A 57671-nucleotide genomic window follows, 5' to 3' on the forward strand; every position below is an offset into this window, starting at 1 on the left:
TCCGTCAACCCCGCCCGTTGCGTACGATTCGTGCGGCGAGGACGCGGGTGATCAGGCGTCTGTGAGCACTTGCCTGCCTGCTTGTCCGCCTAGCTTACCGCACAAGATTCAAACACTCGTGTATGCGCAGGTTGTCAAGCGCTTGCTGGGGTTTGAGCCAGTAGGCGCGTTGTACGTGTCGTACGGGACAAAGCCTATCGTGTCAGGATCGGTTGACCGAACCGTGTTGGGCCCTGCCGATTTACCAGACATACGCTTCGACGATTGTTCCGTTCCTGGTGAGGCAGCCGAGGAGCTGGGTGTCGAAACGTTTGCTGAGCTCGTGCAAGCGGTGGAGGATCGCATTCGTGTTGTAGCTGACAAGTTGTACGCGGGCTTCATTGAGCCGAACCCGCGTGGCCCGCGTGCATGCAACCATTGTCCCGTTCTTTCTTGCACGAAAAGGAGCGGACATGAATCTTGATGCATGCACGCCCGAGCAGCGGCGAAGCATCCAGCACATCGACGGCCCGCTGGTGGTGTCCGCCGGCGCGGGATCGGGTAAAACCTTTACGCTCACGCAGCGCATTGCCTATGCGTTGCTTCCAGAAAGCGGCCCGGCGGTATCGGGCATCGACGAGGTGCTGGCCATCACATTCACGGAAAAGGCCGCCGCCGAAATAAAGGCCCGCGTGAAGCGGACGCTGCGTGCTGAAGGGCTTGCTGATGAGGCACTGCTTGTTGATGGCGCGTGGATTTCCACCATTCACGGCATGTGTTCACGCATTCTGCATGCTCATGCGCTTGAGCTGAATCTCGATCCCTCATTTGGCATTGTGAGCGAAGAAGAGCGTTCGGAAATGATCGCGCTAGCACTCGATGAGGCGCTGGGATCAAACAACGAGATTGTGGGTAGTGGGGCGTATGCCCGTCTGCTTCACGAGTACGGCGCGCGGCAAGCCGGCTCGTTTGGCACGTCGGTGCTGTCGCTCGTAACGACGCTTTTGAATCACGCGTCGGGCTTGCGTGGCGGTATGAGTGCGGTGTTGCTGGGTGCGCAAGCCGCCGATGCTGGCATGTTGGCGCGTGAGCTGTTGGTTGCCTTCGAGGACGTGCTTCCCGTTCTGGAAGCGGAGAAAGATTCCGCTTCATGTTGTAAGGCGCGCGCTGCAGCGCAACAAGGCGTGCTTGCCATGCAGGATTTGCTTGCCCAGCCTAGCGGAACTGAGTTTTCGCAGCTTGCGGCAGAGCTGAATTCGATTCCCTGGATAGGGCGCAACTTCGGATCGCGCGGGACGAGGGAGTGCGTTACTGCGTTAAATCAGGTTCGTGGACGCATTTCCCAAGAGGTGCTGTTAGGGCTTACGCGTCCGTTGCAAGACGAACTTATCTGCCTTGCAACGGATGTTGCTGCGCGCTACGAGCGCAAGAAGGCGGCAGCGGGAAAGCTCGATAACGACGACCTGCTCTCGCTTGCCCTGCGCGCGCTTGAAGAGAACCCCAGCATTGCACAACGCTACGAGGGGCGCTTCAAGCTGGTGATGGTCGATGAGTTCCAAGACACAAGCCAGCTGCAAATCGACCTGATAGCGCGTCTTGCTGGTGAGAACGCGCAAAACCTATGCACAGTAGGTGACGCCCAGCAGTCGATCTACCGGTTCCGAGGTGCCGACGTTAACGTGTACGAGCGTCATCGCGAGCACATGCGCTCTTCTGAAGTGGGGGCGCTGTATGTGGAAATGAACCGGAATTTCCGCAGCCATCGAAGCGTGTTGGCTCTGGTTGATCGCATCTTTGAGCAGCCGTGCATGTTTGGCAGCCGCTTCATGTCGCTTGCTTTCCACGAAGGGCGATCCACGTCGTGGAAGGGCGACGTTTCCCGTATCGACTTGTTGCTTGCTATGCAGCCGGCTGGCGCGGGAAGCGGCGTTTCGACTGTCGACGTGCGCCGCGCAAACGCCTGCGCTATTGCTCAGCGCTTCGCTCATTTGAAGGCATGTGGGCATGCGGAAGGCGACATGGTGGTTTTGCTTCGCAAGATGACAAACGCCTCCGTGTATGCCGATGCGTTGCGCGAGGCGGGACTTTCGTGCGTTGTTGCGGGAGGATCACGTTTTGCCGACGCTCCCGAGGTACGTATCGTCTGTCGTGCGTTGCAGGCGCTTGCGAACCCTGCCAGCACCGATGCGCTGTTCGAAGTGCTTTCAAGCGAAATGTTTGAGCTTTCTGCCGACGACTTCTTACGGCTGGGTACCGGCATCGACGAACGCCATGCGCGCTACGTGCGTCGAGACATTGACGTCGGGTTCGATGCGTTGCGCGAATCCGATAAGGCGTCTTTACGGCTTGCCTTTGCAAAGCGTACGTTTTCGCATGCCTGCCAGCGCTTGCGCGTGCAATCGCCTTCTGATGCGCTGCGTCTGTTGATTGTTGAATCGGGTTGGATGACACGGCTCGAAGGCAAAGGTGCTGAAGGGCTGTCCTGTGCTGCTAACGTGCTGAAAGCCGTGCGTTTGGTGGAAGATATCGAAGCGCAGGGTACGTCCGGCATCGCCAAGGTTTCGCGCGCGTTCGCGTCGATGATCGATGCGGGCATAAAGCAGTCGCCCGGCGCGTTGTCGGGGGCTGCTGGCAACGCCGTGCGAATCATGACCGTGCACACGTCGAAAGGACTCGAGTTTCCCATTGTTGCAGTTGCGGAATTCGATACTACGCATGCGCCGTCAAGCGCGCTCGTTACGGGGTGTGAAAAGGGACGTTTGAGTCTGTCGCTTACACCGAGTGCAACAGCGAAGCACTTTTCTGAAGTGAAGAAGCGGGCGGATAAATGGATCCACGAGCTGAGTGAAGATGAAGCGCTTGCAGTGCCGCTATCCACGCGGACAGGCGAGCGTTTGGCGCTTGAGCGGCGTGAGGCTGCCGAAGAGGCTGCCGAAGCGCAGCGGCTGCTCTACGTGGCACTCACGCGTGCGAGCGAGTCGCTGATAATTGCAATGATGGGGAAGGAGCCCTCGAAAGGGGCAGATGCTCCATCGTATCCGCCGCTCGTTGATGCAATTCGCTCGGCACTGTGTGGTGCGGGCGACTTTCCGTGCGGCGAAACAACGCTCAGTATCGGCTCGGGTGAGGTTGCTCGCTTCCAGCGTTTCACGGTTACACCTCCTGCGGATGCAGCAGGTGAACCTTTAGCGCTTGGCGTCGATATGCCTACACACGACATACGTGCGGGAGAAGTGGTTGCCGATTGTGAAACGGTGCCGTTTCAGGTACCAAACCTGCTGCCACTGCACTTCGAAGGTGTGGCGGCGGCGCCGTATGGACAGGCGAGCTTCTTTTCGTACACCTCACTTGCTGCTGCCGAATCGACAGCGCAGGCCATCTCGGATGCGTCTCATGCAGCGGAAGAGCCGAGCGTGTTGCTTGTCGGCGAGGGGCTTGCCGAAAAACCTGCCGGAGCAAACGTTGTCGATGGTGCTGCTGACACTCAAACGGGTGAGGCTACTCGTTTGGGTAGCGCGTTTCATCGTGCGGCCCAGTTTGCCATCGAGACAGGACAGGTACCTGATAAGCGTCGTGTGCGTGCGCTGGCACGCACCTATGGGCTTACGTGTGATCAGATCAACCGACTACATGCTGCATGCGAGCGCTGGTTTCAAAGTGATACGTACGCCGATGCGCTTTCGTGGCCGCGCCGTCGCGCAGAGGTTCCCTTCGTTGTGTGCATGAATGGTGGTGCTGGTGAGCGCGAAGTGTTCCTGGAAGGCGAGATCGATCTACTGTGTACCGATGCCGAGCCGACCGCCGTGTCATGTGAGACTGCCGTGTCGTGCGATGGTGCCGTACCGCACAAGGCTGCCGCACCGCACAAGACTGCCGCACCACGCGAGCGTGCAGTGGCTACACCCGATGGGCGGCGTCCGTGTGCGTTCGTGGTCGATTACAAGACAGGTGGCACCAACGACGAAAACGCCGATGTGCTACATGCTAAGCACGAGCTTCAGGCGACGTGTTACGCGTATGCGCTGCTGCGCCAAGGTTTTTGGTGTGTTGAGCTTCGTTTCGTGCGTGTTGAGCGCGACGATGGGCAAGGTCAACCCCAAACGGTGTGCTACCGGTTTGAGGAATCCGACCTTCCCAGCCTCGAGCGCACAATACGCAGGCTCTATCAAAAGCGTTTGGCTGAGTGAATGTTTTACTTCCGATGCTGTTCTTGCTGTCTGCGGTACTCTTGCAACACGGTTAGCTCGTAGCTTTTGCGATTGCCTTTCACCACGGTATCAAGCACCAGCCCGCACACGAGCGACAGCAGGCCGCACAGCACCAGCGCCACGGCCAGAAGTGCCGTGGGGATGCGCGGCACCAAACCCGTAGCGGCAAACTCGGCAACTACCGGTAGCCCTGCGATCAGTCCTGCTACAACCAGCAACAGCGACAGCCACCCGAACAGCGCCAGCGGTCGGTAGTCCTTAAACAAACTCAAGATAGTTTTCAGTACCTTCCAGCCGTCTGAGAAGGTGGATAGCTTGCTTACCGAACCCTCGGGGCGGTCGCGGTAGTCGATAGGCACCTCGGCGATGCGCCAGCCCTTGTCAACTGCATGTATTGACAGCTCTGTTTCTATCTCGAAACCGTGACTGGTTACCGGCATAGTCATAGCGAAGGTGCGGTTGTAGGCGCGGTAGCCGGTCATCACGTCGGAGAACTTAAACCCGTAAATCCACTTGATCAGCATACGCACCAGGTCGTTTCCAAACCCGTGGAACGCACGACCGTTTTCGTCGCCGTAGGAGCCGTTGGAAAGACGGTCGCCCACCACCATGTCGGCTTCGTCGGAAAAAAGCGGCTCAAGCAGCGCGCGAGCTGCCTTGGCGGGATAGGTGTCATCGCCGTCGACCATCACGTAATAATTGGCGTCGATGTCGCGCATCATCTGGCGCACCACATTGCCCTTACCCTGGCGTCGCTCGTGCTTGACGATCGCTCCGTGCTCACGTGCGATATCTGCGGTGCCGTCCGTGGAATTGTTGTCGTACACGAATACACGCGCGCCAGGCAGCGTGGCGATAAAGTCATCGACCACCTTGGCGATGGTTACGGCCTCGTTGTAGCACGGAATAATAACAGCCACTTCCTCATAGGTGAGAGCTGTCTTATCTTTGGGCTCGTTGATGGTGCTAGCCATAATCTGCCTTTCCGATTTGGTTACAATCGCTCGCGGTCAGGTTAAACGAGCAATGCGGTTCGGTTGGCGGCGCTATAAGCCTGCTTGGTTCGATGTTGCTTTCGCATAAAGCGCCCCTTTATCAAACGGCAATTATATGGCAAAATAAAGCACTTAAGGTGAAGGTAGAAAAAATCAATGCTTTGATGCATGAAGGCAGGAGCCGCCGCAGCTGCGACGACAGCAACCGAAACCAGAGGTTGTGATATGAGCAAGCTCATTGAGCAGATGGTGAAGTTCAGCGCTGTTGGTATGACTGCGTTCTGTCTCGACTACGGCCTGCTGGTTTTCTTTACTGAAGTTTTCAACTTCAATTACCTTGTGTCGGCAACGTCGTCGTTCGCTATTTCCACGGTGTTCAACTATTGCGCTTCGATGCGCTACGTGTTTTCGCATCGTGATGACATGAGTCGCCGTCGCGAATTCATTACGTTCTGCATTCTGTCGGGCATTGGTCTGGCAATGAACAACAACCTGCTGTGGTTCAGTGTGGATGCGCTGGGTATGGATTATCGTCTTGCGAAGATATTCGTGGGGCTTATCGTGTCGGTGTGGAACTTCGTGAGCAGGCGCTTGTTCCTTGACGGCAACAGGAACTACGGTGCCAGCATTCGACGCACCATTTCGTAGGTAAGACGGCTTTAATCAGTGTTTCCTTGCCAGTTGCTTTCAGGCGTTTTTTTGTTCCAAAAACCACATGAACCCACCGAACGGCGGGTTCATGAAACGATGCGCTGGTGCCCTTGACAGGATTCGAACCTGCGGCTTTCTGCTCCGGAGGCAGACGCTCTATCCCCTGAGCTACAAGGGCGCATGCGCTGGATTATACGCTATCATAATCCGAATGCATGCAAACAAGATGGAATTTGCACAGGGCGCGTGTGTGTCGTAGTGGACGAGCGCCGTATGCGAGCTGATTTGGGGAACAGGCGATATGGGTAACAGTTATACATCTTTGCAGGTAGATGAAGCGTGTGGTATGACAGCGGGGTCGCATGGTGTGTGCGAGGGCGCTGATGGTGCCTCAACTGTCGTAGTGAACAACAACGCTGCGGCGGTTGAGAGCGCGCGCACTGAAGTGGTTACGCTTGAGCGCATGGGGTATGGCCCTGAAGCTGTGGGGCGCTTGGCCGATGGCAAGACGGTGTTTGTCGCAGGTGGTGCTCCCGGCGACGTTGCTGTCGTGGAAGTGACGGAAGAAAAGCGTTCGTACGCACGCGGACGCATGGTGGAACCCAAGCAAGCCTCGCCCGACCGCGTGAGCGGCTTCTGTGTATACGCCAATGCGTGCGGAGGATGCCCGTGGCAACACCTATCCTACGATACTCAACTTGTGTCGAAGCGCTACAACGTGGTGTCAGCTCTGGCGCGTACAGGTGGGTTTGATAAGGCAGAAGCCGAGCGACTGGTGGCACCGTGTTTGCCCAGCAAGCGGCAGGTTGGCTACCGCAACAAGCTCGAACTTGCCGTGGGAACCGCGAAAAACGGTGCCTTCGCACTCGGTTTCAGCGCGCATGGTACGCATGACGTGTTCACGCCCGATTCTTGCCCAATAGCGGTGCGTCACATCCAGCGCGCGCCGAAGGCTTTGCAAGGGGCGCTTCGCTTCTTGCAGGGAAACCGTGACCTAGGCATCTTTCGTGTGGGGGTGCGCGGCAGCGTGCGTACCAACGAGGTTGAGGTGGCGTTGTGGACTCGTCCAGGCGTTTTCCCGCGTGCGCAGGCGGCTAAGGTGCTGGGCAGCGCGGTGCGTGCGACGAGCGTAGTGCGCGTACTGGCTGATCCAGGCCGTGCTCGCAAGGTGAAGGGTGTCGAGGTGCTTGCAGGTAAGGGCCACTGGGTTGAGGTGATGAAAGACACGCGCTTCTTCACGAGCGCCCCGTCGTTTTTTCAGGTAAACACTGCGCAAGCCGAGCGGCTGGTCGATTGTGTACTCGAGGGTTTAGGTGGCGTGAAAGGTCTTTTGGTAGCCGATTTGTACGCGGGCGGGGGCACATTTTCGGTACCGCTGGCGCGCGCTGGGGCTGACGTCATAGCTGTGGAATCTGCCGGGTCGTCAGTGCGCGATCTGCGACATAACGCCGAGGTGAACGATGCCGACATCGATGTCATTGGTGGCGATGCAGCCCGCGAGTTGCCGCAACTCGGCGGACTCGACGCATTGGTGGTCGATCCGCCGCGTGCGGGTTTGGCTGACGGTGTGGTGGAAAGCATCGCTTTGTCGCGTCCTTCGCGTGTGGCGTACGTGAGCTGCGACGTTGCCACCTGGGCGCGCGATGTAGCGCGCTTCGAGCGAGCGGGCTACCGGCTTGTGAGCGTACAACCCGTCGACCTGTTCCCGCAAACCTACCATGTGGAAACGGTAAGCATCTTTCATCGGCTGTAAAGATAAGCGTGTCGGTGTGTGCCGACACGTTGACACGCTGATACATTGGCGCGTTTGCGAACATTGCACGTTTTTTCAAGCAGTGGCCTTGCAACCTGCTAGAATGCTCGAATGTATGCGATGATTTAAACTTGCGAACTCGGTTCGAAGCTTGTGTCAAACGGCGGGTTTTGAGCTGCGTGGTGGGGGAGGGTGCCCCATGGGGTTCCCGATCTGGGCACTTCGCATTCGCAAGCGATCTGAGAAGATAAGGAGCAGGGAAATGGCGCTGTACACTCCCGAATACCAGCCCACAGGCGATGAAGTCGCCGTCATCAAGACGTCGAAGGGCGACATCCGTGTGCAGCTGGCTGGCAAGGACGCTCCCATCCATGTGGGCAACTTCGTCGAGCTGGCACAGAAGGGCTTCTACGATAACTTGAAGTTTCACCGCTACGTGCCGAACTTCGTCATTCAGGGTGGCTGCCCTAACACACGCGATCTAACACCTGAAGAAGTGGTTCGCAATGCAGGCAACCCGTTTGCCGGTTTGGGTACGGGTGGTCCGGGCTACACCATCAAGCAGGAGTACACCACAAACCCCAACAACAGACACGAGGACGGCGCGCTTGCCATGGCGCGCTCCCAGCAGCCCGACTCTGCAGGGTCACAGTTCTACCTGTGTTTGGGTACCCAGCATTTCCTCGACCCGAACTATACGGTGTTCGGTCAGACCATCGAAGGTATGGACGTGATCTCCCAGCTGCGCGTGGGCGACGTCATCGAGGGTATAGAGATCGAGAACGCCGCCTGCTAGTTCGCTTCAGACGCGCTCAACAAAAACACGGAATTAAGGAAGCAGATGAACAACGAGCTCTTTCAGCAAGCGCGCACGGCGTATTCCCAAGGTGATTTCGAAGGTGCGCTTGCCAGCTTCACCAGATGCCTTCAGGAATCTCCCGCGGGTTTTGGCCCGGGAGAGTTGGGGCTTTTGTACCATCGTATTGGGAATTGCCTGATCAAGCTGAAAAACCCTAACGAGGCTATCCAGGCCTACACCCAGGCTTCTGCCGACGCTGCCTACGACGCGTGTGGTGCAGTTAACTACAACATGGGTATGGCGTATGCGTCGCTGCGCGACTACGAAGATGCGGTGAAGCATTTCGAGATAGCCGTGTCCGACGCGAACTACGAAACACCCTACAAGGCGTATTCGGGCATGGGTAGCGCGCTTTTGAAGCTGGGCAAGTCGGCTGAGGCCGGCGTGGCCTTCCGAGAAGCTGCGCTGGACGAGGCGAATCCTGATCCTACCAAGGCGCTGTTGAACCTAGGCGTGTGTTTCATGGCGCTCGGTCGACCTGCCGATGCGGTCGCGTCGTACGAAAGCGCTATGCAGTTTTCCATGAGTGCCGCTACTCGCAACAAGCTCTATGCAAACCTGGGGCAGGCGTATGCGGCCGATGGACAGATGCAAAAGGCCGTTGATGCCTTCGAACAGTCACTGGCAGACAAGACTTACTACTTAAGTGATTCGGCGAGTGTGGACTACCAGCGCGCCATCGCCTCCGTTGCACAGGGCACCTCCGAGGTCACACGCGTTATCGAACCGGTGGCCGACATGTCTGGACTCGACGTTTCCGCTGATGGCGGAGCGATGTATGTCGAAGAGGACCCGTATGGCGCCCAAGTGGGCGATCCGTATTACTACGCCGATCCGTATGGTCAGCAGCGTGTACAGTACGACATGTACGGCGCGGCACCTGGGGCGGAGGACCGCTTCTTCAACGCCAGCGACGAAGAGCTCGAGCAGTGGTCGCGTGGCTTAGCGAAGCAAGAGCGTAAGCGCCGAAATGTGGGCCTGAAAATCCTTATTGTGCTTATTGTGCTCGTGTTAGCAGCGTTTGGCGGGGCGGTGTTCCTGTACACGCAGGGTTATGGCTACCCCATGCAAGATGACGTGGCAGCGCAGCTATTCTCTGCGGAAGGTGCCGATCAGGAGGCGCTGTTCGCAGAGGAACTATCTGACGAAAGTGTTGCTAGTATGCAGGAACTCATTGAGCCCTGCACGTTTGTAGGTGTTGACGGCATGGACCGCTCCATGAGCGATTCGACGGTGTATGTGACCGCGAAAACCGCCGAGGGCGGTGACATGCAGTACAAGATTTCGCTCGTGCGTTCGGGTATCGGATGGAAGGTGTCGAACGTCGAGTTGTATTTCGCGAGCCAGAACTAACAGGTTTGGTGCGCGCTTATGTAGCGCGTGAGGGAAGCGCTTGAATCGGTGTTTCCCTGAAACGGGGTCGTTCCGCTGAACAGGTGGAAAGGCCCCGTTACCTGTATTGAAGGGGTTCGCTGTTCCTTCGTTTGATAGTATGGGAAGCGGTCTAGCGCGTCGCGTTGGACGAAACAACGACGAGAATCGGATGAGAGCATGCTGTACCGTGTTATCGACGCCGATGAGCTCCCCTCATTGGCCAAAGCCTTCATGGATCGGTACCGGGTTGTTGCGCCGGTGCAGAAAAACGGAGAAAGCGTGTACGAGATTATCGAATCGCCCGACGATATCGATCTTTTCGGCCCGCTGTCTATGACCTCGCTGAAGAAGTACTTCCTCCCGCCGCGGGAGACGCTGTTCACGTTCGATGCGGAGACGAATAGCGTTACCGATTTCACGCAGGATGTGCAGCCGCTGGTTCTATTCGGTGCACATCCGTGTGATATTAACGCCATCAACCGCTTGGACACCGCTCTTATGGAAGGGCCGTACGCCGACCCGTACTATACGGCGCTGCGTAAGGCGACGCTTATCGTGGGCGTAAGTTGTATGCCGTCGAAAGATTGTTTCTGCCACGTTGTTGGTGCTGACGAAGCTCGTGTGGGATACGACCTGTTCTTGCAGGATATTGGCGGCAAGTTCCTGGTGAGTATCGCAAGTGTCGAGGCGGCCAACATCCTCGAGTCGGCATGTGATCCGCGCATCGCCACCGATGAGGAACGTATCGCCTTCCGTGAGGCCACGCGCCGGCGGCAGGAGGCATTCAACAAAGAAATCCCCGACATCCAAGAGATCGCGATGCTTATGGATGCCTTCCATAAAGATGCATTCTGGGACGAGCTCGGCGGCCGCTGTCTGTCATGTACGGCGTGTTCATCGGTGTGTCCCACGTGCTTCTGCTTCGATATCCGCGATGAGCTCGACCCGTCGGGAAAAACCGGTCGGCGCGAGCGCGTGTGGGATGCCTGTACGTCGCCGCAGTTCGCCATGGTGGCCGGCGGGCACAACTTCCGTCCCGACGGGCGAAACCGCGTGCGTCATCGTATGTATCATAAGCTTAACGGCTTTTTAGCAAAGCACGACCACATGCTGTGTGTAGGGTGCGGACGCTGCGTGTCGGCCTGCAAGGCGCAGATTAGCCCGATTGAAGTGTTTAAGTTCTTCGAGGCGAAGGAGGCAACCGATGGCCGCTAGTATGTCTGCATCCTCCATCGAAGTGCGTACCTATACCGGTGGCCCCGCGCCGCTTGACGGCGCTCAGATGATGGCCGCGAACCCCTATCGGCCGTGGCCGGCGCGCATCACGAGCATCACTGAACTCACCGCAACGGAGAAGCTCTTCGAGTTCCGCCTGATCGATGACCGCATTCGTGAAGCGTTTCATCATGAGCCCGGCCAGTTTGTCGAGTTGTCCATCTTCGGGGTGGGCGAAGCACCTATTTCCATTTCCAGCTCACCGTCGAAGGGTGGCTTTATCGAGCTGTGCGTGCGCCGCGCTGGCACCTTCACCGAAGTGCTGCATAAGATGCAGTGCGGCGACATTGTGGGTATTCGCGGGCCGTTTGGTCGGGGTTTCCCCTTCGAAAAGATGAAGGGGCACGACATTTTGCTCGTGGCGGGGGGTCTTGGTATCGCGCCCTTACGCTCACTTATTAACAATATCCACGATGAGCGTAGCGAATTCGGCAAAGTGACCATCATCTACGGCTCGCGCAATCCGGGCGAAGTTATGTTCCGTAACCAGTTTGAGATGTGGCGTCATCGCAAGGACTTCGATCTGTATCTGACGGTCGACCATCCGGACGACACGTGGGATGGCGAAGTTGGTCTCGTGACGAAACCCTTCGAGAATTTGGATATTGATGCATCGAACACGTTCGGTGCGGTGTGCGGTCCTCCGGTCATGTACCGTTTCGTGGTGGAGGAAATGCGCAAGAAGAATATTAGCTACGACCGCATCTACATGAGTTTCGAACGGAACATGAAATGCGGCATGGGCAAGTGCGGCCATTGCCAGATCGGGCACCAGTACGTCTGCATCGACGGGCCGGTGTTTAATTACTGGGAGGCCAAGAACATTCAGGGGTCGATGTAGCATGAGCAACAGCGTTTTCAACGGAGGCGGCGAGCGGGTTGCTCCCCGTGTCGTGGTGGTGGGGCTTGCAAGCTGCTTTGGCTGCCAGCTGCAGGTGACGAACGCCGAACAGTATTTGTTGGACGTACTAGGGCAGATCGATTTACGGTATTGGCAGCTTGCTTCAGATGATCCGATGCCCGAAGAGTTTGATGTGGCCATCATCGAGGGTGCGGTCACTAATGAGGAAGCCGAACGTACGGTGCGGCTCTTACGTGAGCGAGCCTCGAAGGTGATCGTTATCGGCGCATGCGCGAACACCGCTGGCATTCCCGGCATGGCTGCCGAGGGCTTCTTCCAGCGTCCATCGCAAGTGTACGATCGCGTTCCGAAAGCTTGTGGCAACATGCTGTCGCCGCGCCCTGTCGATGCGGTGATTCCTGTCGACTACCGCGTGCGTGCGTGTCCGATCGATCCGTACGACTTTATCGACGTGCTACAACGCGCGTTGTATGGTTCGAACAAGTCGTATGCGTCGGCAACAATGTGTGGCGAGTGCAAGCGCAATGAGAGTTCGTGCTTCTATGCGTCGGGCACGTTGTGCTTAGGTCTTGTCACCACCGCTGGCTGCGGGGCGAAGTGTGTGAACTTGGGGCGCCCGTGCAACGGATGCCGCGGCTTGTCGGCTGATGCGAACGTTGCCTCAGCACGCGCCGCCGCTGTGCGCTTCGGCATTGACCCTACCCGCTTCGATGACGCGCTGCGCCTGTTCAACCAAACGAACCCCGCGCTCGCGGAGGAAGACTAGCGTTTCGCGCTGTGCGCGGAGGAAACGAGGAAACCCATGGCGAAGACCGCTTTGCATGTCGATCATGTCGCCCGCGTCGAAGGGCATGGAAATATCCACGTCGTGATTGAGGATGGACGGGTTAAAACCTGCGAGATGAACGTGACCGAGCCGGCGCGTTTGTTCGAGAGCATGGTGCGTGGGCGCGTCTTTGATGATGTCCCCTACGTCGCCTCGCGTGTGTGTGGTATCTGCTCTTCGAGTCACGTGATCACTAGTCTAAAGGCCATCGAAAGCATTTTCGGGGTGCAGGTGTCCGACCGAACGAATGCCTTGCGCGAGCTGCTGGCGTATGGGTCGTACTTGCAGAACCACGCCACACACCTGTTTGTCTTCGCGGCTCCTGATTTCTTGGGAATGGGAAGCGTATTCCCGCTTGCCGAAATCGATCGGGGCTTGTACGACAAGGCACTTGCCTTGAAAGCGCTTGGCAATGAGCTGTGCACGGAGGTAGGCGGGCGTTCGGTGCATCCTATCACCGCAGTGGTGGGCGGGTTCACACATGAGCCACCACGTGAGACTTTCCTCGCTTTAGCTGATAAGCTTGACGAGGCGGTGGCGTTTGCTGTTTCTGCGGTTGATCTGTTCAAGTCGTTCGAGGTGCCCGATATCCGCATGTCAGGTGACTTTTTAGCCATGCAGGCCGACGGACGCTATCCGGTGTGTGATTCCGATGAAGCTCTGTTCGTGCGCAGTGGGAAGCGCTTTGATGCTGCCGACGTGGAAAACGTTATCGAAGAGTATGAGATGTCGCATTCGGGTGCTCTGTTCGCCCGATGCCGCGACACGCAGGATGCCTACATGACCGGTGCGCTTGCGCGAGTGAATGCTTCGTGGTCGAATCTGTGCCATACGGCGAAGGTTGCGGCGGCGAAGGTGGGCCTGCGCCCGCCCGAGCGCAACCCCTATATGAACAACGTTGCCCAAGCAGTCGAGCTTGTCGACGTTTTAGAACATTGCGCGAGGCTTTGTCGCGAGCTGGCGGCGGGTGAGGGCAACCTTTCCGCGAGTTCGGCTCCGGTACCTTATCAGGTACGTGCAGGTGTGGGTGTCGGCTTTACCGAGGCACCGCGCGGAGCGCTATTCCACCGCCTGGAACTTGATGAGGAGGGTCGCGTAGTTACCGCTTCAATTCTCACGCCAACAGCGCAGAATCTGGCGAGTATGGAAGCCGACATGCGCGCTGTGGTGGAAAAGCTCGTGGACGAGGGCTGCTCGGCTGATGCTATTCGCTTGGAAGTTGAAAAGCTCGTGCGTGCCTATGACCCCTGCTTCAGCTGTAGTGTGCATTAGTGCATACGCTAAACGCTTTTGTACCTTGCGCTATCAAGCGTGCCAAAAGAGCGATGAGAGCAACAAAGCTGCGAAGGTGGGCCATTTGTCATAAATTGCTTCTAAGAGCTGGTTTTACGGAGGCTTTGGCGAGTTGTTCTCCCTGTGGATTATGCCGGAGCGAACAGGCATTGTGCTAACATTCATCCTTACTTGAACCTGTGATACAAGGGGTTAGCCTGTATGTCGTTTTTGGATTCGCTAACAGACTTCGGGTTTGGCATGGGCGGTCAAATGTCGACCGATATGGCCATCGACCTGGGTACTGCAAATACGCTTGTCGCCATTCCGGGCGAGGGCATTGTCGTAAATGAGCCTTCCGTGGTTGCCATCGAGAAAGCGACGCATCGTGTGCTCGCTGTCGGCCACGAGGCGAAGAGTATGATCAACCATACGCCCGATGCATTTTCGGCAGAGCATCCGCTGCATGATGGCGTAGTGGCCGACTATGACGTCACTGAGGCGATGATTTCTGCGTTTATCAACAAGGCCGCGCCAAGGAAGTACCCGTGGCAGCCGAAGCCGCGCATCGTGGTGTGCATTCCGTGTGGCGCGACGTCGGTGGAGAAGCGTGCCGTGTTTGAGGCGTCCATTCAAGCGGGTGCGCGCCAAGCGTACCTGATCGAAGAGCCTATGGCAGCCGCTATGGGTGCCGATTTGCCGGTGACTGAGCCTACGGGTTCGATGGTGGTCGACATCGGTGGTGGTACGACTGAGGTTGCCGTTATTTCGCTTGGTGGTATCGTTACTTCGTCGTCGTTGCGTCTGGCGGGCAATCGCATGGATGAGGCTATTGCCATGCACCTGCGCGACTTGCTGGGCATCAAGATCGGTGAACGAACGGCTGAAATCATCAAGATCAAAATCGGCTCGATTTTGCCTTTCGAGGATGGCCGCGAGCGCGACATGGTCATTTCCGGTCAGGACGTGATCACCGAACAACCCAAGGAGGTCACCATCCAGTCAGAAGATGTGCGCGCAGCGCTGCAAGCGCCTATCGACGAGATGGTTACGCACATCAAGGAAACCTTCAAGAAGACCAACCCCGATCTGGCAAGCGATATCATCCAGAACGGCATCCTGCTCACGGGTGGCGGTGGCTTGCTTGCCGGGCTTGACCGGTATCTTACCGACAAGTTGGAGATTCCGGTGTGGACAAGTCCAACGGCACTGACGAACGTGGTTATGGGCTGCTTGAAAGTGCTCGAAACACCGCAGGCCTTAAGGCAGACGCTTATGCGGACTAAATAGGGCAGCGCGCTTTCATGGCTCTCAATTTTCAACAGAAGAACTCGGCGCTCGTTCGTCGAGTTCTTGTCATAGCGCTTCTGGTGATTGCACTGGTGCTGATTACGCTGTATGCACGGGAAGGCGAGGACGGCTTTCTCCATTCTGCGCAAAGTAGTGCATCTGACGCAGCCTCTGTTGTTGGAGGTGCAGGGCAGGGTATCGGTGGCGCGCTCGATGCTCTTGGGAAAGGCGTGGACAATCTAACTGCTGATGACGGTACGCTGTCGAGCTTGCGCACGCAGAACGAAGAACTGCGTGCCATGGTGGCACAGGCCGAAGAGTATCGCCAAGAGGCGCTGCGTCTCGAAGAGTTGCTTGATCTGAAGAGCAGCTACTCCGCCGACGGCGTGGGTGCGCGTATTATCGGCAAGTCTACGCAGGCGTGGAGCCAGACTGTCACCATTAACAAGGGATCGGCTGACGGTTTGCGTACCGGCCTTACCGTTATGGGAACCACCGGCGTCATCGGACAGACCGTAAGTGTGTCTGAGCATGCCGCCACTGTGCGTCTGATTACCGATCCGCAAAGCGGCGTAGCAGCGCTCTTGCAGTCAAGCCGTGCGCAGGGTATTGTGCGAGGTTCGCTTGAGGGCATTCTGTATTTGGAGAACGTCGATGCCGACGCGACGATCGAGGTAGGCGATGTGGTGCTCACATCTGGTTTGGGCGGAAGCTACACGTCGGGTCTGATTGTGGGAACTGTCGTTAAAGTTGATTCCGCGCAGGGTGATTCGTCTCGCCGCGCTGTGGTGTCGCCAAATGGCGAGATCTCGGCGCTCGAAGAGGTGCTGGTAGTGTTGGGCACCAGCAGCTCAGATGACGGATCGGATGGAAGCGCGTCTGGTGGATCAGGTACCAACGCGGCTGACAAAGGTGGTGCCGAATGACGCCTGCGAGCGCTGGCGTGATGAAGGCGGTCGGTGCAGTTATCGCCCTCATCTTGCAGGTGGCGCTTGCTCCCAACATTGCGCTGTTCGGGTCGTTTCCCTGTATTCCGCTGGTCTATGTGATGGCTTTAGGTGTGGCCGATCCGGCAAACGCCAGTATCGCGTTGTCGTTCCTTACCGGTCTTGCGTGCGACCTTTTAGGTTCTGGTCCGGTTGGCGCGCTTGCGTTTTTGTTCCTGTTGGCGCACGTTGCTACGGCACGCGTGTTTCTTGTGCTCGACAACGATGCGCTCTTCATGCCGTTTGCCATCATGTTCGCGGGTATGTTTGCGGTTGAAACTCTCTACGGCTTTCTGCTGGTGGCGCTGGGGTTGCCCGTGTCGCTCCTTGACGCCTTCCTCAATCGTGCGGCTCCGTGCGCGCTGTACGACTGTGTGGTTGCTGTTATTGTGTATCCGCTGCTTGTCGTGCTGTTTTCGCGCACTGCGAAGGAGCTTAAGATCAGAACGCCGAAGCTGAGGTAGTGGTCGCCATGTTGATTGCCATTATCGCTGCCCTTGTGGCCCTCGTGCTCACCGCTGCCGCTGTCGTTATCGTGTTGAACATGGTTCGCAAAAACCGTTCCGAAAGCGTGGGCGTGAAGAAAAGCGCAGCCACCATCGATTCGGTGGGTGTGAAGTCAACACTTTCTGACTATATGCCTAAGCACGCGAACCATGGAACAGCTGCGTCGTCGTCGAGTCAGCCGGTGACGGTTCCTGCCGATGTGTTGCGTCCACGCTTTTTGGCTATGGGGGCGCTTGTGGCTGGCGTGTTTGCGACGCTTCTGGCGAAGCTGTGGAGCATGCAGATCTTGGCGGGCAGTAAGTATGCCAGTGAATCGGAGGAAAACCGCTATTCGGTGGTTTCCACACCAGCCCCACGCGGCTATGTGTACGATGCTGATGGCTTGGCGCTCGTGAAGAACCGTTCGTCGCTGACAGTGCTCGCCGATCCCGACGTTGCTGACAATCGTGACGTGTTGTTGCGGCTGTCCACGGTACTTGGCGTGCCGTACAACGTGGTGCGCCAGCGGGTGAAAGATGCGTCATCAGGTGCTCAGAGCCAGCGTGTGGTAGCAAGCGACGCACGCATGCGCGACGTGGCGTTTATTTCCGAGCATGCCGACGCGTTTCCCGGTGTGACTGTGGAAACACGGGCGGTGCGCGACTACCCCTATGGTGCTTTGGCTGCGCATGCGCTCGGCTACACCGGCAGCGTGTCGGAGGACGAGCTTGGTAATATGGCCGCCGGACGAGATATTGAGCTTGGCGATGACGTGGGGAAATCGGGCGTGGAATCCACCTACGACAACCTAATCGCGGGCGATCATGGCCAGCGCAAGGTGATGGCCGACTCGAAGGGTAACGTCGTTGAGGTGGTAAGCGAAACGCAACCAACGCGCGGTTCCGATGTGTATTTGTGTATCAAGGGTCCTGTTCAATACGCTGCCGATAAGGCGCTGGCCGAACTGATTGCCCCCGATGATGGGGTTATTGGGTCGGGTGCGGGAACGGCTGGTGCCGTGGTGGTACTCGATATTGCTGATGGCGGCATTGTAGCTATGAGTAGTTATCCAACGTTTGCTCCATCCACCTTCACCGGCGGCATTCCCCAAGAGGTGTGGGACTTGTACAACACTGAAGAATCACATTATCCGCTCATGAACCGGGCTATATCGGGGTCGTATCCGGCTGCTTCCACCTACAAGGCGTTCACCAGCATGGCAGCGCTTGAGTACGGGTTTGCCACCGATACGAGCACGTGGACGTGCACCGGCTCGTGGGACGGCTGGAACACCGGCCAGCCGCAAATGTGCTGGGAACACTCCGGTCACGGTACGCTCGATCTCTATGGCGGCATTGTGAACTCTTGCGACGTCGTGTTCTACGAAATCGCAAAGGCGTTTTGGGATAATCAGGAAACAGTCGGTGAAACCGCGCTGCAGGACTACCTCCGCAAGTTTCGTTTCGGGGAATACACGGGCATCGATCTTTCCGGTGAGGCACAAGGACGCATTCCCACACCGGAATGGAAAGCCGAGCATTTCGCCGATTACCCCGAAGAGGCCGTGTGGAAGGGCGGCGACATGACAAACATGATCATCGGCCAGGGCTATGTGCTCACCACGCCGCTGCAGATTGCCTGCGCGTATGCGGCTATTGCCACGGGCACGATGATGAAGCCGCATCTGCTGAAGGAGGTGCGTAACGCTTCGGGGGAAGTGGTGCTCTCTTTCGAGCCTGAGGTGTTAACTGAGATTGATGTGAACACCGACGATCTTGCACTGGTGCGCCGGTCACTGCGTGGCGTAGCTACGGACAATAGTTACATCGCCAAAGTGCTCAACGACTATGGTATTCAGGCGGCGTGCAAGACAGGCACGGCAGAAGTGGCTGGCAAGGAAGATTACGCATGGTTTGCCATGTATGCGCCCTACGATGATCCGAAGTACGTGGTAGCGTGCATTGTCGAAGAGGGCGGCGGTGGTTCTGATACAGCGATGCCTCTTGGAGCTGCTGTCATGAACGCCGTACTTGCGTACGACCGTGGCGAACTTGACGAGATGGGGCGTATTGCCGGTTCGACTGGCAAGTCGGTTGAGCCGGCGGCGCACGTTTCGTCGGGGCGCACCGACTAGCGTGTAGGTGAGACTCGCTTTGTGGCCGTGCTACGGGTAGTGCCGCGGTGCGAGACGGGCGAGCAGGCGTGCGGCTGGTGCTGCATTGCCAATGTCGTGCGACTGGTGTATTGCCAGATGAGAGACTGTAGGAGAAACGGCGGAAGGAGGCGAGACATATGGCTGCTTTGCCGCAGATAGATACGATCAAGACGCCTGACGCCGCTGTTGTACAGGCGGCAAGGAATGCCCGGCGGGCACGCTTTAACGTGCCATTTGTTGTGGTTGTGGCGCTGTTGGTGTCCTATGGTTTGCTGATTGTGTATTCGGCGGTGCGCGTCGATGCTGATTACAGCTTCACTCGGCAGCTTGCTGGCGTGGCTATAGGGCTTGTCGCCATGTTACTCGTATGGCGTTTCGACTACCGCAAGCTGTCCGATTTCGTTACGCTGTTCCTTATTATCAACGTCGTACTCATTCTGTCTCCGCACCTGCCGGTTATTGGTGTTGAGGCAAAGGGCGCGCAGTCGTGGATCAAAATAGGCATGCAAATTCAGCCGGGCGAATTCGCGAAGGTGACTGTGGTGTTGCTCGATGCGGCGGTGATGGCTCGTTATGGTGGCCGCCTCGATGACCCGCGCGAGTATTGCCGGGCACTCGGTATTATGCTCGTTCCGTTCGCATGTATTATGACGCAGCCTGATTTGGGTACGGGTCTGGTGTATTTGTTTATTGCGGCGGTGGCACTTGTGATGGGTGGTGCGCGGCCGAAGTACCTGCTCATCACACTTGCTGCTTTCGTTGCTGCAGTGGCGCTCGTTTTTGCCGTTGACGAGGTAATCAAAGCGCAGACAGGCGAGTATAAACTACTGCAGCAGTATCAGCGTAATCGCCTGCTGGTGTTCATCAACGACGATTACGACCCAACCGGCGAGGGTTACAACCTGAATCAGGCGAAGATTGCTATCGGGTCAGGCGGTTTGTTTGGACAAGGGCTTTTCAAGGGAACTCAGCATGCACTTGGAATCCTACCTGAGGCACCTACCGACTTCATCTTCTGCGTGCTTGCCGAGGAATTGGGGTTTGTGGGCGTAGTGGTGTTGCTGGCGTTGTACGCTGCACTCATACTCATTTGTTTTAACATCGCGCGATCGTCAAACGACTTGTTCGGCATGCTTATCGTTATGTGCGTGGTGGGGATGTGGCTGTTTCAGATACTTGAAAATATCGGCATGGACTGCGGGTTGATGCCCATTACCGGTATTCCGCTGCCGTTTATGAGCTACGGCTCGTCGTTTATGGTGGTCAACTTCATTATGCTTGGCATGATTGGGTCGGTATGGAGCCATAACAACGCTTCGTTGGGAAAGAGAGGCTAGCATGGAAATGCCCGTTGACGTGAAGAAGGTTCTTGACGAGGTATCGGCCGTCGATGAAGCTCGTACGATGCCGCTGTCGGTGAGCGTGTACTTCGATGAAACCGCTCCAGGTGATGTGCAGGCATTCGTTCGCCAGTCGTTTGCCAGTGCGTCACATCATGCGCGCGTGTCTCTCATGTACTTGGACGGCCGTCCGTTTGTTCCGTTTGAGGGAGACGACATGTCGGTTATTGTGGCTGGCGTGTCAGATGCTGTTGGGTCGTGTGCTGAGCAGCTGCGCGAAGCTGGGGTGCCCGTGATGGTGGTGACCACGTTGCCTCATCTCGTGTCCGATCTGGCTCATGCTTGCGGGCATGATATCCCCGCAGCTGATCTGTTGTCTCCTGCCGAGCAGCCTACCGTGTCGAAAGCGGCTGTGGTCGCCAAGGCGGCGCGTAATGTAGCTGGTGCCGCTGCCGATGCGCAGGAGAGAGGCGGCAAGATGCAGACGATCGCCGGCATGGCATCGGGTGCGGCTTCTACTGCTGCCGACTACATTGAAGCATTTGCGGAAGAACCCGCGAAGGTGCATGAGGAGTACGCTCGTGCAAGTGCTGAGGAAGCGGCCGCCGAACCACTAGAGCTCAATGATCGCTTGCGAGCGTCGTTGGCGGGGCGTATGGGTCGTTGGGTTGTTGAAACATGTCGAGCGAAGAAGCTCGCGTTTGCGTTGGCGTTCCCCTTTGTTCGTAAGCCGCTTGCGCTCGATGCCGTGTCGGTTACGGCGATGCAGAACGCTGGTGTGGGTGCGCTCGTTATTATTCCCGGCGCTGACATGCCCATTATGACACTGAACCAATCGAAGATGCTGTTGCAGATTGCGGCTTCCTACGGCGAGGATCTCGGTCCTGCACGCCTCAAAGAGCTTGCCGCTGTAGTGTGTGGCGGCTTCGCGTTGCGTTCGGTGGCCCGTCAAATTGTGTCGGTTGTGCCCGTTGGTGGCTGGGCTGTGAAGGCAGGCATCGGATATTCGGGTACTGTGGCTATGGGGCGGGCTGCCATCGAGTATTTCGAGGGTGGGGCTTCTTTGAGTAGGTTTACCGATGCGTTTGGTGGCGCGCGTGACAAGGTGATGCGTGTTGCTGCGGGCAAGGTTGCAACGCGTGCAAAAAGCCATGGGGCGCGCACGGTGGAGCGCGTTCGCGATGCGGCTGTTCGCGCCGCTGGGTCGGCGGTGAGTCGTGCACCGCGCGAAAAGGCAGGCGCGGCAGCCGGTGTCTCAGCGGCTGGCGTGGGCGTGGAATGGTCGGAGTAGTATCGGTATGGAGCTTACCAACCTCTGGCCGCGCTTGGAGCCGTTGCTGGCCGACGCTGAGCGTCCGGCGCGCTACCTAAACCACGAATTTGGATGTGTGTTGAAAAGCGACGCCGACTTCAACTTCTGCATGGTGTATCCCGACACCTACGAGCTAGGACAGGCGAATCAAGCGCTGCGCATCCTGGTAAACTGCGTGAATGCACAACCGGGTATGGCAGCCCAGCGCGCATTTCTGCCTGCGCCGCACATGTGCGATGTGCTGCGAGATGAGGGCATTCCGCTGTTTTCAATCGAAGGTTGTGCGCCGCTTGCCGAGTTCGATGCGGTGGGCATCACGCTGCCGCATGAGTTGGCGGCAACCAATGTGCTCGAGGTGCTGGATTTATCGGGCATTCCTCTGCACGCAAGTGAGCGAACCGATACTGATCCGTTCGTTATCGCGGGCGGCCCGTGCGCGTACAACCCCGAGCCGTACGCTCCCTTCTTCGATGCGTTTAACATTGGCGAAGGGGAACGTGCTATGCCCGAAGGCCTTGACGTGATGCGTCGCATGAAGGCGCAGGGGGCTTCGCGTGCCGATATTTTGCTGGCTCTTGCGCAGCTGGAAGGCTGGTACGTGCCATCGCTGTATCGCTGGCTTGATGAGGCTGAGGCGCAGGAGCGAGGGAGTTGGATTGAGCCTGTTCGCGATGGGTTGCCCACGGTAATCACCAAGCGTCTGTTCGAGGAATTCGCTGAAAGCCCTGGATGGGAGCCGTGCATTGTTCCCTTTACCGAGGTCGTGCATGACCGTCTAAACGTTGAGGTGTTGCGCGGGTGCGCGCGTGGGTGCCGTTTTTGTCAGGCGGGCATGATGTATCGTCCGGTGCGCGAACGCAGCGCCGACAACGTGGTCGATTCGGTGCTTGAGGGCTTGCGATGCACAGGATATGACGAAGTAAGCTTGACTTCGCTGTCCTCAACTGATCATTCCCAGATTGCTGACATTCTCATGCGTCTGAACGAGGCGTGCGACGGTAAAGGCGTGCGCATATCGGTACCCTCGCAGCGGCTCGATTCGTTCGGTGTTGACATGGCCGAGCTTGTTGCGGGGCAGAAGAAGGGTGGGCTTACGTTCGCGCCCGAGGCGGGCACGCAACGTCTGCGCGACGTTATCAACAAGAACGTCACCGAAGACGACCTGTTTAGCGCCATTGATGCGGCGTTCGCAGCGGGATGGCGCCGGTGCAAGTTGTACTTCATGATCGGGCTTCCCACGGAAACCGACGACGACATCAAGGGTATTGCGAGTTTGGCGCAGCGTGCCTACGACCGTGCCAAGGCGGCGGTGCCTCCTGAACAGCGGGGCAGCGTGCGCATGAGTGTGTCGTGTGCGCTGTTTGTGCCGAAGGCGCAAACGCCGTTTCAGTGGGATGGTCAGATAGCGCCCGAGGAATCGCTGCGGCGCGTGGCGCTTTTGCGCCACAGTGTGAAGTACCGGGCGGTCGATGTACATTGGCACGACCCCGACACCAGTTTCATTGAGGCCGCTATGAGCCGTGCGGGTCGCGATGCGGCTGCATGGGTGGAAGCCGCTTGGCGTGCAGGTGCCCGCTTCGACGCGTGGAGTGAGTGTTTCAGCCGGCAAGCGTGGGAAGAAGCGTGCGAACAGACGGGGTTTGACCCTGCTGTGGTTGCCCAGACCACGTACCCAACCGATTACGTGATGCCGTGGTCGCACATATCCTGCGGGGTGTCGGTGCGATGGCTCGCGCATGAGCGTAAGCTTGCCGGGCTTGAACGCACAACTCCTGACTGCACCTTCGAGCGCTGCTCGGCATGTGGGGCATGCCCTAGCTTAGGCACCGACAATCAACTTGCTGCTCCACGCACCAACGCGAAGTCTACAGCGATTAAGCCAGATAGAAACGACTCCGGTGCTACCTTCAATGCCGGCAGCGCTTCGTTTGAAGAGAGTGGTACTGTTCAGCCTGACACTGTCCCAACATGCGGCGGCGATATGGCTGAAAAGGCAGGTTCATGCATGCGTGCTGATTACGGGGAAGGGGAGCGCTATGACTGATTCGAGCCTGTTTCGCTTGCGTGTTGAGTTCGGCAAACAGGGAAGGCTTGCGCTGCTGTCGCATTTGGAAGTAGCTCGTGCTCTTGAACGCGCGGTTCGGCGGGCTAACCTTCCCTTTGCGGTGAGCAAAGGTTTTTCGCCTCATATGCGCATCGCGTTTGGTGCGGCGCTGCCCGTTGGTGTTGGTGGTACCTCCGAGATCTTCGACATTTTGCTTTTGCGCTACGTACGACCAAGCGATGCCTTGCAGGCGTTGCAGCATGCGAGCGTACCCGATCTCATGTGCACCTCGTGTGCCTACATCGAACCGACGGCGAAGGCGGCCTCAGTTGCCTATCCGTTCAGCACGTACGTCGCACGTTTCACAGAGGCGCCTGTACGGCTGGAAGTACCCGCCGAAATAACGGTGGTGCGCAAGAAGAAGGAGAAGGTGCTACGCTCCGAAGAGTTCTTGGTGGGGCCGATGCTGCTTGATGGTGATACGGTGCGCTTCACATTGCAAGCGAAGGACACGGGCAGCTTGCGCCCCGATGTGCTGCTGCGCGCCTGCTGTGAACACACGATGGCTAACGGCGCGTCGTCCGCGGAACCGGATGTGGACTCAAGTATTACAACAACACCCAGTCCGCTGCGTGTCGCATCCATCACAAGGGTGCGCCAGTCAGCCACCGCCGAAGAAGCGCTGCGGTAGAGAAACGCCACGTGCAATTCTGCGTGCAATTCAAAACCGCAGAACGGACAACGGAGATAAGCCTGTGACAAAGACATCTCATGGCACATATCGCCTCTTTAGCACCGCAATTGCGTGTCAACGTAACGACGTGTGTGCTTGTCACAAGCTCCGCACGGTTTTACCAGGCAGGCCTTCCTGTGGCGATAAGGCTGTCCAGATCGGTAAAGGCGTTGTCTAGCGATTCGGTGTGGTACATTTCGTACATGTCATAGACAAAGCCGATCCTACCCTGTTTATCGAGCGCATCGAAGACTTCCGCTGCTTTCAGATTACGGCTTTGAGCATAGCTTTCAATAAGGAAGGCAAAGAACGAGAATTCCTTAGGCAATTTCATCACCTCTCAGGTAGAGCGAGTTGCGTGGGTCGCCAGTTGCCTGTTCGTTCTCCCAAAGGTCAAAGAGGACAGTGGGGCTGAAGTGCCACATTTTCAAGTCATCGTTGAGAAGCATCTCGTGAGTTTCCGAGTTGAGAAATAACCTTAGTGCGTCCATAAGCTCGATATTGCGCGAGGAAGCGATAAGGGTAGACACTTGTGAGTCAAATCCTTGCATAATGGAAGGAGAAGTACTATTAGTCAAGGCAGTTCACCTCCCGATACGTAAGATGGCTCAGCGCATCTGCGGTTCGAAAACAGTATTGATCGGTTAATCGCTGTGGTTCCAAAAGTACCAGTGCAGTGTTCTTGTCGATTTCGCCATTCATATAATCATTGATGACACGCATTGTGCGATCGTTCGCAACAGGACCGATCACGAGATCATAAAGGGGTCCCGAGTAAATTCCCTTACGATTCGCAACCACAAAATCGAGCCAATCACCATCCGCCTCGTTGAACCGAAGAACAGCAAGATCAGTCAAAGCGCTATCCTCAAGATCGTAAGTTGAGACTGTGGGATTTCCTGAGACTCGACGTTGAGCTTGAAGCGTAGCCCAACGACGTGCTTGCTCAAAACAGGACGTTGTGTAGAATCCAGCACCGAAATCTAAAGATCGGTTGGTCGTCAAAATGCGTGGATGTTCCACGGCTACGTTGCTTCCATGGTGAAGAAGCATATCAATGAAACCCCCATCCGATTTGTCTTAGCTTGCAAGAAGCTAGAGTATACCGTACTTCTCTCACCCTAATGGGCCTGGTCATTTGATACTCCTACCTTTTGTTACTGTTGGTCCATAATAGTTTGACCTACGATGGATGGAATGATATCTTACGCCCACATAGAGTGTAAGATATCATTCCATCTGTAAACAATGCGTCTCCTGAGAAGGTTGAACAATATGAAGTTTCTAGGCATGGGTGTTCCCGAACTTCTCATCATATTCATTTCTCTCCTAATCCCTCTTTTAGTAATAATCATCGTTGCTATCATCTGCTTAAGCATTGCGAAGAAAAGACGCAAAAAAGCTGCTTTGTGGCAAAATGCGCCGAAGCAACTTGAGGATTATAAGAGACTAATGGATACCGGTGTCATTACTCCTGATGAGTTTGAGAAGAAGAAACGGGAGATCCTAGATGTTTAAAATGGTCATCATAGTCTCGACAGTGGCACGCAACATGCCTTAGAACTGATCAGTTGTGAATGGGATGAATTAAGAATAGCCTTCATCTGAGTAACCCATAGAAAAAACCAGGAGCCATCATAGGCTCCTGAACTGGTATCAGATGGCGGGATGTACGAGACTTGAACTCGCGACCTCCGACGTGACAGGCCGGCGCTCTAACCAACTGAGCTAACACCCCGCATGTAACCGCCGCTTCAAGGAAGCAGCTTCGCTATGATAACGAGAAACCGCATCTTTGGCAAGAGGATTCTTGGGCGTTTTTGACCAACTACCCAACGTTACTGACCCCAACACCAGATTCAGAAGAAAAGCGACGAATGGCATGTCTTCTTAATTGCACATTTGACAAGGGCGTTGCTATGATCGTGTCGCTTGGGTGTTGGGTTTCCTTTTGAGGAAGGCGAGTAACACAATGCCTGATTTCCTGTCGTTAAGCGCATGCAAGGGTTTCTCCCCGCGGTATCTGAGTACAGAGCGACACGTCGCGCGGCCCGCGCTCATCGCCAGGCTGCTTCGAGAGCGTCACGTTCCTCGTTACATCGTTGCGCCACCAAGCTATGGGAAGACGATACTTGCGCTTCAGTACGCCAGTACAGTGTTCTCGTTTAAGAACGTGTTCTGGCTCGATTGCGCAAGTCCGTGCTTCTTTCGCGACCTTGATGCACATATCATTGCTGAACGGCTAAAGCCTGCAGAAGGTCAGACGGCGTTGGTTATTTTCGATGGGATGCCGTTTCTCGACCCTCACCGGGCTGACTTTCTCATGGATGAGATTGATGCCATCTTAGATGGTGGGGGAGAAGTTCTTGTCACCTGCACGCCGTCGCGTGATGTTTTCTCGGCGCATCGTGATCGCATGCGGATTGGATCGCGCGATTTGTTGCTCAGTGATGACGAACTCGATGATGTTAGAACCGAGTCGGAGCGCAAGGCGTTCCCCTCGTCATTTATTTCCGATTCAGGCCGTGTTCCTGGTATTGCTTGGGCCGATGCTGCTTCGTCGACCGCTGCGTTTGTGGCGGCAACCTTTGGAGAAGAGCTTCCTGCCGACATGTTGGCATCTATATTTGTCATGATGGTGCTCGGGGATGGCAAGTTGGCCCATGCTATGCAGTTCGTTAGTTCGGTTACCGCCAGTTTGCGTATGATTGAGTGCGAGTACCCACATTTTGGTGTTGATGTTGAGCAGGGAACCTTCGAGGCACCGGCTGTTCCTATGGCCGATATAGAAGGCCCAGCACTCGCCGTGCTTCCTACCATTGTTGACGGATCGGCGTTTGCGGGAAGGGAATCGCTGTGCTCGGCATTGGGCAGCTGGCTCGTGCAGCATGGCAGAGCGAGCCGCGCCTGTGAACTGATGCATCGCTTGCCAGGCGCCGTGGCACGCGCCTTGTGGCTAGCTGAACATGGCGAAGACTTACTTGATGCGTGCTGTGTTTTGCCGGCGTCGACAGTGTTTGGACTCTTCTCAGAAACAGATCAGGTGGTTTCCTCGCGTCTGCAGGCCGACGAAGCGCTGCGTCTGTTGTTGCTTGATGATGTCGATAGTGCGCTGCGTGTTGCTGGTGTGGCTGTTAGCAGGCCGGATGCTTCCGCTGGCGACCGTATGCAAGGCATGTTGGTGACCTATCTTGCATCAGATGCTGCGGAAAGCACTCGTGTTGCCGCTGCTGCAGCGCATCTGTTCGCTGAGGTAGGCGAATCCCAGCAAAACCAGCTTGACCCCGATGCAGCACACCAAGGGGAACAAGGCGGACAAGACGTCGATGTGCGTGTTGTTGATGTGCTGCGATTTATCGGCGTGTTGGAAGCGCTGTCCTCGTCGACCGAAGAGGCGCTTCGCCTGCAATGCGAGTGGCTAAAGACACATCCGTCTTTGGTGTGCTTACTCGCCGCTGCGGTTGTGTTTAATCGTATTGGTTGCATGGGATCAGAGGATAAGGTCCGCTTCTCTGTGGGTGTCGAGACGCAAGCTCGACGTATCGCTTTACAACTCGAACAGCTTCCCCAGATAAGCGATCCTGCGAGTCTGACACTTCCGGCGGCATTGGCCGCAATTGAACTTTCGCGCATGCTCGACGTCGTTGCGCTGCCCGTCAGTTCGGTTGGTACCCACTTACTCGATGCTGCCCAGGCTATGGAAATGTCGCTGTATAAGCAGCGCAGGGAGTACCGCAAAGACGTTGCCGCCCGTGTCTCCCTTACTGCATCGACGAGGCGGAACCGGTCGCTTTTGAACACACCGCTCAAGCCGCAGGTGAAGACAGGTGTACCGACGTGTCCGCCGCTGCACGTGAGTCTGTTTGGTGGTCTTGAGGTGAGTATTGGGGAGCACCGGGTCGACCCGATGCTGTTCAGTCGGCGCAAGGTGCGTACGCTGCTCGCGCTTTTGGTACTCAACGGTGGCAAGGAGTATTCGCGCGATCGCTTGGCTACCTTGCTATGGCCCGACAGTAGTCCTACGTCGGCGCGCAACAACCTATATAGCATCTGGAGCACGCTGCGTAAGGCGCTCAGTGTTCCTGGTGGCGGTTGTCCCTACCTTATCCGTCAGCAGCAAGGTTTGCGTATTGATGCCACGCTTCTTACGAGCGATGTTACTGAGTTTGATGAGCTGTGTCGAACGTTGCTGTTCGAAAGCCCTGGTTACGGTGGATGGTCGCACATCCATGCGCAGCTGAAGGCCAATTTCTCAGAAGACCTGCTGCCGAGCGAAGACGAAAACGAGTTCATTGCTGGCATGCGAAATAGTTATCGCGGGCGTTTGGTTGATGCACTGGTGTCGGCATCGAAGCGTTTGGTGGGTGCAGACGAAGTGCGCGAAGGGTTATGGTTCGCACGAGCGGCTGTCATGCGCGACCGCACGCGCGAAGATGCCTACGATGCGCTTATGGAGGCGCAGCTTGCGGCGGGGCAGCGCACGGCGGCGCTTGACACTTACTTCGAGTGCCGGCGAGTGCTAATTAACGAAATGGGCATCGATCCCTCGCCTGAAACCGTGCGCATGTACCGGTTGATTATCGAAGCCGAAGACGACTTGAGCTTCTAGCGCCTTAAGCGGCAAGGCGGGGTAGCTTGTACTGGTAGCCCAAAATGGTAGTCTAAAACCCGCCTTCGTCAATGAGTTGCCGCTTGGCGTTGTGCTCACAGGGGTTCGTCTTACGGGTGAGCCCCTGTGTCATGTTGACATCTTCGCGTACATGAACAGGGTTTACGCCCGATGGCATGCCTGTGGATTTCGAGAATCAGCAATTGTCTCTATGCTAGAATCGGGAATTTGCAAGACATACTCGCACACAATGCGGCAGCATCGCGCCGATCTTGGCGCTACCTTGCCGCTCTACGAAGGGAAGGCGCACATTATGGCAGGTTTTCTCTCGAAGCTGCTGTCCGCTGGTGAGGGCAAGCAGGTGAAACGCTATCAGGCTTTGGCTCGCAAGGTGAACGATCTTGAACCTCGCATGATTGAACTCGACGACGATCAGTTGCGGGAGTTAACGGCCGATTTCCGTCGACGCCTTGATGCGGGCTGTAAGTTGGATGATCTGTTGCCCGAGGCGTTTGCCGCTGTGCGTGAGGCAAGCAAGCGCACCACGGGGCTTCGGCATTTCGACGTGCAGCTTATCGGTGGCATGGCCTTACACGATGGACAGATCGCCGAGATGCGTACCGGTGAAGGTAAGACACTTGTGTCAACGCTGGCGGGCTATTTAAACGCACTGCCAGGCAACAACGTGCACGTTGTTACGGTAAACGACTACCTGGCTCGCCGCGACAGCGAGTGGATGGGGCAAGTGTATCGCTTCATGGGGCTGTCGGTTGGCCTTATCCAAAACGGTATGCGTCCCGCCGACAAGAAGGAATCCTATCGCGCTGATATTACGTACGGCACCAATTCCGAGTTCGGTTTTGACTACCTGCGTGACAACATGGTTACCAACGCAGGTGCGCGCGTGCAGCGCGGGCATCACTTTGCCATTGTCGACGAGGTTGACTCTATTCTCATTGACGAGGCCCGCACGCCGCTTATCATATCGGGTGCTGGGTCGGCGGCTGCGGAAACCTATGTGAAGTTCGCGCGCGTTATGCCGGCGCTGCGTCTTGACGAAGACTTCAACATGGACGAGGCAAAACGCACCATCAACGCAACAGAAAGCGGCCTTGAAAGAATCGAGGCCATGTTAGGTATCGATGACATCTACGCCGATCCGTCTGGCAGGTTGGCAAACCACTTACAGCAGGCATTAAAGGCGCAATTTTTGTTCCACCGTGATGTTGACTACGTGGTCGTGAACGGTGAAGTGAAAATCGTTGACGAGTTCACGGGGCGTATCATGGAGGGGCGGCGCTACTCGGAGGGCCTGCATCAGGCGCTTGAGGCGAAGGAGCGCGTGCGGGTGCGCGAGGAAAACCAGACCCTTGCTACTATTACGTTGCAGAACTACTTCCGCCTATACAATAAGCTCTCGGGCATGACAGGCACCGCGATGACCGAGGATTCCGAATTCCGTCAAATCTATAACCTGCCTGTCGTGGCTATTCCGCCGAACAAACCTGTTATTCGTGCCGACGAGAATGATCTTATCTATCGCACCATCGACGCGAAATTTAAGGCTGTTGCCGACGATGTAGCTGCTCGTCATGCTGCTGGTCAGCCGTGCCTAATCGGCACGGTGTCCATTGAAAGCTCCGAGCGGCTTTCTCACCTGCTTGACAAGCGTGGTATTCCGCACGAGACTCTCAACGCGAAAAATCACGAGCGTGAGGCGCACATTGTGGCACAGGCGGGGCGCACCGGTGCGGTTACTATCGCTACAAACATGGCTGGGCGCGGTACCGACATCTTGCTGGGAGGCAACCCCGACATCCTCGTTGATGAGCGCCTGCGGGAGTTGGGCTACGACCCCGATGTCGAGGTGGGCGCCGAGGTTGAAGATGGGAAGATGCCGCCCGCGCCGCCCGAGGTACGCGCTGAAGCCTTGGCTCACTGCAAGGCTATTTGCAAGCAAGAAAACGAGCAGGTGCTAGCGGCGGGTGGCCTGTGTGTTATCGGCACCGAGCGCCACGAGAGCCGCCGTATTGACAATCAGCTGCGTGGTCGAAGTGGCCGCCAGGGTGACCCGGGCACCACGCAGTTCTATCTGTCGCTCGAAGACGACCTCATGCGCTTGTTCGGTGGTGATCGCATGGATTCCATCGGGCGGCTTATGGAAAAGACGAGCATGGAAGACGACATGCCCATTCAGGCGACCATGGTGTCCAAGGCGATCGAAAACGCTCAGCGTCAGGTTGAGACGATGCATTTCGCCGCACGAAAGAACGTGCTCGAGTACGACGATGTTATGAACAAGCAGCGCGTCGCTATCTACCAGGAGCGAAATGCGATTCTAGATGGCAAGGATATGTCAGAACGCATTCCTGTCATCATAACTGATGCGGTGGAGGAAGTGGTGAGCGAGAACTGCCCGCCTAAGTCCGCAAGTGACGACTGGGACGCACGCGCTGTCGACGCCTGGGCGGCCGAGATGACCGGGGCGAGCGACTTCCGTGTAAACGACGTTTCTCATGACGATAGCCCATCTGAGGTGGCCTGCGCACTTGAAGACTACCTGTCTGGTGTCTACGAGGCTAAGCGCGCCGAGCTTGGGGATGCTGTGATGAGCACGCTGGAAAGCCAGGTGATGCTGCGCATCATCGACACGCGCTGGATGGCACATCTCTCCGACATGGACTACCTGAAAACCGGCATTGGTCTGCGCGCATTCGGTCAGCGAGATCCGCTGGTCGAGTACAAGAACGAGGCGTTTTCTGCTTTCAAGAATCTGACCGAGGGCATGTACGAGGACTACCTGCGCACGTTGCTGCGCCTGCAGGTGGCGGTAAAGCAGAATGCCCCTGATCTGCAGGAACACGAAAGCCCACTTGCCGGCAAGCTGACCTACTCCAATCCGGAACACGCGCTTGATTCCACAGGTGTGGGAAGCGCTGTTGCCCGAAACGCCCGCACAGGAAGTTCCTCGTCGCCGAGCGCTCCTGCAGCAGCGGGGCAGACACCGAATAAGCCTGCGCCGCAAAAGGTACAAACCTACGTGAAGGACAAAGACGATCCCTTCGCGAATGTCGGCCGCAACGACCCGTGCCCTTGCGGCAGCGGTAAGAAGTTCAAGAAATGCCACGGTGCGTGACACGTCTGACATGTGCAGCGTTTTTACGGCGAAATAATTATTGAGCGCTGCAAAAACGCTTGCTGACGTTACGAACGACCTGTTACCGGTGGTTTTCGATACTGGAAAGACGATATGGCTGACAAAGAGAACAAGGAACTCGAAGAACTCGCCCGCCGCGTTGCCGATGCGCGAGCTTATCTGCACGTTGATGAGAGAATCACTGAGCTTGAGCGCCTTGATGACGAGCTTGCAAGTCCTGGCTTTTGGGAGGATGCCGACCGCGCGCAAGCCGTGTCTAAGCAGGCGAGCGACATTCGCGACACCCTTGCCGAATACGACAATGCATGTTCGCTACTCGAAGATGCTTCCGCGGCGCTTGAGCTGGCGGGTGAGGACGAGTCATTTTTGCAGGAATGGCGTACAGCATGCATACGGCTTGTTCGACTGCTTGATACCATGGAGGTAAACTCGTGGTTCTCTGGCCGGTTTGATGCGGGGGATGCCATCGTGTCGGTAAACCCTGGTCAGGGTGGCCTTGAGGCGCAGGACTGGACGGAAATGCTCTATCGCATGTTTGCGCGCTACGCCGAGAGCAAGGGCTGGAAGGTGTCGGTGCTCGATGCGGTTCCCGGCGAAATTATCGGCATGGACCGCGTGACCATTCAAGTTGAGGGGCGCAACGCCTATGGCATGCTGCGAAGCGAAGTGGGCGTTCACCGGCTCGTGCGCATATCGCCGACCGACATCAAGAAGCGCCGACAGACAACGTTTGCGGCTGTGGAAGTGATGCCTGTGCTTTCCGATGACATTGAGGTTGATCTGAATCCCGCCGACGTACGTGTTGACGTATATCGCGCAAGTGGCCCGGGCGGGCAGTGCGTGAACACTACCGACTCAGCCGTACGTCTGACGCATATCCCTACGGGCACGGTGGTAACGTGTCAGAATCAGAAGTCACAGCTGCAGAATAAAGAAGTTGCCTTTAAGGTGCTGCGAGCCAAGCTTTACGAGCTGGAAGAGCAGCGGCGTGCCCGCGAGATCGACGAGTTGCGTGGCGAGCATTTGGACAACTCGTTTGGCAGCCAGATACGCAACTATGTGCTGTATCCCTACCAGCTGGTGAAGGACTTACGAAGCGGCGTGGAGACAGGCAATGTCGACGCCGTGCTTGGTGGCGATCTCGACGAGTTCGTCATTGGCTATCACAAATGGAAGGCGTCGAATTAGGGCACTGAGTGGGGGACATCGGATTCTGAGGCGTTCTTTGCGAAGCGTTATCGAGAGGCACTCTTCAAGAAGTGTTCTTTCTATCGGATTGCTTGTCGGCCGCATCCGCGCTCGTCTTGTGTACCTCGCGTATCGTACAACGGTGTGTTCCTGTGTAGAAACTCCTTTGAATGTGCACCCCGTTTGCGCGGGTGTGCTATACACTGTTACCTCGTGATAGAGCGTTTCACTCGTGAAAGGTTGACTGATGGACAACGTCCAACTGCAACAGAAGGCTCGGCAGATGCGCATCGACATCGTGCGCATGATATCCGAGGCAGGAAGCGGGCATCCGGGAGGGTCGCTGTCGTGTACCGACATCCTGGTTGCCCTGTATTTCGGCGGCGTGCTGAAGCACGATCCCGCAAACCCCCAATGGAACGAGCGCGATCGCTTCGTTCTGGCGAAGGGACACGCTGCGCCAGCCCAGTATGCGGCGCTCGCTGAGGCGGGCTATTTCCCGCGCGAAGAGCTTATGACGCTTCGCAAACTGGGAACGCGCCTGCAAGGGCATCCTGATTCGAATCTACTGCCCGGTATAGAGGTGTCTACTGGGTCACTCGGGCAGGGGCTGTCCATTGCCTGCGGCATGGCCTGTGGGCTTAAACTCGACGGCACTGGCCAGACGGTGTTTACCGTGCTCGGTGATGGCGAATGCCAAGAAGGACAGGTGTGGGAGGCGGCTATGTTTGCTGCTCACCGCAAGCTCGACAATCTCGTTGCCATCGTCGATCGCAACTGCCTGCAGATCGACGGCAATACCGCAGATGTGTGTGATCCTGGTAACGTGGCACAGAAGTTTGCTGCCTTTGGTTGGGACGTGAGTGAGGTTGACGGCCACGATATCGCGGCACTCATTGAGGTGTTACAGCAAGCGAAGGAGTCACACGGTGGCGCGCCCCATGCCATCATAGCGAAGACCGTGAAAGGTAAAGGTGTGTCCTTCATGGAGGACCAGGCGGGTTGGCACGGCAAGGCACCCAATGCCGAGCAGACTCAACTCGCTCTCGCCGAACTCGATGATCGCAAGGAGGCAAGCTGTGGTTAAGCGTGCAGATGAAGAGCAGTCCCAGGTAAAGCGCGCAACGCGCGCGGCATACGGCGTCACGTTGGCTCATCTTGCCGATGAGGGGCTGCCGGTGGTCGCGGTTGACGCCGACCTAACCGGATCGACAACGACGAAAAAGTTTGCGCAGGCAAGCCCCGACTATGCTGACCGCTTGTTCAATTGCGGTATTGCCGAGCAGAACATGGTGGACGTGGCGGCTGGCTTGGCTGCCACCGGCCACATCGCGTTTACCGGCTCATTTGCGGTGTTCGGTACGGGTCGCGCGTACGATCAGATTCGCAATACGGTGTGCTACAGCAATCTGAACGTGAAGATTGCTCCCACCCATGCTGGTATATCCGTAGGCCCCGACGGCGGAAGCCATCAGATGCTCGAGGATATCTCACTCATGCGTGGCCTTCCCGGCATGAAAGTGCTGGTGCCTGCCGACTATGCGGCAGCGGAAGCGGCTCTGAAGCTTGCCGCATACACACCCGGTCCGGTGTACGTGCGCATGGGAAGGGCATCGGTACCCGCTGTGTACGCCGATGGTGTCGAGTTGGAAATGGGTCGCGCCTACGTGCTGCGCGAGGGATCTGATTGCACTATTGTTGCGTGCGGTGTTATGGTTGAGCAGGCGCTTTCTGCTGCGGCAACCCTTGCTGAACAGGGGATTTCCGCTGAGGTTATCGACGCATTTTGCGTGAAGCCTCTTGATGTGGATACCATCGCCGCCAGTGTTGCAAAGACCGGTTGCGCGGTGACGGTCGAAGAACACAGTGTGCTTGGAGGCTTAGGTTCCGCAGTGGCTGAAACACTTGCTGCTACACATCCAGCACCGGTTGAGTTCGTTGGTATGCGCGATCGCTTCGGTAAGTCGGGCGAGTTCGCCGAGCTGCTCGAGTACTTCGACATGGGTGTACCGGCGATTGTCGAAGCTGTGAAGAGGGTAAAAGCCCGCGTAGCTATCTGCTAAACTGGTATACGTCTCAGTACATCTACAACCTGAACGGAGCATTCTGTGACAAACGATCTCAGCCAAGGGGTTCCTGCGCGCCATGCGCGGCGCAGCGGGGGTGCTCATGCTGCGTCGGCTCGGCAGGTGACCTCTCAGCTTTCGGCATCGCTTCCGGTGCTCGAGGTCGATGACGTGCCGCAACAGATGGGCAAACCGGTCATCACCTTCGATCATGTGACGAAAATCTATCCTGCCCAGCCGAACAATCCGGCGCTTGACGATATCTCCCTCCAAATATATGCGGGCGAGTTTGTCTTTTTGGTCGGCCATTCTGGTTCGGGTAAATCGACATTTATTCGTATGCTCACGCGCGAGATTAAGCCGACACAAGGTCATATCTACGTCGCCGACGAGGATTTGGGTTCCATGCGTAACTGGCGCGTGCCCTACCTGCGCCGCAATATTGGCTGCGTGTTCCAAGACTTCAAACTGCTGCCGAACAAGACGGTGTTTGAGAATGTGGCGTTTGCGCTTGAGGTAATTGGCAAGAATCGCCACGTCATCAAGACGCAGGTACCCGAGGTGCTACGCCTGGTAGGCTTGCAGGATAAGCTGGGGAAACTACCCGATCAGCTTTCCGGCGGCGAGCAGCAGCGTGTGTCTATTGCACGTGCCATCGTGAATCGCCCCCCGATGCTCATCTGTGACGAGCCGACGGGTAACCTCGATCCGCAAACGTCTCGCGGTATTATGGACCTGCTCGAGCGAATCAACCGCACGGGTACAACGGTATTGGTGGCAACGCATGACCGCGAAATGGTGGACAACATGCGTCGCCGCGTTATCGCCCTCGACCGCGGTCATCTGACGCGCGACCAAGACAGGGGGGTGTACGGTTTCGATGCGTAGTCTTATCTATTTCCTGCGTGAGTCGGTTAAGGGGTTCTCTCGCAACCTTTCCACGGCGCTCGGTTCGATCGTTACTATTTTCCTTTCGCTGCTCATCATTGGCATCTTTTTGATGGGTGGTATTGTCATTGAGAACATCGTGAGCTCGGTGGAAAGTGAGGTGTCCATCACTGCCTACATCGCCGACGAGGCATCGGAGGCCGACATCTCGAAGACCAAGAGCTTCATCGAAGGGCTTGAGGGCGTGGCGTCGGTTGGCTTTACCACCAAGGATCAGGCGCTGGAGAACTTCCGTAACTCGATGACTTCAAACCCCGAGATCATCGATCAGCTTGATGGTGAAAACCCGCTTCCCGCCTCCATTGATGTGGAATTGTCCGACCCGCAGTTGGTCGAGCAAGTGGCGGCTTCCATTGAGAGTAATTCCACCTTTGCTTCGATCTGTGACAACCCAAGCGATCCATCTGAATCGCTGAAGTACGGTCAGAAAACCGTTGAGAAGCTGTTCTCGTTGACGAGCTACATTCGCTACATCGGCATTGCGCTCGTGGCGCTACTCATCTTCATTGCCATGGTGTTCATTAACAACACCATCAGACTCGCCATCTTGGCGCGTCGCAAGGAGATTGCCATCATGCGATTGGTGGGTGCTTCGAATGGCTTCATTCGCGGGCCCTTCCTGATGGAAGGTGCGTTGCATGCGCTTATTGGATCGCTGCTTTCAGTTGGCGCACTCGAGCTTTTGCGCCGCTTCGCGCTTCCGCAGCTGCAAAATGCGCTTACCTGGTTGCCTATCGACATTGGTGGCAGCATCATGGCGATGATCTATGTGGCTCTTATCGTTGCTGGCTTGGTCATTGGTTTGATCGGCTCTGCGTTTGCCATGGGCCGCTACCTGAAGGTCTAGCTTACGTTTCGCGAGTATGGGCGAGGTAAAGAACAGTAAACATGCGGCGGCGTCCGAGCGTCATGCTCGGACCCGCCTTGTTCGTTTGGTGAAGGTGATGCTCTTCGCCTTACTTTTGTGCACGGTGTTCGTGATGGGGTTTGTCGTGCGCGGTCAGAGTAACCTGCTCGAATCGCTCGGTTTCCCTCGTTACGCTGCCGATGTGGATCGCAATCCGGGTGCCACCGTGTCGGGCGATACGTACGATTCCATTGGTGCGCGCATGGAAGAAGTTGAGGGCATAACGAAGAACTATAGCCTCAATACGTACGATTTGGATGTTGCTACGCATAAGGTTTTAGACGCGTTTTCTGAAGCGACGGCCGACCCATACTTTGACTACTTCGACGCCGATCGCTACGCGGTACTTTTGCAGGAAGCATCTGGTATCACTTCGGGTATTGGCGTTCTGTTCTCCGAAAAGGATGGGCGCGCTTATGCAGCCGATGTGTTCGAAGAGTCGGCAGCGCAAGCTGCCGGCGTGCAGCAGGGCGACACCGTGATTGCTATCGATGGTGAGCGTGATCATGATTGGACGATGACAGAGGTTACCTCGCGCTTGCTTCAAGCGGAAGGTGATCCGGTGATTATCACCTGGCGGCGCGCCTCGGCTGCTGAAGGCGATGACGATATATCCTACACCACAACACTTGACTGTTCGAGCTATTCGATTAAGAATGTCGAAACGCGCCTGGAGGGCACAACGGGCGTTATTACGCTGCGCCAGTTAAGCCAAAACTCGACCGAGTTGGTGGCAAACGCGGTGGCTGATTTAAGAATACAGGGGGCAACTTCGTTCGTTCTCGATTTGCGCGACAATCCTGGCGGTTTTCTCACGCAGGCGGTAAACATCGCGAGCCTGTTTGTGGAAAGCGGCACAATCGTGAACATATCCACGCGTGAGTCCGATGAGACCGCGCGTACAGCAACAGGCGACGCTATTACCGATGCGCCGCTGGTGGTGCTGGTGAATGGACACACGGGAGCTGCGGCTGAAGTGCTCGCGGCGGCGTTGCAAGACAACGAGCGTGCCATACTGGTGGGTGAAAAGACCCTGGGAAAAGGATCAGTGCAGGTGATGCGCGCCTTGAGCTTCGGCGGTGCTTTGCGCTACACCGCGGCGTATTATCAGACCCCGCTTGGGCATGACATCGATGGGGTGGGAATCGCCCCCACTATTACTGTCTCACCGTCGGGAGAAGATGACAACCAGATGCAGTTGGCGCTGGAAACGGCGCTGTCAGTTTCGGCGGATTAGCTATGCCGCGTCGGCGCTCGCATGCTCGTCGTACGCCCCGAAGCAATCCACGGGGTATCCTTGCCGTGCGCAAGGATGGTTATGGTTTCGTTAAAACCCCTGAGGGTGACTATTTCGTTGCGAACTCAAAGATGAACGGCGCAGCTGACGGCGATTACGTTGAGGTTGCAGCACTGCCGCGCACGCGCTGCGCACGCGAAGAGGAGCGGAGTGCACCCCGAGATGCGCAAGGTTGTCCGGCCGCGCGCGTAGTTCGTGTTATCGATCGGGCGCATGATGTAGTGGTCGGACGCTACGAAGTGGCTGATCCTTTCGGCGTGGTTGTGCCTGCTGATCGGCGCATTCCCTACGACATCTTCACTATGCGACGCGATCACCCTGACATCCAAGACGGCGCGATCGTCAAAGTGCGCATCACTGAGTTTCCCACGCGCCGCAGCGCAGCTGTAGGCATTGTTGAGGAAGTACTGAGCAATGCCAATGACAATTCCGTTCCTGTCGAGCTTATTGTGGCAGCTCACAAGCTTGAAACGACGTTTTCATCCGCATCGCTTGAGCAGGCTAGAAAATCATGTGTAGATGCTGACGGCGCACTCGCGGCTGGATACCGTGATCTGCGTGATCGCTTCGTGGTCACCATCGACCCAGCCGATGCACGCGATTATGATGACGCGCTGTCGCTTGAGCGTCTCGAGTCGGGCGCATGGCGTGTGGGGGTTCACATTGCCGATGTGTCACACTACGTACCATGGGGTTCGCACGTCGATTTGGATGCTCGCCGTCGTGCGACGAGTGTGTATTTGGTCGATCGTGTGATCCCTATGCTGCCTGAAGCACTCTCGAACGGAACGTGCTCGCTTTCCCCTGGTGAAGACCGCCGTGCTATGACGGTTGACGTGGTGCTCGACGCAGAGGCGCGCGTACTGTCGTTTGAGGCGTACCCGTCACTTATTCGTTCGCGTCGACGTCTGACATATGACGAGGTGCTCGACATTCTGAACGGCGTGTATGTGCCGGATGACGACTCATGTATGCTTGAGCTGTTACGCGGTTTGTCGCGCGTGGCGAAGCTGCGTGCACGCGCTCGCATGCGCGCCGGGGGTGTGGATTTCGATACGGTTGAGGCAAAGGTGCGTCTCGATGGTGAAGGCTCGCCCAATGAAATCGTGCTTCGTCAGCGAAATGACGCTACCGAATTGGTTGAAGAGGCGATGATTCTCGCGAACGAAACGGTGGCGCGCTATTTGCGGGATGCGGGCTTTCCCTGTATGTACCGTGTACATGAAAAGCCCTCACCCGATAGTCTCAAGGCGCTCTTGCCAGTACTTACTGAGTTTCCTTGGTTTGAGAAGATCAACCGCCGTTTGTTTGTTGCGGGCAATCCCTTCGAGGTGCAGCGCGTGCTCGCACTTGCTGAAGGGTGGCTTGAGGGTCGGTTGACCTCGTCGCTCGTGCTTAGGGCGATGAAGCGTGCTGACTATCGCATTGTGTGCGAGGGGCACTACGGGTTGGCGAGTGAAGCTTACGCTCATTTCACTTCGCCGATACGCCGCTATCCTGATTTGGTGGTGCATCGGATGTTGAAGGCCCGGTTACTTGGACGTCTCGAGTGCTTCGACCAGGAGGTGTCGGCTATGCCCTGGCTGGCGGAGTATTCCTCGAAGATGGAGCGCGAGGCCGATGCGGCTGCGCGTGAGTCGCAAGAAGTGAAGATGATCGAGTATCTAACCCGCTTTATCGGCCAAGAGTTTTCTGGTGTGGTGTCGGGTGTTGCAACGTATGGGGTGTTCGTGCGACTCGACAACACGGCTGAGGGGTTACTGCCCGTATCCGAGCTAGGAAACGAGTGTTTTGCGCTCGATGCGACACGTTACCGGCTGGTGGGGCAGGAAAGCGGTGTGGTCTACAGACTTGGTCAGTGCGTGCGTGTTGTGCTGACGGCAGCAGACGCCGCTGCGCGTCAGCTCGACTTCCGTCTGACGCGATGAAGGCTGTCTTGTAGGTTGAGTAAGTTGAAGAGCTCCATGACAACTCCTAAGGTACGCAAAACTCAATCGCCTACACTCGTATTCGTTGACGAGATGGAGATTTGGCTTACGCGCAAGTCTATCAAGAACATGCACCTTCGGGTAAAACCGCCCGACGGACGTATCGAGGTGTCGGCACCGTTGTGCTTGCCGCTTGCGACCATCAAGCAATTTGTGCGTGAGAAGCGCGATTGGATTGTCGTTCAGCAGCGGACGATCGCCTCATCGCCCCGTGTCGATGCCGCTGCTGCAAGCCCTGATGAGATTAAGCAATGGAAGGCTGTTGTGGCAGCGTGTGTGCCGGTGCTTATCGAGGCATGGGAACCTTTGATGGGCGTGAAGGCCGGTAAGGTTGTTTATCGCAACATGACGAGTCGCTGGGGTAGTTGCCAGCCCGCCACCGGCCGAATTTGTATCAACGTGCGACTGGCTCTCTATCCGCCAGAGTGTCTCGAATACGTGGTGGTCCACGAGCTGTGCCACCTGATTGAACGTGGTCACGGTCCGCATTTTCACGCGCTCATGGACCATTTCATGCCTGACTGGAAAACACGCCGCGCGAAGCTGCGGTAGAAGGTGTTCGCTACTCAGGGCAACTGATAATGTCATAGACAAGACCGTACTCTTCCTGAATGAAGTTGAAGAAATCAACTGGGCTGATAACCTGTGTATGGGCGTTTGAAAAGCCGCTTTCGTCACGTGTGAGCAGGAAATCAGCTTTTATCTTCTCGGCACAGATATCAATGAGACAGTCTCCAAAATCGTCCCATTTGCGACTACTCGCCAGATGGATGTCTGAGGCATCAATGGTGCAGATTTCAAGCCACGGGTAGCTTTCATTAAAAGCGTTCTGGATGAGTTCGCTGTTGTAGGTCTTTCGGAGAACATAAAACACATCGGTAAACGACTTGGCTGAAACCCAGAGTTCCGCATCGCCGAATTCCCTCATAACGAGAAGCTTTTGGGCGATATCATCATCAGGTGGTCGCTGTGTGTATAGATCGATGAGGACGTTGGTATCAAGCAAAACGCGCATAACGCTCATCCCTTGCTTTGTTAAGCTGTTCGTTGAATGGTTGATTACTGACGGTGGGACCAACGTACATGGCCTCGAGTGATGCGCGTATTTTCTTGACTTGCTGGGGTGTGAGCGCTCGTTTTTGAGCCCCGGCGGCGCGGAGCGGCTCACGCGCTTTTGGGAGTTGTCGCTCTGCGAGGACAAACTCATAGGCGGCATTGATAAGCTGCGAAGGCGTAGATCCCAGCTCTTTTAAGGTGGCGTTCCCTCGTTCTTTCACGGCGACAGGAACACGTGCTGAAACGATAGCATCCATTCGTACTCCTTTCGGTTGCTCCTAGTATATTGTAATACCGTCTAACAAACAAGGTATTCTTGATAGAGAAGTTTTTTCGTGCGGGCGAATTTGCTGCTTGCGCAGAGGATGTGCGGGTGTTATACTAACTAATCGCGTCTGTAGACATATTACGTGCACTGCAAGCTTTAGGTATATAGAAGGACAAGGAACATGGATATCATTCGCGCTATCGAACAACAGCAAATGAAGCAGGACATTCCTGATTTTCACGTGGGTGACAATGTGAAGGTTCACTATCGCATTACCGAGGGTAACCGCGAGCGTATCCAGGTGTTCCAGGGTGATGTCATCCGTCGTCAGGGCGGTTCTGTTCGCGAGACGTTTACCGTCCGCAAGATCAGCTTCTCCATCGGCGTTGAGCGTACCTTCCCGGTACATTCTCCCAAGATTGAGAAGATCGAGATCGTTCGTCGTGGTGCCGTGCGCCGCGCTAAGCTGTACTACCTGCGCAACAAGGTTGGTAAGGCTGCGAAAATCAAGGAGAAGGCTTTCCGCTAAGCCGTCAGGTAGCAACGTTTTCTCGAATCCCGCTCATATGAGCGGGATTTTTTTCAGGAGCATACAATATGTCGCAAACTGTGAAAGACATAGCCTGTGCCCTCAGGCGTGCCGATCGATCTGAGCTTGAGGTGTTTGAGCGCAGTCTTGCCGCCGATACGCGAAAAGGGGTGCGTACTGCACTTGAGCGGGCACGGGTGCGCATTGAAATGGAGGAAGCTGAGCAGCGGCGTGTGGCGGCGCTGTACGCGTTTGAGGCCGGGCTCGCGCAGAGTCGGGACGCGCGCGTTGTTGTGGGGCTTGACGAGGTTGGTCGCGGCCCGCTTGCCGGACCACTTGCTGTCGGAGCTGTGGTACTTGGGCCTGAAATGATCGAGGGTCTGAACGACTCGAAGCAGCTGAAGCCCGATCAGCGTGAGTGTGTCGCCGAGCACATAAAGGCGACGGCACGTGCATGGACGGTGCAATATGTCGACCCTGCGTTCATTGATGCGCACGGCATGACGGCGTCGCTTGTTGAGGCATTTCAGCGGGCCATTCGCGAAATCGAACGTTGTGGAATCAGCCCCGATCTCGTGTTGCTTGACGGCAATGCGCTCAACATGGATGCGCGGGAGGTTAATGTCGTTAAGGGCGACGCGAAATGCGCGTCCATAGCCGCAGCGTCGGTTGTGGCAAAGGTTGAGCGCGACCGCCTCATGCAGCGCTATGCGCAGGAATATCCCGCATACCACTTCGATGAGTGCAAAGGGTATGCGAGTCCAGCACACATCGAAGCTATCCGGCGCTTTGGCCTGACTCCCATTCATCGGGCATCGTTTTGTACCGCGTTCACGCAAGAATCGCTTTTTTAGAGCACGCCAGCTTATCTTGATTTGCTTCTTGCCGTAAGGAACACTGATTACTTCCGTCAGCCCCGCGCAGACGGGACGGCGCCTGACGGCCTCAGACCTCGTTTGCGCACGTCAGTGCGCGCTCTCGATCTTCGACCGTCGCCCATCCGCCCCGCCCGCGCAGGACAAGACAGCTTTAATGAGTGTTTTCTTACGTGGTGTTTGAGAGAGCATGCTGTGCGTAAGGTGATTTTAACAGTGCTTGGCAGTGTTATCTACACTACCATCCATGAATGTAACCACTGCATTTTCCCAGCTCACAGCCTCGTGTTAGATTTCTGTTAGATTTTCGGCAGAAGCACGATTGAGATTCGTTGAAAATCGCGCAGATTCGGCAAGAAACGGTTGGAAGTACCGATTGATCGGCGATAGAACCGTCATGCTTTTCTGTGGAAAATCCGCGACTGGCGGCATGTTGCTGCGCCGTATGATCATCCTCGCAACGAAGAAGGGAGTTTGCGGTGAAGGATCAGACAGGATCGGACCAAACGGGATCGAAGGCGACGCAGACGCGCCGTGGGAAGCAGAACAAAGAACTCGGTCGCAGAGGGGAACAGGCTGCCGTTCGCTTTCTTGTGCGGCATGGTTACGACATTCTCGCACAGAACTGGGAGTGCGCGGCTGGCGAAGCCGACATCATTGCGCGTGATGGCGATGCAGTGGTTTTCGTTGAGGTGAAAACCAGATCAAGTGTGGAAAAGGGATTACCCGAAGAAGCGGTGACCACAGCGAAGCGCAAGCGCTACGAGAAGATAGCTGGTTTCTTCCTGCGAGATTATCCTGAAGTGGATGTTCCGGTACGCTTCGACGTGGTGTCGATTCTTGTTATTCATGAGAGCAAGGCATTCGTGCGTCATCACATCAACGCCTTTGGGGTGGATTGATGGAGTCGCAATGCAGCGTGGTGGGAGCAACGTTGCGCGGAGTTAACGCGCTGCCTGTTGAAGTTGAGGTGTCCATATCGAACGGCATGCCCGGTTTCGCGATTGTTGGGATGGGAGACGCATCGGTTCAAGAGTCGCGCGAGCGCGTGCGGGCGGCGTTGCGGTCAAACGGGTTTGCGATGCCGGCATCGAAGATTGTAGTGAACTTGGCTCCCAGTGCGTTACGGAAAACCGGATCGGGGTTTGACTTGCCCATAGCGGTGGGTATTCTTGCAGCAACGGGGCAGATCGATCCTGCTATGGCGCGGTTAGGGCTGTTTGTAGGTGAGCTTTCGCTGGAAGGCTTTGTTAGGCCGGTTCCCGGACTGCTTGCCTATGCCTTGTGCGCTCGGGATGCTCGGCTGCCGCTTGTTTGTGCCCCCTCGGCTGAAGGGGGTATTGCGATTGAAGGTTTGCGGCGTCTGTTTGTCGAATCGTTGGCAACCATGCGAACTGGGTCATTCGAAACATCAGTTCCCGATGTGCGGCCTCCGTGCGTTGCGCCACTCGATTACAAGGATATCGCAGGGCACGATATGGCGAAGCGTGCCTTACAGATTGCCGCAGCAGGCGAACATGGACTGCTCATGATGGGGCCTCCCGGATCGGGAAAGACCATGCTCGCGTCGAGGTTGCCCTCCATTCTGCCGGCGTTGTCGCAGGCAGAGGCGCTTGAGACCGCCGTCATATATTCGGTTGCGGGAGAAGATGAGTCATTTGCGCTTGCGGGCGTACGTCCATTTCGTAAGCCCCATCACTCGTCAACGTTGGCAGGGTTGGTCGGCGGCGGATCACCCATCCGACCTGGTGAGGTGTCGCTTGCCCATAACGGCGTGCTTATGCTCGATGAGCTTGCCGAGTTCAAGACATCAGCATTGCAGGGAATGCGCCAGCCGATGGAAGCCGGGCATGTCGTTCTTACGCGCGCCGACGGCAGCGTTGAGTTTCCGGCCCGCTTCATGTTTATTGCCGCATCGAACCCTTGTCCGTGCGGCTACTTTGGCGATGATGAGCGGCCATGTACGTGTACGGCGCGTCAGGTGCGAAGCTATCAGGCTCGCATCGGTGGGCCGCTCATCGATCGCATCGATATGCGGCTCGACATTCGGCGATTGCCTCCCAGTCGTGTGTTGGCGACAGGAGGGGGAGCTGATTCGGCATCGCTTCGGGAAGGGGTGCTTGCTGCTCGAGAGTACTCATCATGGCGTCGAGCGAAAGCTGGTCTTATTGGTCGGGAGGAACCGCGTCAGCTGGTTGAGCAATGTGCTCTTTCCGGAGATGATGAACGGTTTCTCGAGCGGATGTCGGAGTCGCAGCAGCTCAGCGGCCGGTCGCTGATATGTGTGTTGCGTTTGGCTCGCACCATCGCCGATATGGCGCAAGCACCGCGCGTGACAAAGGATCATGTATGCGAGGCATTTGGGTTTCGTGCATGGGAGGGAGTGACTACTTCATGAGCGATGGATTGGTATTACGGGGCCCGCGCGTTGTTATGGCACCAGATGATGCGCTGTTTCCTGCAGCGCTTTCACGGCTGCGGGATGCTCCGAAGGCATTGTATGTGGTGGGGAACCCTGCAGCGCTCAGTGAGGGTATTGCGGTGGTGGGAGCGCGCAAGGCTACCCCATATGGCGTGCGATGTGCGAAGAGGTTTTCTTCCCTTGCAGCTGAGCGTGGCGTGGTGGTGGTGTCGGGTGGTGCGCGTGGGTGTGATGCTGCGGCGCATGAAGCAGCGATTGCTGCGGGTGGGACGACGATTGCGTTTCTCGGTGGCGGGTGTGACCGGCTGTATCCGGCGGAGCATCAAGGGCTTTTTCAGCGCATTGTCGATTCTGGCGGTGCGGTAGTGTCAGAACAGCCATGGGAGGCACCTCCCATGCCATGGATGTTTCGTATGCGCAACAGACTTATTGCCGGCTTGGCGCGGGCTACACTCATCGTTGAGGCGGGGTTGCCGTCAGGCACGTTTTCTACGGCCGACGAGGCGCTTGCCGCTGGTCGCGAGGTGTTGGTGGTCCCAGGTTCCATAGCATCGGAGACATCGCATGGGGCAAACCGGCTCATCTGTCAGGGAGCGACGCCCATCATTGACGACGAGACGTTTCTCGATGCGCTGTTTTTGCTGTTTGGTTGCTTGAGAGAAGATTCTTCTTCAAATGTTATTGCGTCATCAGCTTGTCAAGACAATGAGGTGGTTAACGCGCTTCGAGCTGCTCCCATGGGTATCGAGGAATTGTACGAGTTTGCGCGGGAGAGATGCGGGGTACAACAGGCGAAAGACTGGCTCATGCCGCGCTTGGCGGAAGGGTTGGATTCGGGCCAGATCGCACGCTACCCCGACGGCAGGTGGGGGCCGACTGTGTGATCGGTTGATTCGGTTGCCGATATTGGTGGCGATTGCCGAGTGCGCGCACGGCGGGGTTTGGTATGCTGGGCGCATGGAAAAGAACATCGTCATAATCGGAGCCGGGCTCGCTGGTAGCGAAGCTGCGCTGCAGCTAGCGGCGCGCGGTCATCGCGTTCGCTTGATCGAGATGCGTCCGGTTCGTCAAACTGCCGTTCATCGGAGCGCACACTGCGCCGAGCTCGTGTGTTCAAACTCGCTCAAGAGCACCAAGTCCGACAGTGCTGCCGGTATGTTGAAGCGCGAGCTGCGCGTATTGGGTTCTTGTCTGTATGGTATTGCGCTTGAGAACGCCGTTGCTGCCGGGGGTGCGCTTGCTGTCGACCGCGATCGGTTCGCTGCGGCAGTCACGCGTGCTGTCGTATCGAATGAACTCGTCGACTTTCAGCGCAGAGAAGTTGTCAATCTTCGTGCGGAATGTGCGGACGCACAAGCGGTTATTGTGGCAACAGGTCCGCTTACCTCTGATGCGTTGGCGGCGTCGATCGCGCGTGCTACGGGGTCGCAGCATTTGGCCTTCTACGATGCAGCAGCGCCTATTGTGATGGCCGATTCCCTCGATGAAGGGAAATTGTTCAGACAGAACCGCTACGAAGGCGCGCCCGAGGGCGCTGCAGAGTCGGGCGATTACTTAAACGCTGCATTTAATAAGGAACAATACGATCGCTTCATCGACGAGCTGGTGGCTGCCGAGCGCGTGGTTGCGAAAGATTTCGAAACGCGCGATCTGTTTCAGGCGTGTCAGCCCATCGAAGAAATCGCTCGCAAGGGGCACGATGCTCCTCGTTTCGGAACATTAAAACCAGTTGGTCTCACCGATCCGAGTACGGGCCGTCGCCCGTGGGCGGCGTTGCAGCTGCGTGCCGAGAACGTTCATGGATCGGCGTACAACCTGGTGGGATTCCAGACGAACCTCACGTTCCCCGAACAGCGCCGGGTGTTTCGCATGATACCAGGCTTGGAGAACGCGGAGTTCGCCCGATATGGCGTTATGCACCGCAACACCTTCATCGATGCACCCCAGTTGCTTGATAGCGCGTTGCGCTTGAAGGGTACCGCTGCCGCGGCTTTTCCCGTTCCGTTGTTTGTGGCCGGACAGCTAGCCGGGACCGAGGGTTATTGTGAGGCAATACGTTCGGGGTTACACGCGGCGATTTCCGCATCAGCGCTTGTGCAGGGCATACCTGCACCGAAGCTTCCTTTAGCATGTGCATTTGGCGCGCTGCTCGATTACGCCACCAATCCTGCAACGTCAGACTACCAACCCATGCACGTGAATTTCGGCATCATGACACCGCTCGACCACGCGCCTCGCAACAAGCGCGAGCGCTACGCAGCATATGCCGAGCGGGGGGCGCGTGCACTTGACGCCTATCGGGGCAGCTTGGTGGCGTGCGGGCTGCTGCCGTCCGTGTTGCTGGGTGATCTGTCGGGTAAGGGAGACGTCTAGCATGGGACGTGGTAGCGACGCCGAACGTGGCGGGCCAGTTAGTGCAGACGACGACTGCGGTGCAGGATGCGCGGGCGAAGGGGATCGCGCACAGCAGCTGCTGGACGATTACTGTCGGTCGCTGGCGGTTGAGCGCAACCTGTCGGCCCATACACTGCGCGCGTATCGCATCGACGTGGAGGATTACCTTGCGTGGTCGCAGCGTCGCGGTATTGATCCTCTTTGCTGCACCCATCAGCAGCTGCGGGCCTATCTTGCTGAACTTGACCGCGCCCGCTACGAGCGATCGACCGTCAACCGACGCCTTTCGTCGCTGAAAGGGTGGTTTCGGTGGATGAACCTACGGGGAGATGTTGAGGAAGATCCTGCACACGTGTTACAGGGTCCGAAGAAGCGTGCACACCTGCCGGGTGTTATCCGTCCTGCTGATATGGCTCGTTTACTGTCGGTGCACGCGAAGCGCGATGTGAAAGGAAACTCGCGCGAACAATCGGACGCCGATATGCGCGATCAGGCACTGCTGGAGTTTCTGTACGCTTGCGGTGCGCGTGTTTCCGAGGCGTCGGGGTTACTGATGAGTAACGTTGATTTCGTCCAGAAGCAGGCGAAAGTGCTCGGTAAGGGGTCAAAGGAGCGCATTATCCCTTTGCACGATATGGCGATTTCATCCTTGCGCACCTATGTGATGGTTGCCCGTCCACACTTGCTCGATGGGAAGCAGTGTGATTACGTATTCGTGTCGACGCGCGGCAACCAGATGGGCACTGATGCGATGCGTAAGATGTTTAAAGCAACGGTGCTCGCCGCAGGTCTCGACCCGTCGCTCTCGCCACATGACATGCGTCACACGTTTGCCACTGATCTTCTGGCTGGCGGTGCCGATTTGCGTAGCGTGCAAGAGATGCTCGGTCACGCGAGCCTGTCGACCACGCAAATCTACACGCACCTGTCGCCTGAGCGTCTAAAACGAGCACACGCCCAAGCCCACCCCCGTGCATAGGGAATTTGGTTTCGGTATCGGCTTTGCGGGTGGCGCGGGGGTTGTGTGCAATTGTTGAACAAACCGTTAAGCGAACAAATGTTTTATAATTGCTACGTACAATAGGGAAGGCTTTGCCACAGGCTTGCGGGGCAACGCTGCATGAGCGAGAAGAAGAGCCCTGCGCAGATCGCATTGGTGCGAAGGACGGTGTTGTGCGCGCCGTTTTTTGTCTATGTCGTTTCCGTCTGTGGTAGGTGAGAAGAATCAGCGTTTTGAAATGGAGGAAGGGCGCTGCTATGGGCCAGGATTCCATCGTAATAAAAGGTGCGCGCGAGCACAATTTGAAGAACATCGACGTCACCATTCCGCGTGATGCACTGGTGGTTATAACAGGACTTTCCGGCAGCGGCAAGTCGAGCCTGGCGTTCGACACTATGTACGCCGAGGGACAGCGCCGCTACGTCGAAAGCCTTTCCAGCTATGCTCGTATGTTTCTTGGACAGATGAGCAAGCCCGACCTCGATAGCATCGACGGGTTGTCGCCCGCTGTATCCATCGATCAGAAAACAACAAGCCGAAACCCGCGGTCAACGGTGGGAACAACCACGGAGATCTACGACTACCTACGCTTGCTGTTCGCCCGAGTGGGAACGCCGCACTGCCCTGAATGCGGGCGTCCTATCCAAAAGCAAACAACCGATCAGATAACCGACGAGATTTTAGCGCTTGCTACACCGGGCGATGCTACGCGAGCTATTATCATGGCTCCTGTAGTTGCTGGTCGCAAGGGCGAGTTTACCAAGCTGCTCGCTGACGTGCAGAAAGAGGGCTTCAGCCGCGTTCGTATCGACGGCGAAATCGTAAAGCTTGATGGTGAGCCGCCCGTACTGAATAAGAAACGCAAGCATTTCATTGACGTGGTGGTCGATCGTGTTCAGCTTAAAGAGAGCGCGCTGCGCCGCATTGCTGAGGCGGTGGAGCTTGCCACATCGCTTGCCGAAGGTCGCGTGCTCGTGCAGGTTCTGGGTGCCGACGGGAAACCTCAAGGCGTTGCTGGCGGGCGTTCGTCAGGTGCAACGGGTGGCTTAGGTGACGGCGAACACATCTTCTCGCTTGCGCTTGCGTGCCCTGAGCATGGCCATTCGATGGATGAATTGCAGCCGCGCGACTTCTCATTCAACGCGCCGTATGGCGCATGCCCCGATTGTTTGGGCATCGGCAGTAGGGACGAGGTCGACCCGGCGCTCATGGTCCCCGACCCGTCGCTTTCCCTTGCTGAGGGGGCAATCGCACCGTTTCGTACCGGCAACTACTATCCGCAGGTGCTGCGCGCGGTGGCAGAGCACGTGGGGGTTAACGCCGACATGCCGTGGGAAGACATGCCAAAGGCAGTTCATGACGCGCTTTTGTGGGGTATTCCGGGAGAGAAGGTGCGCGTCGATTACCTAACGGTTGATGGACGTGAAACCTACTGGTTTATCGACTGGGAAGGCGCTGTTGCGGCAGTGACGCATCGCTTTCAAGAGGCCCAATCCGATTCACAACGCGAGAAACTAGGCGCGTATTTTTCCACGGTGCCGTGCAATACCTGCAAAGGCAAGCGTTTAAAGCCCGAGATTCTGGCAGTCACCGTAGGCGGGCGTTCTATCGATGAGGTGTGTGGCTTAAGTGCACTCGATTCGCTCGCGTTTTTCGAGGGGCTGTCGTTTACGGGGCAGGATTCCCAGATCGCAGGGCCTATCGTGAAGGAGATTGTTGCACGTTTGCGCTTTTTGGTTGACGTTGGACTCGACTATCTCACGCTCGATCGCGCCACGGCAACGTTGTCGGGCGGCGAGGCGCAGCGCATTCGTTTGGCAACACAGATTGGCGCGGGTCTTATGGGCGTGCTCTACATTCTCGATGAGCCGTCGATTGGTCTTCATCAGCGAGACAATGAGCGGCTCATCGCCACGCTCGAGCACCTACGTGATCTGGGCAACACCGTAATCGTCGTTGAACACGACGAAGATACCATCCGTCGTGCCGACTTCGTTGTGGACATGGGGCCGGGCGCGGGTGAGCATGGTGGCGAAGTGGTTGCCATTGGGACGCCTGCGCAGGTGGCGACAACGCAGGGGTCGCTTACGGCGGACTACCTGAGCGGCCGCAGGAAGATCGAGGTTCCCAAACATCGCCGCAAGCCGCAGCGGGGAAGCCTGACGCTTGTTGGTGCCACCGAGAATAATCTGAAGAACGTAACGGTTAGTGTACCTTTCGGAACGCTCACCGTTGTGACGGGCGTTTCGGGGTCGGGTAAAAGCTCGCTGGTTACCGACACGTTGGCTCCAGCGCTTGCGAATAGGGTTAACCGCGCGCGTCGCCGGACGGGGACGTATCGCAAGATGACCGGCGTCGAGAATATCGACAAGGTGATCAACATCGATCAGAGTCCCATCGGGCGCACGCCTCGCTCAAACCCAGCAACCTACATTGGGCTATGGGACGACATTCGTCGCTTGTTTGCGAGCACGCAAGAGAGCAAAGCTCGCGGATACGGGCCGGGGCGGTTCAGCTTTAACGTGAACGGCGGGCGCTGTGAGGCGTGCAAGGGTGATGGTCAGATTAAGATTGAAATGCACTTTCTCCCTGATATTTACGTTCCATGTGAGGTGTGCGGCGGCGCTCGGTATAACCGCGAAACGCTGCAGGTGACGTATCGTGGCAAGAGTATTGCTCAGGTGCTTGATATGACCGTTGATGACGCATGTGCGTTCTTCGAGAACATTCCAGGCATCAAACGTAAGCTGCAAACGCTTCACGACGTGGGGTTAGGTTACATTCGACTCGGGCAGCCTGCCACTACGCTGTCGGGCGGCGAAGCGCAGCGAGTGAAGCTTGCAAGCGAGTTGCAACGCAAGCAAACGGGCAAGACGTTCTACATTCTAGATGAGCCCACCACTGGTTTGCATTTCGAAGATGTACGCCAGCTGCTCAGTGTGCTGCAGCGCTTGGTTGATGCGGGTAACACGGTGCTTGTGATCGAACACAACCTGGACGTTATTAAGTGTGCTGATCATATTATCGACCTTGGTCCGGAAGGTGGCGACCGCGGCGGCTCCATTGTGGCGCAGGGAACGCCCGAAGATATCGCGAAGGTTTCGACAAGCCACACGGGTGCGTTCGTGGCGAAGATGCTCAGATAGCGTTCGGCAGCGCTGCTCGCTAAAATGAATCGCGGACACCGGGAAACCCTCCAGTGTCCGCGATTATCAAGCATCCGTTTGCGCGAAAGCGCTCCCGTGCATTCTTTCCTTTACGCTTTGAACACCGCTTCAAGCGTGGCGTCGATGCGAGCGAGCACGTCAGCGCGCTCCATAAGTTCGATACTCTCAAACAGCGGCGGCGACACCATGTTGCCGCACACGGCCACGCGCAATGGTTGCAGCAGATTCTTAAGCTTCATGTCAAGCGGCTCGGCAAGGGCACGGCATGCCGCTTCCAAGCTTATCGCTTCCCAAGCGCGTGACGTATCGGCAAGCACGTCGCGGCATGCTCGCAGCGCTTCGTCAGCACGGGCGCCGTCTTTGGTAAGCACCTTACGTACGCTCTTCTCGTCAAGTGAGACGTTTGGTCCCCAGAACAAAAACGCCAGTTTCTGCGGCGTTTCAGAAAGCCGCTGTAGACGCTCGGCCACCAGAGGGAACAGCTGCTCGAGTGCTTCGGCATGTTCGGCAACGTACGCATCTGCTGCCTCGCACACCGCTTCACGTATCTGTACGGGTTCTGGTTGCGGTGCATTTGGGTCACTCGGGTTCGGTGTGGGAACCACGTTTGCACCTGTCGCCACGCTGCGACCAAGGGCAACTGTTTCTGTGAGCCAGGGGCGGGAAAGCTCCACCCAGCGCTCGGCAGACAGCTCACGAATGTATACGCCGTTCATCCAATCGAGCTTCGTTTCGTCAAAGATAGCGTCTTTCTTAGTGATGCGGTCAAGGCTGAAGTGGCCGCATAAGGTTTCACGGTCGATGATGGTGGTTTCTCCGTCAAGTGACCAGCCCAAAAGCGCCAAGAAGTTCACGATAGCGTCGGGCAGGTAGCCCCGATCGCGGTACTCTTCAACGCTCGTGGCGCCGTGGCGTTTGGAAAGCTTCTTTTTATCAGAGCCGAGGATCATGGACAAATGAGCGAAGGTAGGAACGTCAAACCCCAGCGCCTCGTAAATGAGAATCTGGCGTGGAGTGTTCGACAGATGATCGTCGCCACGGATGACGTGCGTGATGCCCATGTTTGCGTCATCACATACTACGGCGAAGTTATAGGTAGGGCTGCCGTCGGAGCGCACGAGAATCATGTCGTCCATGACGTCGATAGGAAAACTCATGTGACCATACACGGCATCATCGAATTCCACCGGACCATGATCGTCGGGTACGCGCAGGCGCCAAACATGCGGTTCACCCGCGTCGATACGTGCCTGAGCGTCAGCTGTAGGAATGTTACGGCATGTGCGATCGTATCCCGCATAGCCGCCTTCTTGCGTCTCGGCATGTGCACGTTTTTCGTCAAGCTGCTCTTTCGTGCAGAAGCAGGGGTAGGCCGCGCCTCGCTCACGTAGCGTTTCGAGTGCACGGGCGTAGGTGTCCATGCGCTGCATCTGGAAGTAAGGACCCGCTTTACCTCCCACTTCGGGACCCTCGTCCCAGGAAAGCCCCATCCATTTCATGGCGTTGATGATAACGTCAACGTTTTCCTGGGTTGACCGCTCGGGGTCGGTGTCCTCGATACGTAAGATGAAATCGCCGCCCATGGCGCGGGCAAACGCCCAATTGTAGATTGCGGTACGGGCACCGCCGATGTGCAGGCGGCCAGTGGGAGACGGTGCGAAGCGCACGCGTACTCGATTATCGGGCATGATGATCCTTCTTCCGAATTACTCTTCCAACAAGCAGGCATATGATACAGGCGGTAACTGTGGTTGCGGCCCAGATGGCGGCCATGCCCACCCAAAAATCAATCGGGTACATGCAAATGAGCAGGCTTTCATAGGAAAACATCCAGTTTCCTTGCGGAAAGAACACGCCATGGAATGCGGCGAACAGGCCGTTGAAGTCAAACACCGCCCATGCTCCGAGCGCGGCAAAGCACGCGACAATAACAACCGGCGCTGCAATGCACGCCTTCCAGGCAACGCTTGCACACCACGGGTGGCGGGTGTTTGCCAGATGTAGGGCCGCTAAGGCGGCAAGGGATGCGATTGCGCACGCCCAGAGCCATGGCATCACGCCACGTATAAGCGTGTTGCAGTCGTTCAAATGCGACACGGCATTGGTGTCAAGTGCGTAGGCATCGCTTACCGATGCGAGTCTTTCCATGGTCACATCGGGCGCGGGGTCATCATCTGCTGTTGCTAGTACGGTACGTGCGTTTGCGTTCCAGCGATCATGTGTGGGTGACCCGTCGGCTGCAGATGCTTTGGCCGCATTAACTACCTGCGTGGCAAGTGCGGTTTGTGCTCCTGTATTACCTGCGGCGTCGCGTCCGAAATCATTGACGGTGAAGTCGCGCGTGACACAAGCGAGTTCTGTCAGTGAATCGGGCACATAAGGTGACAGTTCAAACGCGCTTGTGTTCTCCGATAGAAGGCGTGTTGTACTCGGCAACAAACATGCACCCAATCCCGCTGCAACCAGAGCTACGGCAAGCGCACACGCCAACGCCGCACACACAAGCGCACGCAAGGCGCGCTGTAGCGGCGTTGAGCTGTTCGTTGTCGTTTCTGCCGTCGCTCGTGCCTGCAGGGCGCTATTCTGCTTCATCGTCATCAACCCAGATGGTGGCCGCAGTTACACCGCGAGTCTTCTTGCAGATGACAGGTTCGGGTCCTAGGCGACTGAACACACCGGTGAAGCGGCCGTTGTACACATAAAGCCCCAGCAGGTTGTTGTAGGCAAGCGCGCTTTCGCGTGTAATATCAGCTTCGTCACCGTAGAGCGGCAGCGTGAGCGTGCGGTGCGGTGTGCAGTAGCGTTGTACGATGAAAGGCGCCCCGGCGGCACCGTTTGCGTGTGCGTCGATGATGTGCGCCCACTCGTCATCGTCGCAGTCGCGCCCGGCGTACACATCCTTGCTGCCGTAGGCGTCGGTTGGCTTGATGATCCAGCGCTCGCGGGTTGCCTTCACTTCATCAAGGTTAACCTCTGATTCGTTCAAAAACGCAGTGAACGGGACGGTTTCCTGTACAAAGGCGTTTTCTTCCGGCGTGAGCAAAGCTTGCGTTTCGGGCTTGAACAACACCTGGAAAATCTGCTTGTCGTGTACCAGATGCCCGGCGAAGCTGCCAATGAGCGCCACTTTTTGTGCGCGCACGGCCTCGATGAGGGGCTGCGAGGTATCCCAGTGTTCCATAATGTCGTTGGTAACGCTGCGCCGCCATGCAGCGTCGATAATGGCGTTATCGCGCCCGTAGAACGCTTTCACACCAATGAGATGTTCGCCGTCGAATCGTAGGTCGCGCACGTCGTACACCGAGCATTCGACGCCGCGTTCGGCGAACAGCTTCGCGAAGATCTTGAATTCCTCGGTTATGGCGCTCTCCAAGAAGTCGACGATGGCCACGTGCGGGTGGCTGACACGGTGTTCGTAGGTGTCGTAGATGTGCAAGAATTCGCTTACCCAACCATCGAACAGTTCTTCGTTGCAGGTAGACACGACATGTTTTGCGGAAAACGCCCGAAACGCTTCGGTGTTGGCGATGCTGGCAGTAATCTCGCGGTTTTCGTTCATGCCGCTTGAGCCATCGGCGTTGAACTCGCAGAAAGCCGCATCCATGGTGTCTTCGTTTAAAAACACATCAACGCGTGAAAAAGGCAGTAGCGCGTCATAACCGCGTGGCAGTAAGATGAGGTCAACCAAGCGCGGGTCGAGCTCATACACGCTGCGGTAGGCGGGGTTGCTCAGGTATTCACGCATCACCTTTTCCAAGATGCGGTGTGTGGTTTCCGCGATATCTTTCAGACGGCGATACGTTTGTTTGTCGTAGAGACGCGGTACGTAACATGAATCCACCACGCGGCCATGGTAGATAGCCGTCGAGTGTTCCATGTGGGTGCGTGCGGCGCGGCGCCCGGCAGTATCGCCGTCAAGGTGCGCTATCTCGTCGAGGTACTCCTGCGTGTATGATGCATTTCGGCTCACAGCTTCGCCTTTCTTCTTCGGTGTTTTCTTACTGCTTATGCGGTGTGTTCGTATGGCGCAATCAGTTGGCAACGAATTCTACCTCTTTGGACGCTCGTGGGCAAAGCCCTCCCTGGTGGTGAGATGCGAGATGAAGGAAAGGGCGGCGAGATTCGGAACAGCGCGGAACAGCGCGGAACAGGGAGGAACGGCTCGGCACGTGACGGCACGTGACAGTAGATAACGGCTCGGCAACGAAAATGCGGAAATGACGCCGCGGGCGAATTCCTTCTTGCGTGCTCTGTGCGGGAGACATACAATCTACGGACTGTGCGTGTGGATCCGTGTGGTCTGCGCGCGCGTCCATTTATCAAGAGTCGGGGGAGAGGGTTGGCTCCGCGATCCCGACACCAACCTGAAGCGTGTTTGCGCGCTTCGTGGTGGTACTGCCGACATCGATGAAGGAGGATTCATCTCATGGCCAACGACGCTCTGGAAACCTTTCTGTTCACGTCCGAATCGGTAACCGAAGGACATCCCGACAAGATGTGCGATCAGATATCCGATGCCATCCTTGACGCTATTCTCGCTAAAGAGATCGAGCTTGCGAAAGCGGGCTACGTGTCGCCGAGCGGGCAACCTGCCGACGTGTCGCAGGTGCGCTGCGCGTGCGAGACGCTTGCCACGACTGGCATGGTGGTGGTGGCTGGTGAAATCCGCACGCAAGCCTACGTTGACGTGCCTGCAATCGTGCGTGATGTGGTGTGCGAGATCGGCTACGATCGCGCGAAGTACGGATTCGACGGCACGACCTGTGGCGTACTGAATGCTATCCACGAGCAGTCGCCCGATATTGCTATGGGTGTTGATGAATCGTACGAGGCTCAGCACGGCCAAGCTGGCGACGATGGGTACGACCGCATTGGTGCGGGTGACCAGGGCATGATGTTCGGTTATGCTTGCAACGAGACAAAAACGCTCATGCCCATGCCAATCTATCTGGCGCAACGCATGGCCGAACGCCTGACTGCCGTTCGGAAATCGGGCGAACTTGGCTACCTGCGTCCCGATGGTAAGACGCAGGTGAGCGTGCGTTACGTGGGTGGGGTGCCGGTGAATGTTGAGAAAGTGGTAGTGTCTACGCAGCACTCTGAAACGATCGAGGGTGAACGCTTGCGCGCCGATGTCATCGATCATGTGGTTCGCCCGGTGCTTGCCGAAGAAGGTGTGGAACTTGCCCCTGCCGCCGACATCCACGTAAATCCCACGGGGCGTTTCGTCATCGGTGGTCCTATGGGCGATTGCGGTTTGACCGGGCGCAAGGTTATCGTTGACACGTACGGCGGCATGGGTCGTCACGGCGGCGGAGCGTTTTCAGGGAAGGACTGCACGAAGGTCGATCGTTCGGCTGCCTACGCGGCGCGCTGGGTAGCGAAGAACGTGGTGGCGGC

Annotated in this window: 47 protein-coding genes and 2 tRNA genes (2 of these 49 cut by a window edge); 38 read left to right on the top strand and 11 right to left on the bottom strand. The window is 56.8% G+C overall.

Annotated features, from left to right (window positions below; genetic code table 11):
- Both G7Y44_RS00260 and G7Y44_RS00265 read left to right on the top strand, forming a co-directional pair.
- A protein-coding gene (locus tag G7Y44_RS00260) for a PD-(D/E)XK nuclease family protein (RefSeq protein ID WP_165246617.1) crosses the window boundary here: on the top strand, positions 1-463 show its 3' portion. 2639 nt of this gene lie to the left of the window's left edge; 463 of the gene's 3102 nt are visible here — the last part of the coding sequence; its start codon lies beyond the left edge, outside the window; its stop codon occupies positions 461-463.
- The gene (locus G7Y44_RS00265) at positions 453-4166 is read left to right on the top strand and encodes a UvrD-helicase domain-containing protein (RefSeq protein WP_165246619.1); all 3714 of its coding nucleotides are present in this window, start codon (positions 453-455) and stop codon (positions 4164-4166) included. The genes G7Y44_RS00260 and G7Y44_RS00265 overlap by 11 nt, the downstream gene beginning before the upstream one ends.
- A gap of 5 nt (positions 4167-4171) precedes the next feature.
- Here G7Y44_RS00265 and G7Y44_RS00270 read toward each other — a convergent pair whose 3' ends face one another.
- On the bottom strand, positions 4172-5161 hold the full coding sequence (locus G7Y44_RS00270; RefSeq protein ID WP_165246621.1) for a glycosyltransferase: 990 nt from the start codon (positions 5159-5161) through the stop codon (positions 4172-4174).
- A 246-nt stretch (positions 5162-5407) separates the two neighbouring features.
- Between G7Y44_RS00270 and G7Y44_RS00275 the strand changes: the two genes are divergently transcribed.
- The gene (locus G7Y44_RS00275) at positions 5408-5830 is read left to right on the top strand and encodes a GtrA family protein (RefSeq protein WP_165045172.1); all 423 of its coding nucleotides are present in this window, start codon (positions 5408-5410) and stop codon (positions 5828-5830) included.
- A gap of 105 nt (positions 5831-5935) precedes the next feature.
- On the opposite strand, the gene G7Y44_RS00280 is transcribed toward G7Y44_RS00275, so the two are convergent.
- Positions 5936-6011: transfer RNA gene (locus tag G7Y44_RS00280), tRNA-Arg, on the bottom strand.
- A gap of 123 nt (positions 6012-6134) precedes the next feature.
- Here G7Y44_RS00280 and rlmD point away from each other — a divergent pair.
- The 15 genes from rlmD to G7Y44_RS00355 all read left to right on the top strand — a co-directional run bounded on the left by rlmD (position 6135) and on the right by G7Y44_RS00355 (position 24358).
- A complete protein-coding gene (rlmD, locus tag G7Y44_RS00285) occupies positions 6135-7586 on the top strand; it encodes a 23S rRNA (uracil(1939)-C(5))-methyltransferase RlmD (protein WP_241159109.1) in 1452 nt (483 codons plus the stop codon).
- Between the two features lie 262 nt (positions 7587-7848).
- Positions 7849-8382, top strand: coding sequence for a peptidylprolyl isomerase (locus G7Y44_RS00290; protein WP_165246904.1), 534 nt, complete (start codon positions 7849-7851; stop codon positions 8380-8382).
- 45 nt (positions 8383-8427) lie between these two features.
- Positions 8428-9798, top strand: coding sequence for a tetratricopeptide repeat protein (locus G7Y44_RS00295; RefSeq protein ID WP_165045174.1), 1371 nt, complete (start codon positions 8428-8430; stop codon positions 9796-9798).
- Positions 9799-9996: 198 nt separating this feature from the next.
- Positions 9997-11034, top strand: a complete 1038-nt coding sequence (locus G7Y44_RS00300) for a 4Fe-4S dicluster domain-containing protein (protein WP_165045176.1) — start codon at positions 9997-9999, stop codon at positions 11032-11034.
- Positions 11024-11935, top strand: coding sequence for an FAD/NAD(P)-binding protein (locus G7Y44_RS00305; protein ID WP_165045178.1), 912 nt, complete (start codon positions 11024-11026; stop codon positions 11933-11935). Before G7Y44_RS00300 ends, G7Y44_RS00305 begins: the two co-directional genes overlap by 11 nt.
- 1 nt (position 11936) lies before the next feature.
- Positions 11937-12722: an NADH:ubiquinone oxidoreductase gene (locus G7Y44_RS00310; RefSeq protein WP_165045180.1), complete on the top strand. Its 786-nt coding sequence runs from the start codon at positions 11937-11939 to the stop codon at positions 12720-12722.
- Positions 12723-12758: 36 nt separating this feature from the next.
- Positions 12759-14054: a Ni/Fe hydrogenase subunit alpha gene (locus tag G7Y44_RS00315; RefSeq protein ID WP_165246623.1), complete on the top strand. Its 1296-nt coding sequence runs from the start codon at positions 12759-12761 to the stop codon at positions 14052-14054.
- Positions 14055-14276: 222 nt separating this feature from the next.
- Positions 14277-15344 (top strand): rod shape-determining protein, encoded by a 1068-nt coding sequence (locus G7Y44_RS00320; RefSeq protein WP_165246625.1) that lies wholly within the window; start codon positions 14277-14279, stop codon positions 15342-15344.
- 14 nt (positions 15345-15358) lie between these two features.
- Positions 15359-16270: a rod shape-determining protein MreC gene (gene mreC, locus G7Y44_RS00325; protein WP_165246627.1), complete on the top strand. Its 912-nt coding sequence runs from the start codon at positions 15359-15361 to the stop codon at positions 16268-16270.
- A complete protein-coding gene (mreD, locus tag G7Y44_RS00330; RefSeq protein ID WP_165246629.1) occupies positions 16267-16794 on the top strand; it encodes a rod shape-determining protein MreD in 528 nt (175 codons plus the stop codon). The genes mreC and mreD overlap by 4 nt, the downstream gene beginning before the upstream one ends.
- Positions 16795-16802: 8 nt before the next feature.
- A complete protein-coding gene (gene mrdA / locus G7Y44_RS00335) occupies positions 16803-18950 on the top strand; it encodes a penicillin-binding protein 2 (protein ID WP_165246906.1) in 2148 nt (715 codons plus the stop codon).
- Positions 18951-19108: 158 nt separating this feature from the next.
- Entirely contained in the window at positions 19109-20308 is a 1200-nt protein-coding gene (gene rodA, locus G7Y44_RS00340; protein WP_165246631.1) for a rod shape-determining protein RodA, read from the top strand.
- Position 20309: 1 nt separating this feature from the next.
- On the top strand, positions 20310-21602 hold the full coding sequence (locus tag G7Y44_RS00345; RefSeq protein WP_165246633.1) for a hypothetical protein: 1293 nt from the start codon (positions 20310-20312) through the stop codon (positions 21600-21602).
- A 7-nt stretch (positions 21603-21609) separates the two neighbouring features.
- Positions 21610-23667 (top strand): TIGR03960 family B12-binding radical SAM protein, encoded by a 2058-nt coding sequence (locus tag G7Y44_RS00350; protein WP_165246908.1) that lies wholly within the window; start codon positions 21610-21612, stop codon positions 23665-23667.
- A complete protein-coding gene (locus G7Y44_RS00355) occupies positions 23660-24358 on the top strand; it encodes a TIGR03936 family radical SAM-associated protein (RefSeq protein WP_165246635.1) in 699 nt (232 codons plus the stop codon). Before G7Y44_RS00350 ends, G7Y44_RS00355 begins: the two co-directional genes overlap by 8 nt.
- A gap of 160 nt (positions 24359-24518) precedes the next feature.
- Here the strand turns inward: G7Y44_RS00355 and G7Y44_RS00360 are convergent, their stop codons facing one another.
- From G7Y44_RS00360 to G7Y44_RS00370, 3 genes are read right to left on the bottom strand one after another with little or no spacing between them, the layout of a single operon-like run.
- Positions 24519-24728: a DUF3791 domain-containing protein gene (locus G7Y44_RS00360; RefSeq protein WP_165045196.1), complete on the bottom strand. Its 210-nt coding sequence runs from the start codon at positions 24726-24728 to the stop codon at positions 24519-24521.
- Positions 24721-24978: a hypothetical protein gene (locus G7Y44_RS00365; protein ID WP_206214367.1), complete on the bottom strand. Its 258-nt coding sequence runs from the start codon at positions 24976-24978 to the stop codon at positions 24721-24723. The genes G7Y44_RS00360 and G7Y44_RS00365 overlap by 8 nt, the downstream gene beginning before the upstream one ends.
- Complete coding sequence (locus G7Y44_RS00370; RefSeq protein ID WP_165246637.1) at positions 24971-25453, bottom strand: DUF3990 domain-containing protein; 483 nt, start codon at positions 25451-25453, stop codon at positions 24971-24973. The genes G7Y44_RS00365 and G7Y44_RS00370 overlap by 8 nt, the downstream gene beginning before the upstream one ends.
- 222 nt (positions 25454-25675) lie before the next feature.
- Between G7Y44_RS00370 and G7Y44_RS00375 the strand changes: the two genes are divergently transcribed.
- Positions 25676-25918 carry an SHOCT domain-containing protein gene (locus tag G7Y44_RS00375; protein ID WP_165246639.1) on the top strand — a complete coding sequence of 81 codons (243 nt, stop codon included), beginning with the start codon at positions 25676-25678 and terminating at the stop codon, positions 25916-25918.
- A gap of 143 nt (positions 25919-26061) precedes the next feature.
- Here the strand turns inward: G7Y44_RS00375 and G7Y44_RS00380 are convergent.
- Positions 26062-26138: transfer RNA gene (locus tag G7Y44_RS00380), tRNA-Asp, on the bottom strand.
- 234 nt (positions 26139-26372) lie between these two features.
- On the opposite strand from G7Y44_RS00380, the gene G7Y44_RS00385 reads away from it, so the two are divergent.
- From G7Y44_RS00385 to G7Y44_RS00430, 10 genes are all read left to right on the top strand, one after another.
- Entirely contained in the window at positions 26373-29009 is a 2637-nt protein-coding gene (locus tag G7Y44_RS00385; RefSeq protein WP_165246641.1) for an AfsR/SARP family transcriptional regulator, read from the top strand.
- Positions 29010-29322: 313 nt separating this feature from the next.
- A complete protein-coding gene (secA, locus tag G7Y44_RS00390; RefSeq protein WP_165246643.1) occupies positions 29323-32145 on the top strand; it encodes a preprotein translocase subunit SecA in 2823 nt (940 codons plus the stop codon).
- 114 nt (positions 32146-32259) lie between these two features.
- Positions 32260-33354: a peptide chain release factor 2 gene (gene prfB, locus G7Y44_RS00395; RefSeq protein WP_165246645.1), complete on the top strand. Its 1095-nt coding sequence runs from the start codon at positions 32260-32262 to the stop codon at positions 33352-33354.
- Between the two features lie 247 nt (positions 33355-33601).
- Entirely contained in the window at positions 33602-34441 is an 840-nt protein-coding gene (locus G7Y44_RS00400; protein ID WP_165246647.1) for a transketolase, read from the top strand.
- Positions 34434-35417, top strand: coding sequence for a transketolase family protein (locus G7Y44_RS00405; RefSeq protein ID WP_165246649.1), 984 nt, complete (start codon positions 34434-34436; stop codon positions 35415-35417). The genes G7Y44_RS00400 and G7Y44_RS00405 overlap by 8 nt, the downstream gene beginning before the upstream one ends.
- Before the next feature lie 45 nt (positions 35418-35462).
- The gene (gene ftsE, locus G7Y44_RS00410) at positions 35463-36308 is read left to right on the top strand and encodes a cell division ATP-binding protein FtsE (RefSeq protein ID WP_165045213.1); all 846 of its coding nucleotides are present in this window, start codon (positions 35463-35465) and stop codon (positions 36306-36308) included.
- Positions 36301-37215 carry a permease-like cell division protein FtsX gene (gene ftsX / locus G7Y44_RS00415; protein WP_165246650.1) on the top strand — a complete coding sequence of 305 codons (915 nt, stop codon included), beginning with the start codon at positions 36301-36303 and terminating at the stop codon, positions 37213-37215. The genes ftsE and ftsX overlap by 8 nt, the downstream gene beginning before the upstream one ends.
- Before the next feature lie 16 nt (positions 37216-37231).
- Positions 37232-38512, top strand: a complete 1281-nt coding sequence (locus G7Y44_RS00420) for a S41 family peptidase (protein ID WP_165246652.1) — start codon at positions 37232-37234, stop codon at positions 38510-38512.
- A gap of 2 nt (positions 38513-38514) precedes the next feature.
- A complete protein-coding gene (gene rnr / locus G7Y44_RS00425) occupies positions 38515-40500 on the top strand; it encodes a ribonuclease R (protein WP_165246654.1) in 1986 nt (661 codons plus the stop codon).
- 36 nt (positions 40501-40536) lie between these two features.
- Positions 40537-41112 (top strand): M48 family metallopeptidase, encoded by a 576-nt coding sequence (locus tag G7Y44_RS00430; protein WP_206214369.1) that lies wholly within the window; start codon positions 40537-40539, stop codon positions 41110-41112.
- 10 nt (positions 41113-41122) lie between these two features.
- Here G7Y44_RS00430 and G7Y44_RS00435 read toward each other — a convergent pair whose 3' ends face one another.
- Both G7Y44_RS00435 and G7Y44_RS00440 read right to left on the bottom strand, forming a co-directional pair.
- Positions 41123-41575, bottom strand: coding sequence for a type II toxin-antitoxin system VapC family toxin (locus tag G7Y44_RS00435; RefSeq protein WP_165246656.1), 453 nt, complete (start codon positions 41573-41575; stop codon positions 41123-41125).
- Positions 41559-41873 (bottom strand): hypothetical protein, encoded by a 315-nt coding sequence (locus tag G7Y44_RS00440; protein ID WP_165246658.1) that lies wholly within the window; start codon positions 41871-41873, stop codon positions 41559-41561. Before G7Y44_RS00440 ends, G7Y44_RS00435 begins: the two co-directional genes overlap by 17 nt.
- Before the next feature lie 192 nt (positions 41874-42065).
- On the opposite strand from G7Y44_RS00440, the gene rplS reads away from it, so the two are divergent.
- From rplS to uvrA, 8 genes are all read left to right on the top strand, one after another.
- The gene (rplS, locus tag G7Y44_RS00445; protein WP_165045248.1) at positions 42066-42413 is read left to right on the top strand and encodes a 50S ribosomal protein L19; all 348 of its coding nucleotides are present in this window, start codon (positions 42066-42068) and stop codon (positions 42411-42413) included.
- A gap of 68 nt (positions 42414-42481) precedes the next feature.
- Positions 42482-43267, top strand: a complete 786-nt coding sequence (locus tag G7Y44_RS00450; protein WP_165246660.1) for a ribonuclease HII — start codon at positions 42482-42484, stop codon at positions 43265-43267.
- Positions 43268-43767: 500 nt separating this feature from the next.
- Complete coding sequence (locus G7Y44_RS00455; protein WP_165045252.1) at positions 43768-44190, top strand: YraN family protein; 423 nt, start codon at positions 43768-43770, stop codon at positions 44188-44190.
- Positions 44190-45686, top strand: a complete 1497-nt coding sequence (locus G7Y44_RS00460) for a YifB family Mg chelatase-like AAA ATPase (protein ID WP_165246662.1) — start codon at positions 44190-44192, stop codon at positions 45684-45686. Before G7Y44_RS00455 ends, G7Y44_RS00460 begins: the two co-directional genes overlap by 1 nt.
- Entirely contained in the window at positions 45683-46594 is a 912-nt protein-coding gene (gene dprA, locus G7Y44_RS00465; RefSeq protein ID WP_165246664.1) for a DNA-processing protein DprA, read from the top strand. The genes G7Y44_RS00460 and dprA overlap by 4 nt, the downstream gene beginning before the upstream one ends.
- Before the next feature lie 73 nt (positions 46595-46667).
- Positions 46668-48083, top strand: a complete 1416-nt coding sequence (gene trmFO, locus G7Y44_RS00470) for a methylenetetrahydrofolate--tRNA-(uracil(54)-C(5))-methyltransferase (FADH(2)-oxidizing) TrmFO (RefSeq protein ID WP_165246666.1) — start codon at positions 46668-46670, stop codon at positions 48081-48083.
- 1 nt (position 48084) lies between these two features.
- On the top strand, positions 48085-49083 hold the full coding sequence (locus tag G7Y44_RS00475) for a tyrosine recombinase (RefSeq protein ID WP_165246668.1): 999 nt from the start codon (positions 48085-48087) through the stop codon (positions 49081-49083).
- A gap of 278 nt (positions 49084-49361) precedes the next feature.
- Positions 49362-52250 carry an excinuclease ABC subunit UvrA gene (uvrA, locus tag G7Y44_RS00480; RefSeq protein WP_165246670.1) on the top strand — a complete coding sequence of 963 codons (2889 nt, stop codon included), beginning with the start codon at positions 49362-49364 and terminating at the stop codon, positions 52248-52250.
- 110 nt (positions 52251-52360) lie between these two features.
- Here uvrA and gltX read toward each other — a convergent pair whose 3' ends face one another.
- The 3 genes from gltX to G7Y44_RS00495 are packed head-to-tail and all read right to left on the bottom strand — an operon-like array spanning position 52361 to position 56241.
- Positions 52361-53959 (bottom strand): glutamate--tRNA ligase, encoded by a 1599-nt coding sequence (gene gltX / locus G7Y44_RS00485; RefSeq protein WP_165246672.1) that lies wholly within the window; start codon positions 53957-53959, stop codon positions 52361-52363.
- On the bottom strand, positions 53949-54863 hold the full coding sequence (locus G7Y44_RS00490) for a lipoprotein intramolecular transacylase Lit (RefSeq protein WP_165246674.1): 915 nt from the start codon (positions 54861-54863) through the stop codon (positions 53949-53951). The genes gltX and G7Y44_RS00490 overlap by 11 nt, the downstream gene beginning before the upstream one ends.
- The gene (locus G7Y44_RS00495) at positions 54850-56241 is read right to left on the bottom strand and encodes a carboxylate--amine ligase (RefSeq protein WP_165246676.1); all 1392 of its coding nucleotides are present in this window, start codon (positions 56239-56241) and stop codon (positions 54850-54852) included. The genes G7Y44_RS00490 and G7Y44_RS00495 overlap by 14 nt, the downstream gene beginning before the upstream one ends.
- Before the next feature lie 456 nt (positions 56242-56697).
- Here G7Y44_RS00495 and metK point away from each other — a divergent pair, with 456 nt between their 5' ends.
- On the top strand, positions 56698-57671 hold the 5' portion of the coding sequence (metK, locus tag G7Y44_RS00500; protein WP_165246678.1) for a methionine adenosyltransferase. Its footprint extends 292 nt past the window's final position; 974 of the gene's 1266 nt are visible here — the first part of the coding sequence; its start codon is at positions 56698-56700; the stop codon falls past the right edge of the window.

The sequence above is a fragment of the Adlercreutzia sp. ZJ141 genome, assembly GCF_011038965.1.
GTDB lineage: Bacteria > Actinomycetota > Coriobacteriia > Coriobacteriales > Eggerthellaceae > ZJ141.

What these genes read in the sequence shown, in the direction of transcription:
- G7Y44_RS00275 (WP_165045172.1), top strand. Translation starts at nt 5,408, where the DNA reads ATGAGCAAGCTCATTGAGCAGATGGTGAAGTTCAGCGCTGTTGGTATG.
- G7Y44_RS00475 (WP_165246668.1), top strand. Translation starts at nt 48,085, where the DNA reads ATGGGACGTGGTAGCGACGCCGAACGTGGCGGGCCAGTTAGTGCAGAC.
- G7Y44_RS00440 (WP_165246658.1), bottom strand. Translation starts at nt 41,873, where the DNA reads ATGGATGCTATCGTTTCAGCACGTGTTCCTGTCGCCGTGAAAGAACGA.
- G7Y44_RS00295 (WP_165045174.1), top strand. Translation starts at nt 8,428, where the DNA reads ATGAACAACGAGCTCTTTCAGCAAGCGCGCACGGCGTATTCCCAAGGT.
- gltX (WP_165246672.1), bottom strand. Translation starts at nt 53,959, where the DNA reads ATGCCCGATAATCGAGTACGCGTGCGCTTCGCACCGTCTCCCACTGGC.
- mreD (WP_165246629.1), top strand. Translation starts at nt 16,267, where the DNA reads ATGACGCCTGCGAGCGCTGGCGTGATGAAGGCGGTCGGTGCAGTTATC.
- G7Y44_RS00435 (WP_165246656.1), bottom strand. Translation starts at nt 41,575, where the DNA reads ATGCGCGTTTTGCTTGATACCAACGTCCTCATCGATCTATACACACAG.
- G7Y44_RS00375 (WP_165246639.1), top strand. Translation starts at nt 25,676, where the DNA reads ATGAAGTTTCTAGGCATGGGTGTTCCCGAACTTCTCATCATATTCATT.
- rnr (WP_165246654.1), top strand. Translation starts at nt 38,515, where the DNA reads ATGCCGCGTCGGCGCTCGCATGCTCGTCGTACGCCCCGAAGCAATCCA.
- G7Y44_RS00420 (WP_165246652.1), top strand. Translation starts at nt 37,232, where the DNA reads ATGGGCGAGGTAAAGAACAGTAAACATGCGGCGGCGTCCGAGCGTCAT.
- G7Y44_RS00310 (WP_165045180.1), top strand. Translation starts at nt 11,937, where the DNA reads ATGAGCAACAGCGTTTTCAACGGAGGCGGCGAGCGGGTTGCTCCCCGT.
- G7Y44_RS00385 (WP_165246641.1), top strand. Translation starts at nt 26,373, where the DNA reads ATGCCTGATTTCCTGTCGTTAAGCGCATGCAAGGGTTTCTCCCCGCGG.
- G7Y44_RS00460 (WP_165246662.1), top strand. Translation starts at nt 44,190, where the DNA reads ATGGAGTCGCAATGCAGCGTGGTGGGAGCAACGTTGCGCGGAGTTAAC.
- prfB (WP_165246645.1), top strand. Translation starts at nt 32,260, where the DNA reads ATGGCTGACAAAGAGAACAAGGAACTCGAAGAACTCGCCCGCCGCGTT.
- rplS (WP_165045248.1), top strand. Translation starts at nt 42,066, where the DNA reads ATGGATATCATTCGCGCTATCGAACAACAGCAAATGAAGCAGGACATT.
- trmFO (WP_165246666.1), top strand. Translation starts at nt 46,668, where the DNA reads ATGGAAAAGAACATCGTCATAATCGGAGCCGGGCTCGCTGGTAGCGAA.
- ftsX (WP_165246650.1), top strand. Translation starts at nt 36,301, where the DNA reads ATGCGTAGTCTTATCTATTTCCTGCGTGAGTCGGTTAAGGGGTTCTCT.
- G7Y44_RS00350 (WP_165246908.1), top strand. Translation starts at nt 21,610, where the DNA reads ATGGAGCTTACCAACCTCTGGCCGCGCTTGGAGCCGTTGCTGGCCGAC.
- mreC (WP_165246627.1), top strand. Translation starts at nt 15,359, where the DNA reads ATGGCTCTCAATTTTCAACAGAAGAACTCGGCGCTCGTTCGTCGAGTT.
- G7Y44_RS00490 (WP_165246674.1), bottom strand. Translation starts at nt 54,863, where the DNA reads ATGAAGCAGAATAGCGCCCTGCAGGCACGAGCGACGGCAGAAACGACA.
- G7Y44_RS00305 (WP_165045178.1), top strand. Translation starts at nt 11,024, where the DNA reads ATGGCCGCTAGTATGTCTGCATCCTCCATCGAAGTGCGTACCTATACC.
- G7Y44_RS00290 (WP_165246904.1), top strand. Translation starts at nt 7,849, where the DNA reads ATGGCGCTGTACACTCCCGAATACCAGCCCACAGGCGATGAAGTCGCC.
- G7Y44_RS00315 (WP_165246623.1), top strand. Translation starts at nt 12,759, where the DNA reads ATGGCGAAGACCGCTTTGCATGTCGATCATGTCGCCCGCGTCGAAGGG.
- G7Y44_RS00320 (WP_165246625.1), top strand. Translation starts at nt 14,277, where the DNA reads ATGTCGTTTTTGGATTCGCTAACAGACTTCGGGTTTGGCATGGGCGGT.
- G7Y44_RS00270 (WP_165246621.1), bottom strand. Translation starts at nt 5,161, where the DNA reads ATGGCTAGCACCATCAACGAGCCCAAAGATAAGACAGCTCTCACCTAT.
- rlmD (WP_241159109.1), top strand. Translation starts at nt 6,135, where the DNA reads ATGGGTAACAGTTATACATCTTTGCAGGTAGATGAAGCGTGTGGTATG.
- rodA (WP_165246631.1), top strand. Translation starts at nt 19,109, where the DNA reads ATGGCTGCTTTGCCGCAGATAGATACGATCAAGACGCCTGACGCCGCT.
- G7Y44_RS00355 (WP_165246635.1), top strand. Translation starts at nt 23,660, where the DNA reads ATGACTGATTCGAGCCTGTTTCGCTTGCGTGTTGAGTTCGGCAAACAG.
- G7Y44_RS00345 (WP_165246633.1), top strand. Translation starts at nt 20,310, where the DNA reads ATGGAAATGCCCGTTGACGTGAAGAAGGTTCTTGACGAGGTATCGGCC.
- G7Y44_RS00300 (WP_165045176.1), top strand. Translation starts at nt 9,997, where the DNA reads ATGCTGTACCGTGTTATCGACGCCGATGAGCTCCCCTCATTGGCCAAA.
- G7Y44_RS00430 (WP_206214369.1), top strand. Translation starts at nt 40,537, where the DNA reads ATGACAACTCCTAAGGTACGCAAAACTCAATCGCCTACACTCGTATTC.
- uvrA (WP_165246670.1), top strand. Translation starts at nt 49,362, where the DNA reads ATGGGCCAGGATTCCATCGTAATAAAAGGTGCGCGCGAGCACAATTTG.
- G7Y44_RS00265 (WP_165246619.1), top strand. Translation starts at nt 453, where the DNA reads ATGAATCTTGATGCATGCACGCCCGAGCAGCGGCGAAGCATCCAGCAC.
- mrdA (WP_165246906.1), top strand. Translation starts at nt 16,803, where the DNA reads ATGTTGATTGCCATTATCGCTGCCCTTGTGGCCCTCGTGCTCACCGCT.
- secA (WP_165246643.1), top strand. Translation starts at nt 29,323, where the DNA reads ATGGCAGGTTTTCTCTCGAAGCTGCTGTCCGCTGGTGAGGGCAAGCAG.
- G7Y44_RS00370 (WP_165246637.1), bottom strand. Translation starts at nt 25,453, where the DNA reads ATGCTTCTTCACCATGGAAGCAACGTAGCCGTGGAACATCCACGCATT.
- dprA (WP_165246664.1), top strand. Translation starts at nt 45,683, where the DNA reads ATGAGCGATGGATTGGTATTACGGGGCCCGCGCGTTGTTATGGCACCA.
- G7Y44_RS00400 (WP_165246647.1), top strand. Translation starts at nt 33,602, where the DNA reads ATGGACAACGTCCAACTGCAACAGAAGGCTCGGCAGATGCGCATCGAC.
- G7Y44_RS00450 (WP_165246660.1), top strand. Translation starts at nt 42,482, where the DNA reads ATGTCGCAAACTGTGAAAGACATAGCCTGTGCCCTCAGGCGTGCCGAT.